Below are 54,635 nucleotides of genomic sequence, written 5' to 3' on the forward strand. Positions count from 1 at the left end.
ATTGAGATTATGTTCGGTCGCCTGAAAGACTGGCGCCGCGTCGCAACCCGCTACGATCGGTGCCCGAAGGCCTTCTTCTCCGCCGTCGCCCTCGCTGCCACTGTCATCTTCTGGCTCTGATCAATGAGTCCTGACCCTAGCCAAACCGATAGCGATGCAACCCGCGCCCCTCACGGCGCAGCCAGGCGCGCGCGGCGGCGACATCGCCGTCGTGCAGTTCATCGACCAGCGCGTGAAAGGCCGGGCTGTGGTCCATGTGCCGCAAATGCGCGACCTCGTGCGCGACGGTCGCGCGGCGGACATGATCGGGCGCCATCACCAGTCGCCAGCTATAGCGCAGGTCCCCATCGTGGGTGCAGCTCCCCCAGCGGCTGCGCGGATCGCCGACCCCGATGCGGCCGACGCGCAGCCCCGCGCGGTCCGCGATCTCGCGGCTCTCGCGCGTCATCACCTCAAGCGCCTCGGCCCTGAGCCAGCGCTCGATCCGGCGACCGACCGTCTCCTCCGGGCCACCGACCAAGAGGACATCGTCGCGTAGCCGGACCGCGCGCGGCACGGCGGGATTCCAATCGACCCGGCGGAGCGTACCGAACATGGGGACAGCTTGGCCCGGCCCCACATATACCGGCGCATCGGCCTTTCCGACCTGGGTCTTCAACCAGTCCTGCTGTTCGCTCGCCCATTTGAGCGCGCGCGCGGCATTCGCGCGGCGCGGCAAGGTAAGCCGGAGCTCGCCGCGCGCTCCGTCGAAGATCAGCTTGTAACGGCGCGACTGGGCATGGTGGACGAGCCGCACCGGCCATGGGGTTTCGCCCACCCAGATCTGCGGGCGCTCGTCGCGAAGATCAGACGACGCGTTCGACAAGATGATTCTCCAGCGGCCCCGCCATATCCTCACCAACCGTCCAGCCGACGATCGATTCGCCGGCGTGGTGCACCGCCTCCCGATCTCCGCAGACCAGATAATGCCAGTCGGGCAGCGGCTCGCCCTCGGCACGCAGTCGATAGGCGCAGGTCTGCGGCAGCCATTCGATGTCGGCGACCTTCGCCTTGGTCAGCGTCAGGCAATCGGGAACATGGCGGCGGCGATGCTTGTAATCGCCGCAGCGCGCGGTCGAAAGGTCGAGCAGGCGGCACGCGACATTGGTCGGATAAATGCGCCCACTATCCTCATCTTCGAGCTTGTGGAGGCAGCATTTGCCGCAGCCGTCGCACAAGGCCTCCCACTCGCCGGCGTCGAGGCTGGCGAGCGGCGCTTCCCAGAAGCGGCGCCCGGCCGGGCTCATTTCACCCACTTCGCCAGCTCGGCGGCGACCTTCTCGGGAGCGCCTTCGTCGGCGTCGGTCGAGGGGTCGTCGAGCGGCAGCAGCGCGAGCGGCTTGCCCGCCGGGTCCATCAGGAAGGCGAGCTGGCTGTGCGCCATCAGATAACGGCCGGGTGCCGATCCCGGCACCTTGTTGTAGGTGACGACATAGGCCTTGGCGACCGCCGCAATCTGCTCGGGCGTGCCGGTGAGGCCGATCAACCGCGGGTGATAGCGGCTGACGAACGCTTTCAGCGCCGCGGGCGTGTCGCGTTCGGGATCGACGGTGATGAACATCGGCGCGACCTTGGCGCCGCGCACCGCATCGCTCTTCTCGAACGCGGCGAGGCCGCGCATCAGCTTCTGCAGATCGACCGGGCAGATGTCGGGGCAATAGCTGTAACCGAAATAGACGAGGCGGTATTTGCCCGCGAAATCACTGTCGCGGACCGTCTTGCCGTCCTGATCGGTCAAGGTGAACGGCCCGCCGATCTTCGCCCCCGCGAGCGGCGGTTCGCCGGCAGGCGCATCGGACGAGGCATTGCACGCCGCGAGCATCGCGGTCATCAGCAGGAGAGCACTTGACCGGGCCAGCTTTCGCCCCATGTTTGCGATATTCATCATGGGGCCAGCCTTGATCGGCTAGCCGGTGAAAATCAACCACTGTCGTGACGACGACAATTTTACCTTGTCGTGACGACGACATCATTTGCGAGGGGTCGCCCACCATGTTCCGACGCGCGGATATCCGCCTTGCCTCTCTGGTCCTGCTGACCGCGGTCGCGGCAGGCTCGCTGAGCGCTCCGGCGCTCGCCCAGTTCCGCGGCGCCTATGGCTTCCTGCAGGCGGTCGACAGCCGCGACGGCACCAAGGCGACCGACGCGCTGAAGGACGATCCCTCCTTCGTCAACACGCGCAACCCCGACACCGGCGAGACCGCGCTGATCATCGTCGCCAAGCGGCGCGACGCGACCTGGCTGCGCTTTCTGGTCAGCAAGAATGCCGATCCCTCGATCGCCGACCGTCAGGGCGTAACCCCGCTGATGCACTGCGCGCTGATGAATTTCACCGAAGGCGCCGAAACGCTGCTCGAGGCCAAGGCGCCCGTCGATCAGACGAACCGCCGTGGCGAGACCGCGCTGATCCTGGCGGTGCAGGCCAAGAATGCCGCGATGGTGCGGCTGCTCGTCCGGAACGGCGCCAGCCCTGACAAGGCCGACCATATCGCCGGCATGTCGGCGCGCGAATATGCCAAGCGCGACGACCGTACCGGCCAGCTCACCGCGCTGCTCAACGCCAAGGACGGCGCGGTGCGCGATTCGGGGGCAACCTTCGGGCCGAAATAGCTACCAATGTGATATGCGGATTGACAATCACATTTTGATGTGAGACATGATCGCCATGTCCACACAGCTCATCGATCGTATCCGCGCCATCGTCGAAGACGGCACCATGTCCCGCTCGGGGCTGGCGCGCGCCGCGGGTCTCCACGCCAACAGCCTCCGCGACATCGATTCCGACGGCTGGAACCCCACCGCCGAGACGCTGCGCAAGCTCGAGAACTGGCTCGCGACCGGCAGCGACATTTCCCCGATGGCGACGCCCGAGGAAATCATCGCCGAGGCGCGCAACGGCCGCATGTTCATCCTTGTCGACGACGAGGATCGCGAGAATGAGGGCGACCTCGTTATCCCGGCACAGATGGCGACTCCCGATGCGATCAACTTCATGGCGACCCACGGCCGCGGGCTCGTCTGCCTGACGCTGACGCGCAGCCGCGTCGAGACGCTCGGGCTCGAACTGATGAGCCGCAACAACGGCACCCGCCACGAAACCGCCTTCACCACCTCGATCGAGGCGCGCGAGGGTGTCACCACCGGCATTTCGGCGGGCGACCGCGCGCGCACCGTGGCGGTCGCGATCGACGCCGGCAAGACCCGCGACGACATCGTCACGCCGGGCCATATCTTTCCGCTGATAGCGCGCGACGGCGGCGTCCTCGTGCGCGCCGGCCATACCGAGGCGTCGGTCGATATCGCACGGCTCGCCGGGCTCAACCCCTCGGGCGTGATCTGCGAGATCATGAACGACGACGGGACGATGGCGCGGCTCGACGACCTCATCCCCATCGCCCGCCGCCACGGGCTGAAGATCGGGACGATCGCCGACCTGATCGCCTATCGCAGCCGCAGCGACCGGCTGGTCGAATGCGTGTCCGACGAACCGTTCGAATCGGATTACGGCGGCGACTGGCGCCTCAAATCCTATCGCAACAAGGTCGACGGCTCGGTCAATCTGGTGCTCCAGAAGGGACCCGTCGATCCCGCGGGCGTGACGCTGGTGCGAATGCACGCTGTCTCGATCTTCGACGACATCATGGGGCGTCCCGGCCCCCGCAAGCGCCGCCTCCAGCGCTCGATGGACGCGATCGGCGAGGCGGGTGCGGGGGTGATCGTGATGCTGATGCGTCCGCTCCCCGGCTCGGCGGAGGCCGAAGCGATCCCGCCGTCCTCGGGCGGCATGGACCTGCGCACTTACGGTATCGGCGCCCAGATTCTTGCCGACCTCGGCGTCCATGCGATGGAATTGCTCACCCCTACCCACAGCAATATCGTCGGCCTCGAAGGCTATGGCCTGTCAGTCGTCGGCGAACGCCCGATCCCCGGAGAGAGTGAATAATGGCACATGTCCTGATCGTCGAAGCCCGCTTCTACAGCCACCTCAACGACATGCTGCTCGACGGCGTGCGCAGCGCGCTCGACGCCGAAGGCCACAGCCACGAGACGGTGACCGTCCCCGGCGCGCTCGAAGTGCCCGCGGCGATCTCGCTCGCCGCTGACAGCGGGCGTTACGATGCCTATGTCGCGCTCGGCGTCGTGATCCGCGGCGAGACCTATCATTTCGAGGTCGTCTCGAACGAAAGCGCGCGGGGCATCATGGCGCTGACGCTCGACGGGCTCGCGATCGGCAACGGCATATTGACCGTCGAGAATGAGGAACAGGCGCTTGCGCGCGCCGACAAGACGCGCAAGGATAAGGGCGGCGAGGCGGCGAAGGCTGCGCTTGCGATGCTGGCCTTGAAGGAACAATTCGGCATTGGCTGATCGACCGCCCCCCGGCCGCTATTCCGTCGTCGAACGCGGCGGGCGGCTGGTGGTGATCGATCGCGAGACCGGCCGGACCCCGCCGAGCGCCGCCGAGCGCATGGCCGAGCATGACCGGCGTATGGGAACCGAACCCGTCCGTCCGGCGGCGCGGCGCTCGCCCGAGGAAGCGGCCGCGGACCTTGCCCCCGAAACCGTCGAACTGGTGATCGAGGCGCCGGTGCGGCCCGCGAACCCCACCATGGCAGCCACCGTCGCGGCGATGAACCACAAGCGGCCGTGGAAGAATCAATCGCGGAAACCCGCCGCCGCACCAGCGCGCATCCCGCAGCGCCCTGCACTGCGGACGCAAGCGGTCGGCCGCAAGACGATCGTCACCGGGAAATGGTGGGATTCAAAGGGTCCGCGGACGATCGAGCTTGGCCCGAAAGGTCAGCAGGTGCTGACCGGCGGTTTCACCACCCTGTTTTTCGCCGTGTTGATCGCGGCGATCGTGACCCTGTTCATCGCGCCGGTCGTGCTGTTCATCGGCGCCTTTCTCGCCTTCCAGTTCGGCGGCAAGATATTGGGACCGATCGGCGCCGGCATCGTCGACAAGGCGGTGGCGGAACGGAATTAGAGGGTTGCAGCGATATGGAACCGCGTGCCCCTGCGGAGGCAGGGGCCCATCTCCCGTCGGCGCCATTTTTAACCGTCCGGAGATGGGTCCCCGCCTTGCGGGGATACACCAAACTACTGCTTAATAAGGACTAAAGCCTAAGCGGCGACCAGCGCCGGATAGTCGGTGTAGCCCTCCGGCCCCGGCGAATACCAGGTCTGCGGATTGTCCGCCGACCAGTCGGCGCCGCTCCGGATCCGCTCGACGAGGTCGGGATTGCCGATGAAGGGCCGGCCGAAGCTGATCGCGTCGGCAACACCATTCGCCAGATCTGCCTCCGCCTCGGCGACGCCATAGTCGCTGTTGAGGATCAACGGCCCCTTGAACACCTGCCGGATCGCCGGCGACTGTTTCGGCACGTCGGTACGCCCGAAAGTGCCGTTGGGACCCGGTTCGCGCAGTTCGAGGAAGGCGATGCCGAGCGCGTCGAGCGCCGCCGCCGCCGCGGGGAACAGCGCTTCGGGGGCGCTGTCATCGACGCCCTGCGTATCGCCGTTCGGCGACAGGCGCACGCCGACGCGGTCCTTGCCCCACACGCCGATCAGCGCCTCGGCGACTTCGCGGAGCAGGCGAATGCGGTTCTCGACCGGCCCGCCATAATCATCGTCGCGCAAATTGCTGCCGTCGCGCAGGAACTGGTCGATCAGATAGCCGTTGGCACCGTGGAGCTGAACCCCGTCAAAGCCGGCTTTCTTCGCATTTTCGGCCGCCTTCACATAATCGGCGATGACGCGCGGGATTTCGCCGAGTTCAAGCGGGCGCGCGACCTCATATTCGAACCGGCCGACCGGCGTATGCGCCTTGCCCGGCGCCTGCGTCGCCGAGGCCGATACCGGCGGCTTGCCGTCGTTGAACACCGAATGGACGACGCGCCCCATGTGCCAGAGCTGCGCGACGATACGCCCGCCCGCCGCATGAACCGCATCGGTCACGGGCTTCCACCCCTCGACCTGCGCGTCGGTCCACAGGCCCGGAGCGCTCGGCCAGCCGAGCCCTTCCTGCGAGATGCCCGTGGCTTCCGAGATGATCAGCCCCGCGGAGGCGCGCTGGCGGTAATAGTCGCGCGCGAGCTCGTTGGGCACAAAGCCCGGCCCGGCGCGGCCGCGGGTCAGCGGCGCCATGATGATGCGGTTCGGCGCCTCGATGGCGCCCAGTTTAATCGGGTCGAACAGTGATGCGGCCATGATTTTCCACCTTTCACTTTTATCCGCGACGCCCTGGCCGGTCGCCGCTATGGCCCGCGAAGCTATGGATGCCCCGGCGCCGGCACAATGGTGGGTAGCAAAAGAAAATCTAAATGACAGCGAAGATCGAAAGCGTGGACGACGGGCAGGGGGCGAGCTCCCGCAGGGGCCGCTGGGCATTTTTCGCGCTTCTCGCGGGCAATATCGCGCTGTCGGTCGGCGCGATGTTCGTTCGCCTCGCCGAAATCGACGGCGTCGGCCCGACCGCCTCGGCCTTCTGGCGGATGGCGATCGCCTTGCCCTTCCTGTTCGCGCTGGCGGCGCGGGAGAGCGGCGGGCGGCTGCCCCCGCGCCCCGCGATCGGCGTGGCCGCGGCGGCAGGCATCTTCTTCGCGCTCGACCTCGCCGCATGGCATCTCGGTATCCTGCAGACCAAGGTCGCCAACGCGACGCTGTTCGGCAACTGCGCCAGCCTGCTGCTCGTTCTCTGGGGCATCTTCCTGACGCGCACGCTGCCGCGCGGCGGACAGGCGCTCGCGATCCTCCTCGCCTTTGCGGGAGCCGCGCTGCTGATGGGCCAAAGCTACGAGCTTTCGCCCGCCTATCTGGTCGGCGACCTGTTGAGCCTGCTCGCGGGGGTGCTCTACACCGGTTATGTGATCCTGATGCAGCGTGTCCGCGACACGCTCGCGCCCTGGACCGCGCTGTCGATCGCCTCCTTCGTCTGTATACCGATCCTGCTCGGCACCGCGCTGGCGCTCGGCGAAACCGTCATGCCGCACGACTGGACCCCGCTGATCCTGCTCGCGCTCACCAGCCAGATTATCGGCCAGGGGCTGATGACCTGGTCGCTGCCGCGCTTTTCGCCGCTGGTGATCGGGCTGACCCTGCTCGTCCAGCCGGCGGGCGCGGCGCTCGCGGGGTGGATCATGTTCGGCGAGCGGCTGGGACCCATCGACATTTTCGGCGGCGCGCTCGTCGGCGCGGCGCTGGTGCTGATTCGGTTGCCGAGCCGCCGCGCACGGCCTATCTGACGGACATGGCCCAAACGCTCCCCGCCGACCCCACGCTTGACGAGATTCGCGCCGCGCTTGCACCGCTGGTCGCCGAAACGGCAGCGTTCGGCGGCTTCAGCGACGCCGCGCTCACCGATGCCGCCCAGCGCGCCGGGGTCGATCCCGACATCGCACGGCTCGCCTTTCCCGGCGGCGCGCGCGACATGGTCGATGCCTGGTTCGCGAGCATCGACGCCGCGATGGCCGAACGCTGGCCCGCCGAAAAGCTCGCGATGCTCAAGATTCGCGAACGCATCACGACGCTCGTCGAAGCGCGCGTCGACCTGCTCGCCGACAACCGCGAGTCGTTGCGCCGCGCGCTCGCACTGCTGGCGCTGCCGACCAATGCCCCGCACGCGGCGAAACTCGGCTGGCGCGCCGCCGATCTGATGTGGCGCCTCGCCGGCGACACCGCCACCGACTATAATCATTACAGCAAGCGCGCGATCCTCGGCGCGGTTTACGGCTCGACGATGGCGGTGTTCCTGAACGACGAGAGCGAGGATCTCGCCGACACCCGCGCCTTCCTCGCGCGCCGCATCGACGGCGTGATGCGCTTCGAGGGCTGGAAGCATCGCCGTGCCGCGCGCAGCATCGAACGCCCGAGCCTCGCACGCTTTGTCGGGCGGCTGCGCTATCCGGGCCGCTAAGCCCTAATTTACAAACAGGGCTGGCCTTCCCTCGCTGTTATTGATAATCGCTCGCAAATGATTGCGAAGCTCGATTCCTCGCCGCTCGGCATCGCCGTGCGCATCGCCCGCATCGACTGGGCCGCGATGTCAGAGGATGAGGGGCGGCGCCTACGCGAATTCGGGCTGATGGAAGGGTGCGAGATCACCCCGCGCCATCGCGGCAGCATTTTCTCACGCGACCCGCTCGCGCTCACCATCGGGCGGATGCAGGTGATCATCCGCAGCCGGCAGGCGGCGGCGATCGAGGTCGAGACCGCGGCATGACGCGAACGACATGACTGGCGCCATTCCCTCCATCGCCCTCGTCGGCAATCCCAATGCGGGCAAGTCGAGCCTGTTCAACGCGCTGACCGGCGCGCGGCAGAAGATCGCCAATTATCCGGGCGTCACCGTCGAGCGGAAGGCCGGCCATGCGAGTTTCGCCGACGGACGTCCGATCTCGCTGATCGACCTTCCCGGCACCTACAGCCTGACCCCCGCCAGCCTCGACGAGGCGGTGACGCGCGATGTCGTGCTCGGTAAGCAGGCGGGCGAGACGCGCCCCGACGCGCTGATCGTCGTCGTCGATGCCGCGAACCTCGACAATCACCTCTGCTTCGCGCTCGAGTTGCTCGCGCTCGGGCTGCCGACCGTGGTCGCGCTCAACATGCTCGACCTTGCCGAGCGCGACGGGCTGACGCTCGATCCCGAACGGCTTTCGCGCGAACTCGGCGTCCCGGTCGTCCCGACCGTTGCAGTGCGCAAGCGCGGGCTCGCCGAATTGCTCGAAGCGGTCGATGGGGCGATCGCCAAGCATCAACCGCGCGAAGCCATGCCCGCTCCACAGAACGACGCCTCGCTTCATCAGCGCGCGCGCGCGCTCGCCAAGGCCGCGACGATCGACGAGACGCCGGTGCGCCGCTGGACGCAGCGCGTCGATTCGGTCGTGCTCCACCCGGTCGGCGGTCTCGTCATCCTGCTTGCGCTGATGTTCGTGATGTTCCAGGCGGTCTACGCCGCCGCCGAGGCGCCCGCCGATTTCCTCGAAGCCGGGGTCGGCGTGTTGCAGGGCTGGGCCACCGATCTCCTGCCGGACGGCTTTTTGCGCGGGCTGATCGTCGAGGGCCTGCTCGCGGGCGTCGGCGCGGTCGTCGTCTTCCTGCCGCAGATTCTGATCCTCTTCCTCTTCATTCTGCTGCTCGAGGCGTCGGGCTATATGACCCGCGCCGCCTTTCTGATGGACGGGCTGATGGGCAAGGTCGGATTGTCGGGGCGCGGTTTCATCCCGCTTCTCTCCAGCTTCGCCTGCGCAGTGCCGGGCATCATGGCGACGCGCTCGATCCCTGACGAGAAGGACCGGCTGACGACGATCCTGATCGCGCCGTTGATGACCTGTTCGGCGCGAATGCCCGTCTATGCGCTGGTCATCGGCGCCTTCATCCCCGCGCGCAATGTCGGCGGCCTGCCGATCGGGCTGCAGGGCCTCGTCCTGTTCGGCCTGTTCCTGAGCGGAATCGTGGGCGCGCTGCTCGTCGCCTGGATCCTCCGCCGCTCGGTGACCAAGGGCAATGCCGCGGGCTTCATGATGGAGATGCCGCGCTATCAATGGCCGCGCGCGGGCGACATCGTGATCGCTTTGTGGCAGCGCGCGTGGATTTTCCTGCGCCGCGCCGGCACGATCATCGCGGGGACGACGGTGGTGCTGTGGCTTCTGCTGAGTTATCCCAAAGTGCCCGCCGACAGCGCGCTGAGCCAGGTCGAATATAGCGTCGGCGGCCGCATCGCGAGCGGGCTCGAGGTGCTGGTGAAACCGATCGGCTTCAACCACGACATCGCGGTCGCGCTGATCCCCGCGATGGCGGCGCGCGAGGTCGCGGTGTCGGCGATGGCGACCGCCAATGCGATCGACGCGGGCGACGACGAGGAGAAGATGTCGGAAAAGCTCGGCGCCACTTTGCAGGGCAAGTGGAGCCTCGCGACCGCGCTCGCCTTCCTCGCCTGGTTCGTCTTCGCGCCGCAGTGCATATCGACGATCGCGATCACCCGGCGCGAGACCAACGGGTGGAAATGGCCCCTCTTCATGGTTGGCTATTTGTTCGCACTCGCCTATGTCGCTGCTGGTATCACTTACTGGACGGCCGTCGCCTTCGGACTCGGCTGATCCTCCCAAACTTCAAGCGGAGCGGAGCGGCGATGGCTGGCAGCGTCAACAAGGTTATTCTCATCGGCAATCTGGGCGCCGATCCCGAAATCAAGTCGTTCCAGAACGGCGGCAAGATCGCCAATATCCGCATCGCGACCAGCGAACAGTGGAAAGATCGGATGACCGGCGAGCGCAAGGAGCGCACCGAATGGCATAATGTCGTGATCAACGGCGACGGGCTGGTCGGCGTGGTCGAACGCTACCTCAAGAAGGGCTCGAAGGTTTACATCGAAGGCTCGCTTCGTACCCGCAAGTGGCAGGACCGCGACGGCAACGATCGCTATACGACCGAAGTCGTCATCGCGGGCATGGGCGGCACGCTGACCATGCTCGACGGCGCGCCGGGCGGCGGTGGCGGCTCGCGCGGCGGCGGCGATAGCTGGGGCCAGGGCGGCGGTAGCTCGGGAGGTTCGAGTGGCGGCTGGGATCAGGGCGGCTCGTCCGGCGGCGGAAGCTCGGGCGGCGGCTGGAACCAGGGCGGCGGCGGGTCGAGCGGCGGCGGCCGTCCGCCCTTCGACGACGATCTGGACGACGACGTCCCCTTCTGAGGCCAGAACTCAGCCCCGTTCGTGCTGAGCTTGTCGAAGCACTGTCCTTTCTTGTGACGCCGCGGGAAAGAAGAGCCGCCCTTCGACAAGCTCAGGGCGAACGATGTAGGGTATGACCGTGGCAGGACTTGCCGGTGCCGAAATCGGAATTACCGCCGCGGACGTCGCACGCGGCGTGTGTCGGCTGTTCGCGCAGCAGGGGCTCGTCGCGATTCCAGAGGTGACGCTCCCCAACGGGCGGCGCACCGACCTCACCGCGATCGATGCCAAAGGCCATATCACGATCGTCGAGATCAAGGTCAACCGGGCCGACCTGCACGGCGACGGCAAATGGCCCGACTATTGCGACTGGTGCGACCGCTTCTATTGGGCGCTGGCGGCGGGGCTCGACCCGGCGATTCTGGAAACCCCAGATTATCGCCCCGAAACCTCGGGACTGATCGTCGCTGACCGCTATAGCGCGGCGGTCGTGCGTGAAGCCGCGAACTGCAATCTCGCCCCGGCACGGCGCAAGGCCGAACTGCTCCGTATCGGCCGGCTCGCAATGCGCCGCTCGATGATCGCGGCCGACCCCGAACTGGCGGCGAGCTGGATCGAGGGCTAGGCGCCGCGCGCCTGCATCCGCGCGAGATAGCGTGCAAGGACGTCGATTTCCAGATTCACCGGCCGTCCCGCCGCCGCTTCGTTCAGCGTCGTCATCTCCTGTGTGTGCGGGATGATGTTGAGCGTGAAATGCGCGGTGCCGTCCGGCTGGTCGATGACCTCGTTGACAGTCAGCGACACGCCGTCGAGCGTAATCGACCCCTTGGGCGCAATATGCGGTGCGAGTTCGGCCGGTGCCTCGACCGTCACCTTGACGCTGTCGCCGACAGATTCGACCGCGACGATCCGACCGACCGCATCGACGTGGCCGGTGACGATATGCCCGCCAAGCTCATCGCCGATCTTCAGTGCCCGCTCAAGGTTGAGGCGGCGTCCCGCGTCCCACATCCCCGGTGCGGTGCGGACGAGCGTTTCGGCGCTCGCATCGATCGCGAACCAGTTGCCGCCGCTGTCCCGGCCTTTATCGACCACCGTCAGGCACGCGCCCGAACAGGCGATCGACGCGCCGAGGTCGATGCCGTCGACTTCGTAGCGCGTCGCGATGACGAGCCGGGTGTCGCCGCGGTCTTCGCGGCTGCGGATGGTGCCGATGTCGGTGATGATGCCGGTGAACATGGGTCGCTTATCCTTCCGCCTATCCTTCTCTGGCGCGCTCGTAGACGTCGAGCCGGTCGCTGCCAAGCATCCGGCTGTCGGCGAGCCGCCACCGGCCGTGCGCGTCGGCAAGATTGGCAAGGCCGATGTCGTCGAGCGCCGCTTTGCCCCTGCCGATCAGGATCGGCGCGCGGTAGAGGAGCAGGCGATCGACACGGTCGGCGGCGAGGACGGCCGAGGCCGCCCCGGCGCCGCCCTCGACGAGCAGCGAATCGACGCCGCCGATCGCCTCGGGCGAGGCGACGGCGGTCCAGCCATCGGGCGCGGCGCGGCGCGTCAGCATGAGTTTTTGCGGGCTCCGTTCTTTCAGCCCCGGCAAGCGCACATCGAGCTTCGGCGCGTCGGCCTCGAACGTCCCGCGCCCGACGAGGATCGCCTGATGCATCGCGCGCTCGAGATGCCCGTGCGCACGGGCGCGGTCGCCGGTGATCCAGCGGCTCGACCCGTCAGCCATCGCGATGCAGCCATCGAGCGAAGTCGCGAGCTTTAGCGTCACGAAGGGCCGCCCGAGGGTCTGCCGCGTCCACCACGGCGCCATCGCGGCGCGCGCTTCGGCAGGCATCACATGGAACAGAACCTCGACCCCCGCCTCCCGCAACCGCGCGATCCCGACACCATCGGTCCGCGGATCGGGATCCTGCGCGGCGATGACGACGCGCGCGACCCCGGCGGCGATCAGCGAATCGCTACACGCCGGACCGCGCGTGCTGGTGTGTGCGCAGGGCTCGAGGCTGACATAAGCGGTCGCGCCGCGCGCCGCCTCTCCCGCCGCCGCGAGCGCCACCGCTTCGGCGTGCGGCCGCCCGCCCGCCTGTGTCCAGCCGCGCGCAACGACGCGCCCATCCTTGACGAGGATGCAGCCGACGGTCGGATTCGGCGCCGACGCGGGCCGGCCGCGCCGCGACAGAGCGATCGTCGCGGCCATCCAGTCGGCGTCGGTATGTGAAGACTGCATCAGGGCCGGGGCTTGGCCGTCGGCGCCGCATGCGGCCCGCGCGCCGCACGTTCCGCCAGGGTCGAATGCGTCTGCACCGGCTCGGGTCTCTTCATCGCCTCGGTGGTCGCGGCATCGCCCAGCGTCTCACGCGTCAACCGGTCAGCCTCGGTCGAATCATAATCGATCCCCAGGCTCTTCGCGAGCCGCTGATATTCGGCGCGCTTTTCGGCGTTGAGCCGCGTCGTTTCCTTCGCACGCGCGACCCAGTCGGCGCGAACCTCGCCTTCGCTCCGCGTCGCTTTCCAATTTTCGAAATAGACGATCTGCGGCTTCGGCTTCTCATAGGGGATCAGATACTCCGAGACGCCGTGAAAGATCAGGTACGTCAACGCGATCGCCACGCCCCATATCGCCCAGCGATGCGGGCGCGGTTCGCGGATATAGCCCCAGAAATCGCTGAGGCCGCCGGTGACATCCATATTATTGAACATTCCCATGTGCTCAATTTAAGCGATGTCGATCGATATTGCGAGCCACGATGCAGGGGCCGCGATTGCACGCAATGGCTATCCACGCCGCAAAGATTGCAAAAAATGCAACTACGGATGCTCATTTCGCAGTTGCGGAAATCATTGTGCAGTGCAATATCACACTTGCCTTTTAGGCATCCTCTCCCAAAAACTTTCAAAGGCCGCCCTCGGGCGGCCTTTTTTTCGACTTTTTTGGTTGAGAGGGTCGATTCGGTGATTCGATTTCAATCTTGCGCCGGCGTTCGCGCTTCGAATCGCCGCACTTCGGCGATGAAGCTGCCCGGAAGCGGCGTGGGTTGCCCGCTGTCGCTGTCGATATGCGCATAGCGGATCTCGATATCGGTAAGCCGCTCTGAATCGCGAAAGATTCCGCAATGGAGCGTGAAATTCGTCCGCCCGAACCGGCTGACACGCGCCGCGATTATAATCAGCTCGTCGAGCCGCGCAGGAGCATGATAGGCGATCTCGCAATGCGTCTCGCGAATGTCTGTACCATATTGGTGAAAATAGGGGCCGGGCTGCCCTTCCCCGAGCGCGCGGAAATATTCGGTCACCCCGATGTCGGCATAGACCAGATAATGGGCGTTGAAGACGATATTCTGGCCGTCGATCTCGTTGAAACGCACGCGCACCGTCTCGCGGACGCGAAAATCACCGAGCGGAACCTGCTCCATCGCGGCCTCAGGCGGCGAGCGCGGCGGGGGTGCGGTCGAGCGGCGCGCACGCCGCCTCGAGCCAGTCGCGCTCCTCGCCCGCCATGTCTGCGCCCAGCTTTGCGAGCACCTCGGCGTGATAGGCATCGAGCCAGTCGGCTTCGGCGGGCGACAACAGTGCCACATCGACAAGGTTCTGCGCGATCGGTGCGAAGGTGATCGTCTCGAACCCCAGCATCTCCTCCTCGGCCCCCGCGATGCGCTGCGCGGTGACGATCACGAGATTCTCGATCCGAATGCCGAAATGCCCCGCCTTGTAATAGCCGGGCTCGTTCGAGAGGATCATCCCCGCGTGGAGCGGTTCCTCGGTCCCCGCCTGCCCGCCCGCGGGCTTGGCGATGCGCTGCGGCCCTTCGTGGACCGCAAGATAGGTCCCGACGCCGTGACCCGTGCCATGCGCATAATCGACCCCGTCGGCCCAGAGATATTGGCGCGCGAGAATGTCGAGCTGGCTGCCGCGCGTCCCCTTGGGGAAACGCGCGGTCGCCAGCGCGATATGGCCCTTCAAGACCTGCGTAAAGCGGCGGCGCATCTCGGCGGTCGGGGTGCCGATCGCGATCGTGCGCGTGATATCGGTCGTGCCGTCGGCATATTGGCCGCCCGAATCGACGAGGTAGAGCGTCCCCGTTTCGATCGCGCGGTTGGTCGTCTCGTCGACCTTGTAGTGCGGCAATGCACCGTTCGGGCCGGCGGCCGAAATGGTGTCGAACGACAGATCCCTGAGCACGCCGCTGTCGTCGCGGAACGCGCGCAGCTTCGCCGCCGCGCCGAGTTCGTCGAGCCCGCCCTGCGGCGCGACCTCCTCCATCCATTTGAGGAAGCGCGCGACCGCGACCCCGTCGCGGACGTGGGCGGCGCGGGTGCCGTCGAGTTCGGTGGCGTTCTTGATCGCCTTGGGCAGCACTGCGGGGTCGCGGTGGCGTTCGATCTTCGCGCCCGCCGCTTCGAGCGCGGTGAAGATCGCCGCGACGGCGCGGTCGGGGTCGACCGCCACCTTCTTGCCCGCAAGGTCGGCGAGCGCTGCCTCGAACGCGTCGCGATCGTGAATCCGCACGCTGTTGCCGAGATGCGCGCGCACGGCGTCGGTGACCTTTTCGGGCGCGATGAACAGGTCGGCGGTCGCATCGGCATGGAGCAGCGCGAAGGCGAGGCCCACCGGCGTGTGGCTGACGTCGGTGCCGCGAATGTTGAAGGTCCAGGCGATCGAATCGAGCGCGGTCATCACGGTGGTGTCGAGGCCCTTCGCCTTCAGCCAGTCGGCGATGATCTCCCGCTTCTCGACCGCGCTCTGGCCGGCGAGCGCGGCATCATGGACCGTCACCACCGCATCGCTCGGCGCGGGCTGGTCGTCCCACGCCGCATCGAGCGGGTTGGGCGTCACCGCGACAAGGCTCGCGCCCTTCGCCGCCAGCGCGCGCTCCAGCCCGCGCGCCCAGTCGATGCTGTGGAGCCAGGGGTCGTAGCCGACCTTCTGCCCCGCACTGACGTTCGCGCCGAGCCATTCGGCGACGCTCGACTGCGGCACGCCGACATAGTCGAACAGCGACCCGTCGACCTGATCGCGCACCTGCACGGTATAGCGCCCGTCGACGAACACCGCGGCCTTCGTGGGCAGCACCGCCGCGGTTCCTGCCGAGCCGCCGAACCCCGTCAGCCACGCCATGCGCTGCGCATAGGCGCCGACATATTCGCTCATATGTTCGTCGCTGATCGGCACGACGAAACCGTCGAGGCCGCGCGCTTTCAGTTCGGCGCGGACGCGGGCGAGGCGTTCGCCGTAAATTGTGCCGGGGACGGGGCTGGACATGGCTGGTTCCTTGTTCCTACATCGCAGCCGATCCTGCCCACCGGGGGCGATGCTGCGGGGGTCTCGTGATGCGCGCTATTTGGATGTTTCTGGCCGCAATTACCACCCTGCTTGTCGCCACCCCAAGTGCCTTCGCCGAAGAGAAAGAGACAATATTGACCAACAACCCAGCCGCTCCGGTTGCCGACAAGCGGCCGCACCTATTGACGCTGCACGGCGAAACCCTGTCCGATCCGTACTTCTGGCTGCGCGACCAGAGCTATCCGGTTGTCGATGACAAAGACATCCTCGATTATGTGAAGGCCGAGAATGCCTATTTCGATGCGGCGATGAAGCCGCACGCCAAGCTGGTCGAGACGCTGTTCCAGGAGATGAAGGGCCGCATCAAGGAGGCCGATTCGAGCGTGCCGCAAAAGGACGGCGACTGGCTCTACTGGGTCGAATATGAAGAGGGCGCCGAATATAAGAAATGGTATCGGAAACCCGTCGCGGGGGGCGAAACCCAGCTGATTCTCGATGAAGTGGCAATGGCCGGCGGCAAGGAATATTTCCGCCTCGCCGAGCTGTCAATCAGCCCGAACGGCAAGCTGATGGCCTATTCGTTCGACGACAATGGCTCCGAACGCTTCGAGGCGCGCATCCGCAATCTCGACACCGGCGAACTGCTCCCCGATGTCATCCCCGGCACGCTGTCGTCGCTCGTGTGGACCGCGGGTAACGACGCGATCCTCTATGGTCTGGCGAACGAGAATTGGCGCACCGACAATGTGCGGCTGCACAAGCTCGGCAGCCCGGTCGGCCAAGACAAATTGCTCTACAAGGAGCCCGACATCGGTTTCGGGGTCGGGATCGGCAAGACCGCCGCCGACAATTATATCGTCATCGCGACGGGCGATAACGAGACGAGCGAGGTCTATCTGCTCCCCGCCGACAATCCCGAAGCCCCGATGCAGCTCGTCTCGGCGCGGCAGAAGGGCCGCGAGTACAGCGTCGATGAGCGTGACGGCACGCTCTATATCCACACCAACGACGAGCATCCGAACTTCCGTGTCGCGACCGCGAGCGTGAAGAATCCGGGAAAGTGGACGACACTGATTCCGGGGTCGGACCACAGCTACATCACCGGCTTCTCGGTGTTCCGCGACTATTTCGTCCTCGAAAGCCGCGAGGATGGGCTCGATCAGGTCGATGTCCGCACATATGACGCACCGCTGACCCCCGGCCGGATTCAGTTTCCGGAGGCCACCTATGTCGCAGGGCTCGGCGACAATCCCGAATATCATCAGGACAAGCTGCGCCTCGACTATGAGTCGATGGTCACCCCCGATACCGTTTATGATTACGACCTTGCGACCGGAAAGCTCGAGACGCTGAAGGTCCAGGAAATCCCTTCTAGTTATGATTCAACACAGTATATAACCGAATTGGTTAACCTGCCGAGCCGCGACGGCAAGACGATGATTCCCGCCTCGCTCGTCTACAAGAAGGGGACGAAGCTCGACGGCAGCGCCCCGATGCATCTCTATGCCTATGGCAGCTACGGCTATCGCGTTCCGCCGGGCTTTTCGACGACGCGGCTCAGCCTCGTCGATCGCGGGATGATCTATGCGATCGCGCATGTCCGCGGCGGCGATGACCTCGGGCGCGCCTGGTATCTCGCGGGCAAGACCAATCACCGCAAGAACACGTTCAACGATTTCATCGACGTCGCGAAGGGACTGATCGCAAAGGGCTATACCAGCGCCGGCAAGATCTCGATCGAGGGCCGCTCGGCGGGCGGACAGGTGATGGGCGCAGTTTATAACGAGGCGCCCGAACTATGGGGTGCGGTGCTCGCGGGGGTGCCCTTCGTCGACGTCATTAACACGATGGTCGATGAAACGCTGCCGCTGACCCCGGGCGAATGGCCCGAATGGGGCAATCCCGTCACCGACAAGGCGGCGTTCGACTATATGCTGAGCTACAGCCCCTACGACAATGTCACCGCCAAAGCCTATCCGCCGATGCTGGTGTCGGCGGGCCTCAACGACCCGCGCGTGACCTATTGGGAGCCCGCCAAATGGGTCGCCAAACTGCGCGCGACGCGGACGAACGATGCGACGCTCCTCCTCCGCACCAACATGGGCGCCGGCCACGCGGGCAAATCGGGCCGCTGGGGTTCACTGCACGAGGATGCCGAGGAGTTCGCCTTCGTGCTGACGCAGCTCGGGGTGGAGAAATAGGTTTTTCATTCCGTCATCTCCGTGGAGGTTAGGTGAGATAGCCTAGCCCAACCAACTCACGCTCCAGCGTCCCGGCATCCACGAATTGATGTCCCGCGATGCCGACCGATTCGGCGCCCGCGATATTATTGGCGACATCGTCGATGAACAGCGCGCCTGCGGGGTCGATGCCGAACCGTTCGATCGCGAGGCGGTAGATCGCCGGATCTGGCTTCGTCAGTCGTTCGATGCCCGAAACGAGGATGTCGCGAAAGCGATCGAAGACCGGCTGGGTCGGGCGGAAGCCTTCCCAGAACTCACGGCCGAAATTGGTGATTGCAAAGAGCGGCACGCCAGCGGCGTCGAGCCGCTCGACGAGTTCGAGGCTGCCGGGCATCGGACCGGGGATCGTCTCGTTGAAGCGCGCCGCATAGGCGTCGATCAACGGCGCGCGATCGGGGAATTCAGCCTTCAGCTCGGGCAGCATCGCGGCGAGCGGGCGGCCGGCGTCGTGCTGGAAATGCCATTCGGGCGTAACGACATGGGTCACGAACCATTCAAGCTCGCCTCTGTCGTCGATCAGCTTCGCGAACAAATAGCGCAGGTCCCAGTCGAAGAGGACGCGGCCGACGTCGAAGATCACGCTTTGGCGAATCATGACTGCCCCAGACACGTGAAAGCGCCGCCGGAAGCATCCGACGGCGTCACGCTAACTTGGCTATGCGCGCGGGACAATGTCCCGGCAGGGCGTTTAGCCCTGGCGCGCCTTGAAGCGGCGGTTGGTCTTGTTGATCACATAGGTACGGCCACGGCGGCGGATAACGCGGTTATCCCGGTGGCGGTCCTTCAGCGACTTCAGGCTGTTGCGAATCTTCATGATCTCTGTCCGTAAATCTTGGCGTTGCTACGCGAAGCGGCGCAACTATGGGGAAGCGGCCGAAAAGTCAACCGCTCCGCGCCCATATTTCGTCACCCGGCCAGCGCCTTTTGCCGCCGCCGCTGCACCGAGGAGCCATAGCCCATCGCCTCGCGATATTTGACCACGGTGCGCCGCGCGATATCGTGGCCCTCGGCGGAGAGTTTTTGCGCGATCGTTTCGTCGGAGAGAATCGCTTTTGCGTCCTCGGCCTCGATCATCGCCTTGATCCGGCTCTTCACCGCCTCGGCCGACACCGCGCCGTCGCCCTCGGTCGCCGCGATACCCGACGAGAAGAAATATTTGAGTTCGAACAACCCGCGCGCGCAGCTGAGATATTTGTTGCTCGTCACGCGGCTGACGGTCGATTCGTGCATGCCGATCTCCTCGGCGACCTGCCGCAGCGTCAACGGCCGCATATGCGCGACCCCGTGCAGGAAAAACCCCTCCTGCTGCTTCACGATCGCGCTCGCGACCTTGACGATCGTGCGCTGGCGCTGGTCGAGCGCGCGGACGAGCCAGTTGGCGCCCGCCAGCTGTTCGGACAGCCATGCCTTGCTCTTCGCCGCCGCGCCCTGCGCCAGCTCGGTATAATAGCGCCGGTTGACGAGCAGGCGCGGCAAGGTGCCGCTGTTGACCTCGACCGCCCAGCCCTTCGCGGTCTGGCGGACGAAGAGGTCGGGGACGACCGCCTGCGCGCCCTCGCCGCCGAATTTAAGGCCGGGCTTGGGATCGTAGGCGCGCAGCTCGCGGATCATGTCGGCGAGATCCTCGTCATCGACGCCGCAGATACGCTTGAGCTGAGGGAAGGCGCCCTTCGCGACGAGATCGAGATGCGCGATCATCGTCGCCATCGCGGGGTCATAGCGGTCGGCCTCGCGCGCCTGGATCGCGATACATTCGGCAAGGTCGCGCCCGCCCACCCCCGAGGGGTCGAAAAGCTGAATGCCGGCCAGCACCGCTTCGACCAGCGCCAGCGGCACTCCGAGCTGCACCGCAAGTTCGGTGAGGTCGGCGCGCAGATAGCCCGCCTCGTCGATCAGCGCGACAAGCTGCGCCGCGACGATCGCCTCGATCCCGTCAAAACGCTCGCCGACCTGTGCGAGAAGATGGTCGTGAAGCGTGCCGTCATGGTCTGCGAAGCTGTCGAAATCGATGTCCTCGCCCGAGCCCGAGAGACCGACCGAATCGCTGGCGCTGTCGTGGTGAAACCGCTCTTCGCCAAAATCGACGTCGAGATCGTCGGCGGTGCCCGCGTCGGAGGAAAGCGCCTGATCGGTCCCGGTTTCGCCCGAAACGGCGGCGACAGACGCCTCGCCCCCCTGTTCGTCGGGGCCGCCCCCGTCCTGATCGCCCGACGCGGTGTCGAGCAGCGGATTGCCCTCGAGCGCCTCGGCCAGATAGGATTCGAGTTCGAGATTCGACAGCGCAAGCAGCTTGATCGCCTGCTGCAACTGCGGCGTCATCACCAGCGATTGCGACTGGCGTAAATCGAGGCGCGGACCCAACGCCATCGGCGGCTAGAAACTCACAGGGAGAAGCCCTCGCCGAGGTAGAGGCGGCGGACCTCGGGGTCGGCGACGAGCTCTTCGGGCGAGCCGGCGAGCAGCACCTTGCCGTCGTAGATGATGCAGGCGCGATCGACGAGGTCGAGCGTCTCGCGCACATTATGGTCGGTGATCAGCACGCCGATGCCCCGATTCTTAAGGTCGGCGACGAGGTCGCGAATGTCGCTGATCGACAGCGGATCGATGCCCGCGAAGGGTTCGTCGAGCAGGATGATCGACGGGTTGGCCGCAAGCGCGCTCGCGATCTCGGCGCGGCGGCGCTCGCCGCCCGACAGCGCCATCGCCGAGGCGTCGCGCAGCCGCGCAAGGCCGAATTCGTCGAGCAGTTCCTCGAGCCGGCGCTCGCGCGCGACCTTGTCGGGTTCGGCGAGTTCGAGCACCGCAGCGATATTCTGTTCGACGGTCATGCCGCGAAAGATCGAGGTTTCCTGCGGCAGATAGCCGAGACCGAGGATCGCGCGCCGGTACATCGGCAGCGCGGTGATGTCGGCACCGTCGAGCATGATGCGCCCGGCGTCGGGCTTCACCAGCCCCATGATCGAATAGAAGCAGGTCGTCTTGCCTGCGCCGTTCGGACCGAGCAGCCCGACGACCTCGCCCTTGCCGACCGACAGCGACACATCGGAGAGGACGACGCGCTTGTCATAGCTTTTGGCGATCGAGATGACCGCGAGTCCGTTGCCGGCGGCAGCGTCCTCCTGGACATGCGCCCGGTGTTCGCTGATCCCGTGGTCGCCTTCGGCAATCGTGGTAGCGGTCGCGTCGTCGGTCATAAACTGGTCGGTTCCGTTCTAGCCCCCTGCGCGCGTTACCCCAGCGACGCAGCGAAGGTCAATCTGGCAAGATATTTGCAGGGCGGTCCCGGAGCAGCTTTCGGCGCGGCTAGGATCAGGATCTAGTGATCGGCCTGCGGTCCACGCGCGATGCCCGATAGCGCGAGCTGCTCGTCGATCGCCGCCATCAGCCGCGCCAGCGCCGCCTCGTTCTTCGCCTCGGCGCGCGCGACGAGCACGTCCTGCGTGTTGGAGGCGCGGAGCAGCCACCAGCCGTCGTCGGTCAGCACCCGCGCGCCGTCGGTGCGGTCGACCGTCGCGCCCGCCGCTGTGAGCCGTTCCAGAACCTCGTCCACAATGGCGAATTTGCGCACCTCGTCGACCTGGAAGCGCAGTTCGGGGGTATTGACCATCGCGGGCATGTCGCCACGCAGTTCGGTCACGCTCTTGCCGAGCTTGGTCGCCGCCTCGATCAGCCGCACCGCGGCATAGGGCGCATCGTCATAGCCATAATAGGCGTCGGCGAAGAAGATATGCCCGCTCATCTCACCCGCCAGAGGAGAGCCGGTTTCCTTCATCTTCGCCTTGATCAGGCTATGCCCGGTCTTCCACATCAGCGGCTTGCCGCCGAGTTCGGCGACGCGGTCGAACAGCGCCTGGCTCGCCTTCACGTCGGCGATCACCGTCGAGCCGGGCAAATCGCGCAACACCGCAGCAGCATAGATTTGCAAGAGCTGGTCGCCCCAGATCACCCTGCCCTGACCGTCGATCGCGCCGATGCGGTCGCCGTCTCCATCAAAAGCGACGCCAAAGTCGAGGCTCTTCTCGGCGACGAGCTTTTTCAGATCGGCGAGGTTCTTCTCTTCGGTGGGATCGGGGTGGTGGTTCGGGAAATGGCCGTCGATATCGGTGTAAAGAAGATGATGCTCGCCCGGCAGCCGCGCGGTCAGCTTCTCGATGACGGTCCCCGCGGCGCCGTTGCCGGCGTCCCAGCCGATGCGGAAGGCGCCGCCCGCGAAGCCTTCGACGAGCCGGTCGACATAGGCATCGACGATGTCGAGGCTCTCCGCCGTGCCGTTGCCGCTCTCCCAGTTGCCCGCGGCGGCGAGTTCGCCGATCCGCTGAATGTCGGCACCGAAGAAGGGACGCCCCTGAAACACCATCTTGAAGCCGTTATAGTCGGGGGGGTTGTGGCTGCCGGTTATCTGTATGCCGCCGTCCACATCCTCGGTTGACGCGGCATAATAGAGCATCGGTGTCGGTCCGAGGCCCACGTTCAGCGCATCGATCCCTGCGGCGTTGATCCCCTCGATCAGCGCTCCGGCGAGCATCGGCGATGACAAGCGCCCGTCATACCCCACCGCGACCCGCTTGCCGCCCGCGCGCGCGATCAGCGTCGCGAAGCTGCGCCCGATGGCATAGGCGTCCTTGCCGGACAGCGTATCGCCAACGACCCCGCGGATGTCATATTCGCGGAGCATCGTCGGGTGGAAATTGTGGGTCATGGCTGATCCTCTTGGGGAGAGAAGGCGGTCAGGCGGCGGCGAACAGATCGCCGTCCGGATGCAACCGCTCGCGCGCCGGAAGGTTCAGTCCGCCCATCGCCTCGCGAAGTTCCTGCCGCGCGACGACATGGCCGATCCCCATGCCGCCGAGGTGCGCCTTGTCGAGCAGGGTGAGACCAGCGGGGAAAAGTTCGCGATAGATCACGCGCTCGCCGAGCCCCGGAATGACGCGGAAGCCGACGCGGCGCGACAGCTGGGTCAGCGCCTCGCCGACGCGGCGCATATTGTGCGCATCGACATGCTGGAGGCGGTTGCGCAGGATGATCCAGTCGATCGTCCGCCCGTCGCTCTTCGCACGCGCCTTGCGCGTGTCCCAGATCAGTTCCGAATAGAAGCTCGGGCGGGTGACCTGGAAGGTTTCGGGATCGACCTGGCCGATCAGGTCGAAGTCGATGAAACTGTCGTTGATCGGGGTGACGAGCGTGTCGGCGGTTGTCGCGAGGTGGCGTGCGAAGACGTCGTCGCGGCCGGGCGTGTCGGCGACGAAATAATCGGCGCCTTCGGAAAGGCGCGCGACCTGTTCGTCGAGTTCCTCGATCGTCGAACCGGTGAACACCTCGAAGCGCGGGGTCGGGAGCTCGATTTCGCGGCGCTTCGCGGTATTCTGGCGATTCTCGAGATAGCGGTGGAAGGTGCGCTGACGCGGGTCGAGGTCGATGCCGGCGACCCGCCAGCCCTGGCTCGCGAGCGCGACCGCGAAATGCACCGCGCAGGTCGATTTGCCGGTCCCGCCCTTTTCATTGGCAAAGATGATGCGGTGCGGGGCGGGCGTCGTCATGAGCGTTGCGATTTTCCTGTTGGCGGCGCATGGCAGCCGCATGGGGTGGCGATTGCGCCGCCAATATCGGAGGGCGGGCAAGCGTGCAAATCATCCGTGACATCGCCATGCTGCGCCGTGCCGTTTCGGCACTGAAGCAGGGCGGCAAGAGCGTCGCGCTCGTGCCCACCATGGGCGCGCTGCACGAGGGGCATCTGTCGCTCGTCCGGATGGGCAAGCGCGTCGCCGACCATGTCGTCGTGTCGCTCTTCGTCAATCCGACCCAGTTCGGGCCGAACGAGGATTTCGCCGCCTATCCGCGCGACGAGGCGCGCGATGCCGCGCTGCTCGCGCAGGAAGGCGTCGCGCTGCTCTGGGCGCCCGAAGTCGCGACGATGTACCCGGCCGGCCATTCGACGCATATCGAGGTCGCCGAGCTCGGCGCCGACTATTGCGGCGCCGCACGCCCCGGCCATTTCGACGGCGTCGCGACGGTCGTGTCGAAGCTGTTCAACCAGGTCCGCGCGGACGTCGCCATCTTCGGCGAAAAGGACTGGCAGCAGCTCGCGATCATCCGCCGCATGGCGCGCGATCTCGACTTCGCGATCGACATTTTGGGGGCGCCGATCGCGCGCGATGCCGACGGCCTCGCGCTGTCGTCGCGCAACGCCTATCTGTCGGAGGAACAGCGCGCCGCGGCCGTCGCTTTGCCGAATGCGCTGAAAGCGGCGGCGAAGGCTATCGGCAGCGGCGCCGACGTCGCCGAAGCACTTGCGAGGGCTGAAGCCGACATCGTCGCTGGCGGCTTCGACGGCGTCGATTATGTCGCGCTCGCCGACGCCGACAGTCTGGAAAGACTGGGCCTTTTCCGCAAGCCCGCGCGCCTGCTCGCCGCGGCGCGCATCGGGAAAACCCGCCTAATCGACAATCTCGCGGTGGATTGATTGACGCCCGAAGCGGCGGATTTCCAGGCCTTCTCGGTGATATCCACAAAAAAGTCGAATCCTCGTTAACGCTTTGTTGACCATAAGCCGTAACTTTGGGGCCCGAGGTCTCCATGTGGGGTGGAGGCAAAGGGGGTTATCATGGCGAACAGTCTGAAGTCTGCCCAGTTTCTGATCGAAAGCCGTCTGCTCGATGCGGCGCGCGGCGACGCCAACGCCTATTTCGATCTCGGCATCGCTTTTTCCACCGGGACCGGCGGTGTCGATGTCGATCTGGTGCAGGCGCATAAATGGTTCAATCTCGCTGCGCTCGGCGGCAACCGGGAAGGCCAGCGATGCCGCGCCGACCTGTCCGACGAAATGAGCCGCGACGAAATTGCCGAAGCCCAGCGCCAGGCGCGTGCGTGGCTAGACGAAACCGCCCGCCGCCCGGCAGCGCGGCGCTTCGCGGCGTAACTGTCCATATCTTTTCGTCATGCCGGACTTGATCCGGCATCCATCCAGCGGCTCTGGTCAGGACCCCGGATCAAGTCCGGGGTGACGAAGAAGGGCAAACATTAGTTGCCGCGCCGGAACGGCATATGCCCTTCCAGCCATTCCATTTCCTGCACCTCGGCCGCGCGCTCGCGTTCCAGATAATCGGAAACCGCCCGGCGAAAGGCCGGATCGGCGATATAATGCGCCGACCAGGTCGCGACGGGGCCATAGCCGCGCGCGAGCTTGTGCCCACCCTGCGCGCCGGCCTCGACCCGGCGCAGGCCGCGTTCGATCGCAATGTCGATCGCGCGGTAATAGCAGAGCTCGAAATGCAGATAGGGGATGTCGCGGAGGCAGCCCCAATAGCGACCATAAAGCGTGTCGGCGCCGAGCAGGTGCATCGCGCCCGCAAGCGGCTGATCGCCGTCGTAAGCGATGAGCAGGACGATCCGGTCGGCCATCCGCGCGGCCATCAGCTCGAACGCTTCGCGCGTCAGATAGGGGTGCCCCCATTTGCGCGATCCGGTGTCCTGATAAAAGGCCCACATCGCATCCCAATGCTCGGGCTTCAGCGCGTCGCCGGTCCGTTCCTCGATCCGGAGTCCTTCCACGGCGCGCGCGCGTTCCTTCCGAAGCTGTTTGCGCTTCGCCGAAGTCAGCGTGCCGAGAAAATCGTCGAAACTCGCATAACCCGCATTGGCGAAATGGAACTGGATGTCGCGCCGGACGAGCCAGCCCGCCTGCTCGAACAGCGGCATCTGCGCGGGCGCGACGAAAGTCGCATGCGCCGAGGACAGCGCATTCTGCCGCACCACCGCCTCGGCGCCGCGGATCAGCAGCCGCGCGATCTCGTCGTCCTGCGCCAGCAGGCGCGGCCCCGGCACCGGGGTGAAGGGCGCTGCGATCTGCAGCTTCGGATAATAGTCGCCCCCCGCGCGCGCCCACGCATCCGCCCACGCATGGTCGAAGACATATTCGCCCTGGCTGTGCGATTTGAGGTAGGCGGGCGCCGCGCCAACCAAGGCGCCGGCCCCGTTCTCGATCAGGATCGGCGCCGCCTGCCAGCCGGTGCCCGGCCCGACGCTCCCCGATTGTTCGAGCAGCGCCAGAAAAGCGTGACTGACGAAGGGATTCGCCTTGCCCGCCAGCGCGTCCCACGCCGCGGCATCGACCGCGGCGACGCCGGTGCCGAGCGAGACGGTGCGTGCGGGCGGGTCGGCCTCGGCCACGATGGGCTTACGCGGGTTTCACCGCGACGATCGCGTCGGCCTCGACCGCCGCGCCGAGCGGCAGCACCGCGACGCCCACCGCGGCGCGGGCATGGCGCCCGGCTTCGCCGAACAAAGATTCGAAGAGTTCCGACGCGCCGTTTGCGACCTTCGCCTGATCGGTGAAGCTTGGGGCGCTGTTGACGAAGACGCCGAGCTTGACGACGCGCTCGACGCGCGACCAGTCGCCGTCCAGCGCCTGCCCGATCTGCGCGACGAGCATCAGCGCGCAGCGGCGCGCGGCGTCATAGCCGCTCGCGACATCGGTATCGTCGCCGAGCCGCCCGGTGACGACCTGCCCGCCCTGAAACGGCAGTTGCCCGCTGATATGGAGCAACCCGCCATGCTCGACGACGGGGACATAGGCGGCGACCGGCGCGGCGGGCTTCGGAAGTTCGAGGCCGAGTTCGGCAAGCTTGGCGGTGACGTCGGACATGGAAAAGTTCCTTCTAGGCAAGTTCAGGGGTCGGAGCCGGAATATTCTCGGCGAGCCGTGCCAATATCCACTCGCGCGCCGCGGTCCAATCGTCGATTCGCGCATGGGCATGTTTGGCGGGGCGCACCTTGTCGGCGATCGCGGGCTCGCCGACGAAATGGAGCCGCCAGACCTCGGGCGCCTCGATCGCGACCGAATGATGGTGGTTCGGCAGGTCGTCGATGAAGACCACGACCGAAGGGTTGCGCTCCGCGATCAGCGCGCGCACCGGCTCGCCCTTGCCGCCGCGGCTGCCGATCACCGGCGCCCGAAAGCCGAGCGCCGCGAGTTGTTCGGCGCGCGCCTGCTGATGGTCGGGGCCGACATTGGTGAGGACGACGATGTCCGCCACGTCGCCGATCGCCGCCATCGCCGCGATCGCGCCGGCGATCTCGGTCTGCCGCCCCATCTCGGTGCGGAAGAAGCCGTCGAGCAAAGGCCAGACCTCGGCCGCTTCCAGCGGCGTGCCACACTCCTTGCGCTTGAGCGCGCCCGCAAAGCTCGCATCCTCCATGCGGAACAGCACGCCATGTTCTTCGTCGACCCACTGCGCGAAGGGGACGACCATGTGCATCAGCACCTCGTCGCAATCGGTGATGACGAGCGGGCGGGTCATGCGTCCATCCTTTGCTGTCCTTCGAGACGATGCGCCGCGGCGGCGATGGCTTCGGGCTTGATATCGAGCGCCTCGGCGCAGGCGATCAGGTCAGCCTCATGACCGGTAAGGAACGCCAATATCGCCGCGAGTGTCGCTTGACTGCCGAGCGAGGCGCGCAAGCCGTCAGGGTCGAGCCCGGTCATGCCGAGCAGCCGCTCGGCACGCGGCTCGTCGCTCACTATCCAGCCGAGCGCCCGGAGCGCCAGTGCCGCGTCCTCTTCGTGCAAGCCCGATTCCCTTCATCGCGATGCAATTGTGTCGTGCGGCCGATTCGCCTAAACGGGCCGCGCACGCAAGGTGGGGAAGACAAGGCACATGGGCAAGACCATCCTGGTCGTCGAGGATAATGAGCTGAACCTCCGCCTGTTCTGCGACCTGCTCAACGCCCATGGCTATAGCGCGCACCCGGTGCGCGACGGGCGCGACGCGCTGGCGAAGGCGCGCGAGGTGTCGCCCGACCTGATCATCATGGATATTCAGTTGCCGCACGTCAGCGGGCTCGATCTGATCGGCCAGATGAAGGCTGACCTCACCCTGCGCGCGGTGCCGATCATGGCGGTGACCGCCTATGCCGGGAAGGGCGACGAGGAACAGATCCGCGCCGCGGGCGCCGAAGCCTATGTGTCGAAGCCGATTTCGGTGATCAAGTTCATCGAGAGCGTCGGGGCGTTCGCCTGAAGAAAGGCTGCTGACGACCCGAAGCCGAGCTATCGTTCATCAGGGTGCCATGAACGCTTCTCTTCGGTTGAATGGGCGGGGCGGTTGCGCCTAAACCGCTGGCATGACAATCGAGCTCTCCATCGTCCTGTCGCAAATGACCCAGGCGGTCGGCGATCTTGCCGCCAACGCCGACGCGATGCGCGCCGTGCGGGCGCGGCACCCGCAAGCCGACCTGATCCTCTATCCCGAACTGCAGCTGGTCGGCTATCCGCCGGAGGATCTGGTCCTGAAGCCGGCGCTCGCGACACGCGCCGCGACGATCCTTGCCGAGCTCGCCGACGAGACCGCCGATGGCGGCCCGGCAATGCTCGTCGGTTCGGTCGAGCGCGATGCGGACGGGCGGCTCTACAATATGGTCGCGCTGCTCGACGGCGGGCGAATCGTCGCTACGCGGCGCAAGCACGAGCTGCCCAATTACGGCACTTTCGACGAAAAGCGCGTCTTCGCGCCCGGCCCGCTTCCCGAAGTCGTCGAATGGCGCGGCGTGAAGCTGGGCCTGCCGATCTGCGAGGATGGCTGGTTTCCCGCGGTCTGCGCGCATCTTGCCGCGCAGGGCGCCGAGTTGCTGATCTCGGTCAACGGCAGCCCTTATGAGATCGACAAGGACGACCGCCGGCTGACGCAGGTGTTCGCGGCCCGCGTCGCCGAGACGAAATTGCCGCTGATCTTCCTCAACCGCATCGGCGGGCAGGACGAGCTGGTGTTCGACGGCTGCTCCTTCGTACTGAACGCCGACGGAACGGCGGCGCACCGGCTGACCGACTGGGAAGCCGAGGAGCGCGTAACGCGCTGGACGAAGGATGCGGTGGGCTGGGCGTGCGCGCCCGGAGCGATCGCCGAATGGGAGGCGCATCCCGCCGACATCTACAGCGCGATGATCCTGTCCTTGCGCGACTATGTCGAGCGCAACCGCTTTCCCGGCGTCGTGCTCGGCCTGTCGGGCGGGATCGATTCGGCGATCTGCGCCGCGATCGCCGCCGACGCCCTCGGCCCCGGCAAGGTCTGGTGCGTGATGCTGCCGAGCCGCTTCACCAGCCAGTCGAGCCTCGACGACGCCGCGGGCTGCGCCGGAATGATCGGGTGTCGGCTCGACACGATCCCGATCGTCCCAGCCGTGGAAGCGTTCGACGCGATGCTCGCCGGCAGTTTCGCCGACCGCGACGTCGATATCACCGAAGAGAATGTCCAGTCGCGCATCCGCGGCGTCACCCTGATGGCGCTTTCCAACAAATTCGGTCCGATGCTGCTGACAACCGGCAACAAGAGCGAGATGAGCGTCGGCTATGCGACCATCTATGGCGACATGGCGGGTGGCTACAATCCGCTGAAGGACGCCTACAAGACCACGGTGTTCGCGCTCGCCGAATGGCGCAACGCGAATGTTCCGCGGCTGTCGCGCAACCCGGTCGCGCCGGTGATGCCCGCGACCGTGATCACCAAACCGCCGAGCGCCGAGCTGCGTCCTGATCAGAAGGACGAGGACAGCCTGCCGCCCTATGCCGATCTCGACCGCATGCTCCACATGCTCGTCGAGGAAGAAGCAAGCGTCGACGATGTCGTCGCGCGCTACGGCTTCGACCGCGACGCGGTGGCACGGATCGAGCGGCTGCTGATGCTCGCAGAGTATAAGCGCCGCCAGGCGCCGCCGGGGGTCAAGCTTTCGACGCGCAACTTCGGACGCGACCGGCGCTATCCGATCACCCACGGGTTTCGCACCGCCTGACTCGCGTCCGCCGCGAAACCGGCTATAGGCGCCATCCATGACCGTGATCACTCGCTTCGCTCCTTCGCCGACCGGCACGCTCCATGTCGGCAATGTCCGCACCGCGCTGCATAACTGGCTGTGGGCGCGCAAGCATGGCGGGCGGTTTCTGTTGCGGATCGACGATACCGATCTCGAACGGTCGAAGGAGGAGTATGTCGCAGGCATCCGCGCCGATCTCGCGTGGCTCGGCCTCGACATCGACGGCGAGGAGCGCCAGTCGGCACGCTTCGCGCTCTATGAGGCCGAGTTCGACAAGCTGAAGGCCGCGGGGCGCATCTATGCCTGTTACGAGACGCCCGAAGAGCTCGACATCCGCCGCAAGGTGCTGCTCTCGCGGGGCCTGCCCCCGGTTTACGAGCGCAAGGCCGAGGATGCGCCGGTGCCCGAGGGTGTCGCACCGCACTGGCGCTTCAAACTCGACCATGGCGCCCCGATTGAGTGGACCGACATGGTACGCGGCCCCCAGCATTTCGAGCCCAGGACGATGTCCGATCCCGTCGTGCGGCGCGCCGACGGAAGCTGGCTCTATCTGCTGCCGAGCGTGATCGACGATATAGCGATGGGAATCACCCATGTGGTGCGCGGCGAGGATCATGTGTCGAACACGGCCTCGCAGATCCAGATGTTTCAGGCGCTCGGCGCTACACCGCCCCAGTTCGCGCACGAGGCGCTGCTTGTCGGGACCGAGGGCAAATTGTCGAAGCGGCTCGGCTCGCTCGGCATGGCTGCCTTGCGCAACGAAGGTATCGAGCCGATCGCGCTCGTCGCCTTGCTCGCGCGCCTCGGGACGAGCGATCCGGTCGAGCCGGTGGCCTCGCCCGCGCCGCTGATCGAAAGCATCGACTTCGCCCGCTTCGGCCGCGCCCCCGCACGCTTCGACGAGGCCGAGCTCGCGCTGCTCAATCAGAAGATTCTCCACCACACTGACTATGCCGTGGTCGCGCCGCGGCTGCCGACCGCTATCGACGAAGCGCGCTGGAACGCGATCCGGCCGAATCTGATGACGGTGGCCGAGGCGGCCGACTGGGTCGCGATCTTCGACGGCCCCTTCACCCCGCCCGCGCCCGATGAAGCCGATCGATCCGTGCTCGCCGCCGCCGCCGCCGCCGCACCCAACACCACATGGGGCGCCGATCCCTGGCATGCCCTGACCAGCGCGGTGAAGGAAGCGACCGGCGCCAAGGGCCGTGCGCTGTTCCTGCCGCTCCGCCGCGCGCTGACCGGGCGCGATCATGGCCCCGACATGGCCGAACTGCTGCCGCTGATCGCCAAGGATCAGGCGGTCGCGCGGCTGCAAACCTCCTGACGCACCCCATCGGTTGAAAGCGTTCCCGCGCCTTTGCCGACTCGGTCGCTTGACAAGTTTAGTGATGTTATAATATTACATCAATGACTCGACCGACAGCCACGGTCAGCGGGGCGGGGCCGGGTCACGACAAGGCAAGGAGAGGTGCCATGACCCTGATTCCCCTGATATCGGCCATATTGGCCGCGCCCGAGACCGCCACGGCCGGAGCCGCGATGCGTCTACAGCGTCACAGCTATGGCAGCGACGCGAACCGTCACCCGGTCGCGGCGCTGCTCGCGGTCGGCTTGCCCGTAGCGCTCGTCGTCGCGGTCGCGCTGTCGCCGATGATCATCAAGGACGAGCCGCAGACCCGGACACCGCCCTGGATCAGCTTCACGATGGACCAGCCGAAGCCCGAACCGCGTCCCGATCCGAAGCCGCAGACCGATCCCATCCAGACCGAATTCACTGCGCCGCCGACGCCACTGCCGCCGGTTTCGGACGACTCGGCCAAGGTGACGCCGCTCCCGCCCTATGTGCCGCCCGCAGGCACGGGCACCGGGACCACGATCATCGACCCGCCGGCCCCGCCGCCGAAGCCCGCACTCGTGCTGGCGGAGGTGGACCCCCGCTTTGCCGGCACGTTCCAGCCCGACTATCCGGCGAGCGAGCAGCGGCGCGAGATCGAGGGCTATGCCAGGGTGCGCGTACTGATCGGCACCGACGGACGGGTGAAGGCGGTCGAACAGATCAGCAGCGACAGCCCCGGCTTTTTCGAGGAAACCAAGCGGCGCGCTCTCGCCAAATGGCGCTTCAAGCCTGCGACGCGCGGCGGCGTGCCCGAGGAAAGCTGGAAGGTGATGACCGTGCATTTCCAGATCCGCAACGGCTAGAACGCCGTATCGAACCCCTCCGGGGGCGGGCAAGTCCCTTCCGCCCGCCCCGCTTTTTGGCGACACGCAGCTTGACATTGGCGCCGAATCCCGCCAATGGCGCCCGGATAAATGGGGGCGGCGCCCGGTGCGCGGCCCTCTTGTTTTTCAAACCACCCGTCGGGGCCCCAAGTCCCGCCGCATCGGCCGGCCCCCCGGCGGATGTGCAGATTTTTCGAGGAACAGGGCCATGGCCAAGCCGACGACCGTCAAGATCAAGCTGGTGAGCACCGCCGATACTGGCTTTTTCTATGTCACCAAGAAGAACCCGCGCACGATGACCGAGAAGATGTCGGTGCGCAAATATGACCCGCGTGCGCGCAAGCACGTCGAGTTCAAGGAAGCCAAGATCAAGTGAGGCACCGATCCGTTCGGCCGGGCTGAACGGACCGACGATGTATCATTCCGCAAGCGCGGGTTCAGAAGGGCGGCCATGTGCCGCCCTTTTTCGTGCGCAAGGGAATATCGGCTTAGGGGTGGGGAGCGGACGTTGCAGGATAGAGCTGTTATCCCCTCCCGTATCCCCTCCCGCAGGCGGGAGGGACAGCGAGACTTACGAACTTTGTTCGTTAGTCGCAGCGGGGTGGGCCATTGCACCGTTGCTGCCCACCCCCAACCCCTCCCGCAAGCGGGAGGGGAGAAGGGCGTCAGCAATCGGTCGAAACCCGTCAGAACTCCCGCAGCGGTCGCCGCGCAACGTCATTCTCGATGATATGCCGAATCGTGATCAGCGTCTTGAACGAGTGGACCCCCCTGTCCTCGCCGAGCGCGCGGCGCGTGAAGCGGTCATATTCCTCCATCGATCCGACCTGGACCTTGAGCAGGAAATCATCGTCGCCCGTAATGTCCCATGCGCCGGTCACTTCGGGATGCTTCGGGATCTCGCGCGCGAAGGCGTCCATCGTCTGCGGGCCCGCCTGCTGCATCTGGACGAGGACGTGCATCGTCAGCGCCGATCCGGTCAGCGCCGGATCGACCACCGCCATATCGGCGACGATGATCTTTTCCTCGCGCAGCCGCCGCAGCCGCCGGAGCACCGCCGATACCGACAGGCCGACCTTGTCGGCAAGCAGGCGCGCGGGCTGGAGATTGTCGTGCCGGACCAGTTCGAGCAGCCGGCGGTCGAACGCATCGAGATCGATCAATTTTCGCATGATTCCACCGATAATGCCAAAATTGGTCACTGCAATGCGCAATTTCGGCGCCAATGGCTGCGCTGGTCACGGTAGACGATCGCATCCGCCCCGCCGAGCCGACGGCTCTCTTCCCTCCCCGCGGTACGGACATAGGAGTTACGACAATGGCCCGGATTGCCCCCGAATCGAACTGGATCCAGCGCGTCTGGTCGACGATCGTCGATACCTCGGCGGCGGCGGTCGCGGTTCATTATCGCGCGCCGTGGACGCCAGCGGCGAAACGCTGAGCCGCTTGCATCGAGCCAAGCGTCCCCATCAGGTCCGGAAAACAGGAACGGCGCGAAGGTCTCCCCTCGCGCCGTTCCGACAATGGTTCATTGGAAAACCATCGCCCCCCTCCCTCCGAACCGAATAGCCGTGGGTCGCAGAAAGCTGACGGCCGGCGGAAGCGTCCTATGGCGCGACATATGGCGTCGCCGCAGCGCCAAAAATTGTAAAAACCCGACAATCGGTGCCCCTAGACTGTTGTTTTTTTGCGCGTGGCTCCGCATGGAATGACGTCATGACCGTGGGAGAATCTGCAAGCGGACCGGACAGCGTGCGGGTGGCGACGCGTTTCTTTCCCGTGTCCGCCGCGCTCGCCCCTTATTGCAGTATCATCTATCTGACCGAGATCGACGGACCGCCGGGCGCGCGGATCGAGGATTATCTTCACCCCGAATGGGCGAATCTGCGCTTCATCGACGGCGAACCATCGCTCGCGGCGGTCGGCGGCGGAAAGGCCGAACCCATGCCGTCCTTCGTTGTCACCGGCCCGACCAGCAAGGCGACCTATTTCGCGGTCGGCCCGATGCGCGCCTGGGGCATCGGCTTTCTGCCCGCGGGCTGGGCGAAATTTTTCGCGGTTCCGGCCGAAGATCTCGCCGATAGATCCATCGACGGGGCGCAGCATCCCGTCTTCGCAGCCCACGCGTCGCTCTTCCAGCAACTGCGGCAGGCGAACGACGTCGAAGGCGCGGCCAAAATGCTCGACGATCATTTCGCGGGAAAGCTCGCCACCGCGCCACGCGACGATCCCGCGATCTTCGCCGCGCACGCCGCGCTGGTCGACGATGAGCTGACCAGCGTCGCCGATCTCGCCGCGAAGCTCGGCCTCTCCGAGCGCTCGATCGAGCGTCTCTCGCGCCGCGCCTTCGGTTTTCCGCCCAAGCTGCTGCTGCGCCGCCAGCGCTTCCTGCGCAGCCTCGCGCGCTTCATGCTCGACCCGACGATGAGCTGGATCGAGACGCTCGACTATCATTATTACGACCAAGCGCAGTTCACGCGCGACTTCCGCCGCTTCATGGGGATGAGCCCGCGCGCCTATGCGGCGCGACCGAAGCCGATTCTCGGCGCCGCGGCACGCGCCCGCGCCGCGACGGCGGGTGAAGCGGTGCAGGGGCTCCACAAGCCCTCCGGATAGACGCGTTTCCGCCAACGGGCTTGACCCGCGCCGCGCCTTCGGTGCAAGCGGCGAGCGAACGGACGCGCGGGCAGCCGCGGTTTCCATGGACATGAAATAGCAGGCCAGCAGCGCCAAGGCCGCCGGAACAGGACGAACGACGATGAGCGATATCGAGGCCCTGCAGGCCGGACTGGTGGGCGACATAGCGGCGGCGGCCGATCTCGACGCGCTCGAGGCGCTGCGCGTCACGGCGCTCGGCAAGGCAGGCAGCGTGACCGGCCTCCTGAAGACGCTCGGCGCGATGACCCCCGACGAGCGGCAGGCACAGGGTCCGAAGATCCACGGGCTGCGCGAAGCCGTGACCGCGGAGATCGCCACCCGCAAGGCCGCGCTCGAAAGCGCGGCGCTCGACGCGAAGCTGGCGGGCGAGACCCTCGACATGACGCTCCCCGCCGCCGACGCGCCGAAGGGTAGCGTCCACCCGGTGAGTCAGGTGATGGACGAACTCGCCGAAATCTTCGCCGATATGGGGTTCGCGGTCGCGACCGGACCCGAGATCGAGGACGACTGGCGCAACTTCACCGCGCTCAACATTCCCGAGACGCATCCCGCGCGCGCGATGCACGACACTTTCTATTTCCCCGACCAGATGCGCGGCGGTGCCGATGCCGGGCCGGGCGAGGGCGGCCGGATGTTGCTGCGCACCCACACCTCGCCGGTGCAGATCCGCACGATGATGAGCCAGGAGCCGCCGATCCGCATCATCGCGCCCGGCCGCGTCTACCGCAGCGACAGCGACGCGACGCACACGCCGATGTTCCATCAGGTCGAAGGGCTGGTCATCGACCGCGGCATCCATATGGGCCATCTCAAATGGACGCTCGAGACCTTCCTCAAGGCCTATTTCGAGCGCGACGACATCGTGCTGCGCCTGCGCCCCTCCTATTTCCCCTTCACCGAGCCGTCGGCGGAGGTCGATGTCGGCTACCGGCAGGAAAAGGGCCGCCGTATCGTCGGCGGTAGCGGCGACGACGAAGGCCATGCCTGGATGGAGCTGCTCGGCAGCGGGATGGTCAACCGCCGCGTCATCGCGAACTGCGGGCTCGACCCCGACGAATGGCAGGGCTTCGCCTTCGGCGCCGGCATCGATCGGCTCGCGATGCTCAAATATGGCATGGACGATCTGCGCGCTTTCTTCGACGGCGACCTCAGGTGGCTGGCGCACTATGGGTTCGGCGCGCTGAGTGTGCCGACGCTGAGCGGGGGAATTTCGGCATGAAGATCACCCTCGACTGGCTCAGGGAGCATCTGGACGGCGGCTTCACCGTCGAAGACGTCGTCGCCACCCTCAACCGCATCGGCCACGAGGTCGAAGGCGTCGAAAATCCGGCCGAGAAGCTCGCAGGCTTCCGCGTCGCCAAGGTGCTGACCGCCGACAAGCATCCGCAGGCCGACAAGCTGCAGGTGCTGACCGTCGATACCGGCGAGGGGGTGCTGCAGGTGGTCTGCGGCGCCCCCAATGCGCGTGCGGGTCTGGTCGGCGTGCTCGGGCTTCCAGGCGCGGTCGTTCCGGCGAACGGCATGGAGCTGAAGGTCGCGGCGGTGCGCGGCATCGAATCGAACGGCATGATGTGCTCGACGCGCGAGCTCGAGCTTGGCGACGACCATGACGGCATCATCGAGCTGCCCGCCGATGCCCCCATCGGCACCTCCTTCGCCGACTATTCGGGCGCGGGCGATCCGGTCATCGATATTTCGATCACCCCGAACCGGCAGGATTGCATGGGCGTGCGCGGGATCGCGCGCGACCTCGCCGCCGCCGGGCTCGGCACGCTCAAGCCGCTCGACGTTCCGACGATCGCCGGCGAAGGCGCCGCCGCGACCGAAATCCGGACCGACGATCCCGAGGCCTGCCCTGCCTTCTTTGGCCGCACGATTGCTGGCGTCACCAACGGCACTGCCCCCGAATGGATGCGCCGCCGGCTGGAAGCGGTCGGGCAGCGCTCGATCTCCGCGCTCGTCGATATCAGCAATTATGTGATGTTCGACCTCGGCCGCCCGAGCCACATCTATGACCGCGCCAAGCTTTCGGGCGCGCTCGTCGCGCGGCGTGCGAAGGACGGCGAGACGGTGACCGCGCTGAACGGCAAGGATTATACGCTCACCGACACGATGACCGTGATCGCCGACGAGCAGGAAGTTCACGACATCGCCGGCATCATGGGCGGCGAGCATTCGGGTTGCAGCGAGACGACGACCGACGTCCTGATCGAGATTGCCTATTTCGCGCCCGAGCGGATCGCGCTGACAGGGCAGGCGCTCGGCCTGACCAGCGACGCGCGCAGCCGCTTCGAGCGGGGCGTCGATCCGGCCTTCCTCGACGATGCGACCGCGATCGTCACCGGGCATATCCTGGCCATCTGCGGCGGCACGCCCTCCGCGGTGACGCGCGCGGGCGCCCCGCCCGCCGAGGTGAAGACCGTCGATTACGACCTGTCGCTGGCGGCGACGCTCGGCGGCATCGCGATCGCGCCCGAACGGCAGAAGGAGATATTGGCCGCGCTCGGCTTTGCGGTGATCGAGAATGGCGGCCGCTGGCAGGTGGCGGTGCCGAGCTGGCGCCGCGACGTCGACGCCGCGCCCGACATCGTCGAAGAGGTCACGCGCATCAACGGCTTCGACGCGATCGAATCGGTGCCGCTGCCGCGTGCCGACGGCGTCGCCAAGCCCACCGCAACGAGCGAGCAGCTGCTCGAACGCCGCGTGCGCCGCGCCGCGGCGGCGGCGGGGTTCCACGAAGCGGTAACCTGGTCATTCATCAGCGAGCGCGAGGCTGCACCCTTCGGCGGCGGCACCTGGAGCCTCGCCAATCCGATCAGCGAAGAGCTGAAAGTCATGCGCCCGTCGCTGCTGCCCGGCCTGCTCGCCGCGGCCGCGCGCAACCAGAATCGCGGCGCGGACAGCATCCGCCTGTTCGAGATCGGCCGCCGCTATCGCGGCACGACCGAGCATCCGACGCTTTGCGTGCTGATGGCAAGCGACAAGAGCCCGCGCGGCTGGCAGGCCGGCAAGGCCGCGCCCTTCGACGCCTTCGACGCGAAGGCGGCGGCACTCGCCCTTCTCGAAGCCGCGGGCGCACCCGCCGACCGGCTGCAGGTGATGGAGCCCGTCGAGGCCCCCAGCATCTGGCATCCCGGCCAGTCGGCGACGCTGCGCCTCGGCCCCAAGGCTGTGCTCGCCGAGTTCGGTGCGCTCCATCCGGCGCTGACGAAGCATTTCGATGTCGACGGGCCGGTGATGGCGGTGCAGATCTTCCTCGACTCGATTCCGGCGAAGCGCGCGAGCGGCCCGGTCCGCCCGGCCTTCGCGCCGCCCGTGCTGCAATCGGTACGCCGCGACTTTGCCTTCCTCGCGCCCGATACGCTCGCGGCGGGCGATCTCGTCCGCGCGATCCGCGGCGCCGACAAGGCGGCAATCACCGACGCCCGCTTGTTCGACCGCTTCGCGGGGCAGGGCGTGCCCGAGGGGCAGGTCAGCCTCGCGGTCGAAGTCGAGCTGCAGCCGCAGGAGAAGAGCTTCACCGATGCCGAGCTGAAGGCGATCGCCGATAAGGTGGTGGCCGCCGCGGCAAAGGCCGGAGCGGTCCTGCGCGGGTAGCGTGCCGACCGAACGGGTCGCCGCGCTCGCGCGGCGATATGGTTTCGGCGAAAGATAACCCTATATTCCATCGGCGATGGAGAATGGGTCATGACCGGCAAAGGCCATTATCAGCTGTTCGAAACCGCGGCGGGCGTTGCGGGCATTGTCTGGAATCGTCACGGCGTCGCCTGCCTGCGTCTGCCCTCCCCAAGCGCCGCTGAGACCGAACGCAGCCTGCTCCGCCGCATGCCCGGCGCGATGCGGACCGAACCGCCGGCCGAAGTGAGCGCCGTGATCGACGCCGCCATCCGTTATTTCACCGGCGAGCGCATCGACTTTTCGGACGTGCCGGTCGACCTTGGCGAACAGAGCCCCTTTTTCGCGCGCGTATATGGCAGGGTGCGCCAGCTCGGCTGGGGCGAGACGACAACCTATGGCGCGGTCGCGAGCGACCTTGGCGTCGGGCCCGAATATGCACGCGATGTCGGGCAGGCGATGGCGACGAATCCCGTTCCGCTGATCGTCCCCTGCCACCGCGTCATGGCCGCCGGCGGCAAGATCGGGGGATTCTCGGCTCCCGGCGGGTCGCTGTCGAAGGCGCGCATGCTCGAACTCGAGGGCGTCGGGGTCGCAACCCCGCCCGCCCAGCAGGGATTCGATTTCTAGGCCGCGACGGCCTCCTCGCTGCGGCTTGCCGCCGCTTCGAGCAGGCGCTTCTCCAGCCCCTTCACCCGCGCAGCGCTGTCGATCTTGTCGCCGATCAGGTCGGTTACATAAAAGGTATCGACCGCGCGCTCGCCATAGGTGGCGACATGCGCGCTGTGCACGGTCACCTTCGACTGGAACAGCGCATAGGCGAGCTGGTTGAGCAGCGCGGGGCGGTCCTGCGCATTGACCTCGATCACCGTGAAGCGGTTCGACGCCTTGTTGTCGATGAAGACGTTCGGCGCGATGCGGAAGGCCTCGGCGCGGGTGCGCGGCAGCGCGCGCGCCTCGAGTTTCGGTAGCAGTTTCTGCCGGTTGGCGAGCGCATCCTCGATCGCTCGCGTCAGCCGGTCGATCTGCCCCGCCTCGGCGAACGGCCGGCCGAGCGGGTCCTGAACGAGGAAATTGTCGAGCGCCATGCCGTCGCGGGTCGTGTGGATGCGCGCGTCGATGATGTTGCCGCCGGCGAGATGGATGCCCCCTGCCATGCGATAGAAGAGCCCCGGATGGTCGGCGGCGAGCACCATGACCAGCGTCGCGCCGCGATCTTCGTCGGGGACCGCGGCGATGTGGAGCGGCGCGTCGCCCGCCGCCTGGATATGGCGGAGGTTCGCCGCGATCACCTCGACCGGCTCGGCGATCCAATAGCTTTCGGGGAGACGCCTGATCAGTTTCGCGAACGCCTTCGGGTCCATCGCGAGCAGCCCCTCGACTGCCTCCTTCTTCGCTTCGATCCGCGCCTCGCGACCGCGCTGCTTGTGGCCGAGGCGCAGCACCTCTTCGGCAGCGTCGAACAATTCGGTCAGCAATTGCCGCTTCCAGCCGTTCCACACGCCCGGCCCGACCGCCCGGATATCGACGACGGTGAGCACGAGCAGCAACCGCAGCCGCTCGGGGCTCTGCACGATCTGCGCGAAGTCGAGGATCGTCTTGAAGTCGGCGAGGTCGCGCTTGAAGGCGGTCGCCGACATCAGCAGATGATAGCGCACCAGCCACGACACCGTCTCGGTCTCGGCCGCGCTCAGTCCGAGCCGCGGACAGACGCGCAGCGCAAGCTCGGCGCCGAGCACGCTATGATCGCCGCCGCGCCCCTTGGCGATGTCGTGGAGGAGCACCGCGACATAGATCACGCGCCGCGACTGAAGCTGATGCATGATCGCGGTCGAGAGCGGGTGGTCGTCCTTCAGCCGGTCCTGCTCGATGTCCGCAAGCAGCCCGATCGCGCGGATCGTATGCTCGTCGACCGTATAATGATGGTACATGTCGAACTGCATCTGCGCGACAACGCGGCCGAAATCGGGAACGAAGCGGCCGAAGACGCCCGCCTCGTTCATCCAGCGCAGCACCGTTTCGGGGTCGCGCGGGGACGTCAGCACGTCGAGGAACAGCGCGTTGGCGCGCGCGATGCGGCGCACCCCCTGCGTCTCGATCAGCTTCGCATCGTGGCGCGCCTGCCGCATCGCCTGCGGGTGAATCTCCAGCCCGTGCTTGTCGGCGAGCGCGAAAATCTCGATCAGCCGCACCGGATCGGCCGCGAAGAAATCGTCCGACGGCAGCGCGAGCCGGCCGCGGTCTAGGACGAAGCCGTGGAGCTTGCCCGGACGCCGCCGGATCGTCGGCAGAAAGCGCCGCCCGCGCGCCGCGAGCTGCTCGTCAAGATGCGCGAGGAAGGTGCCGGTGACGTCGCCGACCGCCTTCGCGTGGAGGAAATAGAGCTGCATGAAGCGCTCGACCGCGCTCTTGCCGGGACGGTCGGCGAATTTCATGCGGTTCGCGATCTCGCGCTGGAAATCGAAGGTCAGCCGGTCCTCGGCGCGCCCCGCGAGAATATGGAGGTGGGAGCGCACCGCGAGCAGGAAATTCTCCGCCCGCTCGAATTGCCGCAGTTCGCGCGCGGTCAGCAGTCCGGCATCGACGAGCTCGGGAACGGTGCGGACGCGGTGGATGAACTTGCCGATCCAGAAGAGCGTGTGGAGGTCGCGCAGCCCCCCCTTCCCTTCCTTCACATTGGGCTCGACGACATAGCGCGAATCGCCCATCCTTTTGTGCCGTTCGTCGCGCTCGGCGAGCTTTTCGGCGACGAAAGCCCGGGCATTGCCAGCGACGACCTCGGCATCGAAGCGCGCCGACGCCTGATCGTAGAGATCGCGGTCGCCCCAGATGAAGCGCGCTTCGAGGAGTGCGGTGCGGATCGTCAGATCCTCCTTCGCGGCGCGGATCATCTCGTCGAGCGAACGCGACGAATGGCCGACCTTCAGCCCGAGGTCCCACAGCGTATAGAGCTGCGCCTCGATCACCTGTTCGGTCCAGCTCGTCTGCTTGAACGGGGTGACGAAGCCGATGTCGATGTCGCTGAACGGCGCCATCTCGCCGCGGCCGTAGCCGCCGACCGCGATCAGCGTGATCCGCTCGCCCGCCGAACGGTTGTTCGCCGGATAAAGATGGCCGGTGGTGAAATCATGGCTGAGACGGACGAGCTGGTCGATCAGGAAAGCGGTGGCGCTCGCCGCGAGCCGCCCCGATGAGGGATGAGCGAGCAGGCGCCGGTTGATCTCGGCGCGTCCCGCGTCGAGCGCCGCCTTGAGCAGGTCGACCATGGCGCGGCGGCGTTTTCCCGAATCGCTCGTCTCCGCCGCAATCTCATCGAGCCGGTCCGATAGCGCGCGGCGATCGATGATCGCGCGGCGGTTTTCGAGGGCGTCGAAGAGGTCAGTCATCGTTCGTCGGCCAGGATCTGCTTCAGGCGGTAGAGCGCATCGAGCGCCTCGCGCGGCGCAAGCGTGTCGGGATCGATACCAGCGAGCGCCTCGCGCAGCGCGTCCTGCGCGGCCGCCGGCGCTTCGGCCAGCGTCGCGGCGAACAGCGGCAGATCGTCGAGCCCCGCCGCGAGCCCGCCGGTCTTCTCGCGCCCCGCTTCCAGCTTGGCGAGCACTGCCTCGGCGCGTTTGACGACGCCATTGGGCACCCCGGCGAGGCGCGCGACCGCTAGGCCGTAGCTGCGGTCGGCCGGACCGTCGGCAAGCTCGTGGAGCAACACCAGATCGCCCTGCCATTCGCGTGCACGCACATGGTGGAGCGACAGCGCGTTCAGTGTTTCGGCGAGCCGGGTGAGTTCGTGATAATGCGTCGCGAAAAGGCAGCGGCACTTGTTGACCTCATGCACTGCCTCGACCACCGACCAGGCGAGCGCGAGCCCGTCGTAGGTCGAGGTGCCACGCCCGACCTCGTCGAGGATCACGAAGCTGCTAGGCGTCGCCTGCGCGAGGATAGCGGCGGTTTCGACCATCTCGACCATGAAGGTCGAGCGCCCGCGCGCGAGATTGTCGCTCGCACCGACACGGCTGAACAGGCGGTCGACGAGCCCGAGCTTCGCCGACGCGGCCGGCACGAAGCCGCCCGCCTGCGCAAGCACGACGATCAGCGCATTCTGGCGCAGGAAGGTCGATTTACCGCCCATGTTCGGGCCGGTGACGAGCCACAGCCGATCACGCTCCGACAACGAAACATCGTTCGGGACAAACCGCTCGCCCGATTTCGCAAGCGCCGCCTCGACCACCGGATGCCGCCCGCCGGCAACGTCGAGGCACGGTTCGTCGGCAAGGTCGGGGCGGCACCAATTGTGGCTCATCGCATGATCGGCGAGCGCGGCGGCGACGTCGATGCGCGCGAGCAGGTCGCAGCTCGCCGCAATCGCCTCGCGCCGCGCCACCGCGGCGTCGGTGAGCGCTTCGAGATGCGCGGCCTCGGCAGCGATCGCGTGGACGCCCGCCTGCGTGACGCGGCTCGCCGCCTCGTGGAGGTCCGCAGAGTTGAAGCGCACGACGCCCGCGAGCGTCTGGCGATGGGTGAAGCCCGACTCGGGCGCCATTAGCGCGTCGGCGTGCTTCGCGGGCACCTCGACATGATAGCCGAGTACGCCATTGTGGCGGATCTTCAGCGACGCGATGCCAGTGCGGTCGCGATATTGCGCTTCGAGCGTCGCGATCGCCTTGCGTCCGTCGCGCGCGGTTTCGCGCAGCACGTCGAGCGCATGGTCATAGCCCTCGGCGACATAGCCGCCCTGCGCGGCGTCGACCGGCGGCGTCTCGATGAGCGCGCGGGTCAGCTCGTCGACGAGGGCGCCATGGCCGTCGAGACCGGGCAGCAGCCGTGCGAGCAGAGGCGGCAGATTGGGCCGCTGCGCGAGCCGTTCGCGAAGCAGCCGCGCCCCGCCGAGCGCATCGCGAAGCTGCGCAAGATCGCGCGGGCCGCCGCGCCCCGCGACGAGCCGGCCGAGAGCGCGCCCGGCGTCAGGAAGCGCGCGCAGCGCCGCGCGCAGGTCGCCGCGCCACAAGGCATCACGCGCGAGGCCGTCCACGAGATCGAGCCGGTCGAGAATCGCATCCTTGTCGGTGAGCGGGCTCGCGAGATCGTCGGCGAGCAGCCGCGCGCCCGCCGCGGTCACCGTCCGGTCGATCGTCCCGAGCAGGCTGCCGTCGCGTGCACCCGCCATGGTGCGGACGAGCTCGAGGCTTTCGCGCGTCGCGGCGTCGATCGCCATCCGCCCCGAGGCCGATACGCGCAGCGGGGGTTGCAGAAAGATCGGCTGCCCGGTCGCGACATGGTCGAGATAGGCGGCGACCGCCCCCATTGCGGCAAGCTCGCCGCGCGAGAACTGGCCGAAGCCGTCGAGCGTCCGGACCCCGAAAAGCCCTTCGAGGCGCTTCTGCGCGGCCGTGCTCGAAAAATCGGATTGCGGGCGTCGCACGACCTGCCGCGCGACCCATTCGGGCACCTCCCCGGCCTGTTCGCTGACCAGCAACTCGGACGGTGCAAGGCGCGCGAGTTCGGCATCGACCTGCTCGGGGCGCACCGCGACGACCTCGAACCGTCCGGTCGAAATGTCGGCGGCGGCGATCGCGACCTCGCCTTCGCTTCCGACCTGCGCCAGCGCCGCGAGCCGGTTGGCGCTCCGCCCTTCGAGCAGCGCTTCCTCGGTCAGCGTCCCCGCGGTGACGAAGCGGATGATGTCGCGCGCGACGAGCGCTTTCGACCCGCCGCGCGCCTTCGCCTCGGCGGGCGTCTCGATCTGCTCGGCGATCGCGACGCGGTGCCCCGCCTTGATCAGCCGCGCGAGATAGGATTCGGCGCTGTGCACGGGGACGCCGCACATCGGCACTGGCGCGCCGCCATGTTCGCCGCGCGAGGTCAGCGCGATATCGAGCGTCGACGCAGCGGCCTTCGCATCGTCGAAGAAGAGCTCGAAGAAATCGCCCATCCGATAGAAGAGCAGGCAGTCGCCCGCTTTCTCCTTCAGCGACCAATATTGCGCCATCATCGGGGTGGCGGCGGGGGCGCTGTTGCTGTTAGCGACGGTACGGGCGGGGACGGACATCGGACCCTGCTTAGTGATTGGGGGGCGCATGGCAAGGTTGCGCGATGCGACGGCGGCTTTGAGGGGGAGAATGGACACCCCCACTTTCGTCATTCCCGCGAAAGCGGGCGCCCAGCGCGGAGTCGGCCGAACTCGCTCTGGGTTCCCGCTTTCGCGGGAATGACGAAGATATAAGACCCGAGTCCCTGTCGCCGCCGCCGACGCACAACATTGCCGGTTACATTTCGCCAAGGTGACGCTAGGGGATTGGGAAACGGGCGCGCGTCTGGAAATCGAACCAAGGGGAAAAACATGGACAGCGGCAGCAAGGTGCAATTCTCGGACCGCGAGGCCCTGCTTTACCACGAATATGGCCGGCCCGGCAAAATCGAGATCATCGCCTCGAAGCCGATGGCGACCCAGCGCGACCTCAGCCTCGCTTACTCGCCCGGCGTCGCGGTGCCCGTGCTCGCGATCGCCGACGATCCGGGCAAGGCCTATGACTATACGGTGAAGGGCAATCTCGTCGCCGTCATCTCGAACGGCACCGCGATCCTCGGCCTCGGCAATCTCGGCGCGCTCGCCTCGAAGCCGGTGATGGAGGGCAAGGCCGTCCTGTTCAAGCGCTTCGCCGACGTCGATTCGATCGACCTCGAGGTGAAGACCGAAGACCCGCAGGCGTTCATCGACGCGGTCGAGTTGCTTGAGCCGAGCTTCGGCGGCATCAACCTCGAGGATATCGCGGCACCCAATTGCTTCATCATCGAGGCGGCGCTGAAAGAAAAGATGAACATCCCGGTGTTCCATGACGACCAGCATGGCACCGCGATCATCACCGCCGCGGGCCTGATCAACGCCTGCCATTTGACCGGACGCGACCTCGGCGAGATCAAGGTCGTGGTCAACGGCGCCGGTGCCGCGGCAATCGCCTGCACCGCGCTGATCAAGGCGATGGGCGTGCGGCACGACAATGTCATCATGTGCGACCGCAAGGGCACCATCTATCAGGGTCGCACCGAGGGGATGGACCAGTGGAAGTCGGCGCACGCGGTGCCGACCGAAGCGCGCGACCTGACCGAAGCCCTGAAGGGCGCCGACGTTTTCCTCGGCCTCTCGGCCGCGGGCGCGCTCAAGCCCGAGATGGTCAAGGATATGGCGCCCGCCCCCATCATCTTCGCGATGGCGAACCCCGACCCCGAAATCTCGCCCCCCGACGCGCGCGCGGCGCGGCCCGACGCGATCATCGCGACGGGGCGCTCGGACTATCCGAACCAGGTCAACAACGTCCTTTGCTTCCCCTTCATCTTCCGCGGCGCCCTCGACGTGCGTGCGACCGCGATCAACGAGGAGATGAAGATCGCCGCAGCTTACGCGATTGCCGACCTCGCACGCCAGCAGGTGCCCGAGGAGGTCGCGGCGGCCTATGGCGGTCGCGCGTCGAGCTTCGGTCCCGAATATATCATCCCCTCGCCCTTCGACCCGCGGCTGATGGAAATCGTCCCCGCCGCGGTCGCCAGGGCGGCGATGGACACCGGCGTCGCGCAGCAGCCGATCGAGGATCTCGACGCCTATCGCACGACATTGCGCGCGCGGCTCAACCCGACGACCTCGGTGCTGACGCTCGCCTATGAGGCGGCGCGTGCCAATCCGAAGCGCGTCGTCTTCGCCGAGGGCGAGGAAGAAGTGGTGCTGCGCGCCGCGATCCAGTTCCGCGACGGCGGCTACGGCATTCCGGTGCTCGTCGGGCGCGAAGGGCTGCACGACAAGCTGCGCGCGATGGGGGTCACCGATCCCGAAAGCTTCGAAGTCCACAACAGCGTCAATTCGCCGCATGTACCGCAGATGGTCGAGATGATGTACGAGCGGCTTCAGCGCCGCGGCTATCTCCGCCGCGACATCGAGCGGATGGTCAACCGCGACCGCAACATCTTCGGTTCGCTGCTGCTCAAGCTCGGTCTCGGCGACGCAATGATCACCGGCGTCACCCGCACCTATTCGCAGACGATGCGCGAGGTGCGGCGCGTGATCGACCCCGCCGAAGGCAAGACTGCCTTCGGCATCCACGTCCTCGTCGGCCAGCATCACACGGTGTTCATGGCCGACACCACGGTCAACGAGCGCCCGTCGGCCGAAATGCTCGCCGACATCGCCGAGCGCACCGCGCAGGTCGCGCGGCGGATGGGCCACGAGCCGCGCGTCGCCTTCCTCTCCTATTCGACCTTCGGCAACCCGCCAGGAAGCTGGCTCGACAATATCCGCGAGGCGGTCCACATCCTCGACGAGCGTAAGCCCGAGTTCGAATATGAAGGCGAAATGGCGCCCGACGTCGCGCTCAACGCGAAGGTGATGGAGAAATATCCCTTCTGCCGCCTGTCGGGGCCCGCGAACGTGCTGATCATGCCGGGGCTGCAGTCGGGCAATCTGTCGGCGAAACTGCTGCGTGAACTCGGCGGCAGCGCCGTCATCGGACCGATGCTGATCGGGATGGAAAAGCCGGTGCAGGTCGCGACCATGGCCTCGCCCGCGTCGGATCTGGTGACGCTCGCGGTGCTCGCCGCCGGCGGGATCGCCGGATAGGAAAAAGCGGCGGCGCCCGAAGGCGCCGCCGCTTCCCCCAAATCTTCGCTTACCGGAGCTTACTGGCCCGGCGAACCGCCGCCGCCGGCCATGCCCGGGGCGCCCACCGCGCCGATATTGCCGAAAATATCCTCGAAGAAACTGCGATGACGGCCAAGCGTCGGCGTCTTGTCGCCTTCGGGGCTGATCTTGCTCACCAGCTCGAGGCCGGTCTTGTCGACCGCAACGACATTGCCCGCGGGATCGAAGCGCACGCGAAGCACCTGCTGCGAGACCGGGCGCGGACGCGCGAAGGCGAGCTGGCGGGTTTCGCGCGAGACATAATAATATTCATTGTCGCTGAACTGACCGACGAAAGTCGGACGGCCCAGCGTCTTTTCGACCGATTCGCGATTATCGACGCCCGGGGTGATCGCGGTGGTCAGCACCGGATCGACGACATAGCCCTGACGTCCCTTGAGCTGCGCGCAGCCGCTGGCGGTCAGCGCAAGCGCCAGCCCGGCGACGATCAGGCGCGTGGGGCGGGCGGGAAGCTTGGGGTTCTGCGTCGGCATCAACATATCTCCGTTGCGCCGCGTTGCCCGGGCGCTGGCAATCGCGCCTCTTAACCGCAAGCGGACGGCGGGCACAAGCGGCTTATGCCGCGGCAATGCTTGCGCCAAGCTGACCGAGGCCTCTTTTCCGACCGACCGATTCGGCCTAAGCGAATCGCCATGTTTTCCTCGCTCCGCAAACTCTTCACATCCGACCCCGATCCGCGCGAGGCGCGGCGCCCGCTGTGGAACGCGGTGATCGCCACCGCCCGCGCACCCCACTGGTATACCGATGGCCAGGTTCCCGATACGCTCGACGGCCGGTTCGACATGATCAGCCTCGTCCTCGCGCTCGTCCTCCACCGGATCGACGACGATCCGGCGCAGGCGGCCGCAAGCGTGCAGCTGACCGAATTGTTCGTCGACGACATGGACGGGCAGATGCGCCAGATCGGTTTCGGCGATATGGTCGTCGGCAAGCAGATCGGGCGGATGGTGGGCGCGCTCGGCGGCCGGCTCGGCGCCTATCGCGCCCCCGACGGATCGGACGGGCTGAAGGCGGCGCTGGTCCGCAATCTGTGGCGCGGCAAGGATGCGCCCGACGCGGGCCTCGCGCATGTCTTGGGCGAGATCGCGAAATTGCGCGCCGGCCTCGCGGCGATGCCGGTCGAGACACTGGTCGTTGCCGACCAGCTTCCCGGACAGAGCGGATGACGACGCCCGAATTTTCGCACCTCGTCACGCTTGCCGATGCAGCGCAGGGCCGCAATCTGACGCTCGAGGCCGATGCCGAGCAGCGCGCGGCGATCGCGAAGCGGCTGGGGCTGGTCGCGCTCGACCGCTTCGTCGTCACGGCCGAGGTCCGCGCGGTCGCCGGCGGGATCGCCGCGGCGGGCGACATCGCGGCCGATGTCGTGCAGAGCTGCGCGGCGACCGATCTGCCGGTGCCCGCCAAGATCCGCGAGCCTTTCGACCTTCGCTTCCTGCGCGACGCCGATCCCGCCGGGGACGGCGACGAAGAGGTCGAGATCAGCGATGCCGACTGCGATATATTGCCGCTCGAAGGCGAACGGATCGACCTTGGCGAAGCGGCGGTGCAGACGCTGTCGCTGTCGCTCGATCCCTTTCCGCGGCATCCCGACGCCGACCGGGTCCTCGCCGAAAAGGGCGTGCTCAGCGAGGAACAGGCGGGGCCTTTCGCGGCGCTCGCGAAACTTCGCGGAAAACCCGACCTCTAATCGTTCCGCGGCACGTCCTCGACCAAATCGGCGACCGCGGCGTCGAGCCCGGGCTCGCTGCCCGCGCGCTCGTCACTCGCCGGAGCGTCCTTCGCCTCCCCGCCCTTCTTCTCGTCGGGCGCGACCGCCAGTGAACCACCGAGCGCCTTCGCGAGCCCCGCGAGCTGCTCGCCGAGCACCTTGTCGACCGCGGGCGCGACGTCGGCGACCTTGAAGCGCATATAGCCGCCGACGACATAGTCGAAGCGAATCGCGCTGCCCGCCGCGGTCGGCTTGATCTGGATCGTCAGCGTGCCGGTGACCGCCTCGCCCTGAAGCGGGCCGAAGGCGCCCGACAGGCGCATCATTTCGCCGGGCTTGGCGAAAATGATCCGCGCATGCTGGACGCTGCCCATCGCGCCGCCCGCGCCCGGCAGCTTTTCGCAGAAGCAGCCGCCGGCCTGCGAATCGAGCCAGAAGTTCGCGGCGTCGCCCGACCAGCTATGCTCCTTCGACCACCATTTGTCGGGCAGGCGCAGCATCTTCCAGACATCGTCGGGCGATGCCGCGACCTGCGCGGTGTGCGCCACGGTGAAGCCGATATCGCTCTGGTCGATGACCTTCGCTTCTACCGAAGCCGCCGCGAGCGACGCCGCCAAAAGCAGCGCTGCGCCCGAGATTCTCTTGAGATGCATGCCCTGTCCCCCTCGCCGCCTTCATAGACGGCGGCAGAGGCACTGGCTAGCTCGCGTCGCGTCCCAGGATCGCCTCGATCGCGTCGTTGACATGGTCGATGTCGGCCATGCCGTCGACCTTGCTGACGATCCCGCGCGCTTCGTAGATCGGCAGGATCGGCGCGGTCTTGGCGCGGTATTCGGCCATGCGCGTGCGCACCGTTTCCTCATTGTCGTCGGGACGGCGCTTGAAGTCGTGGCTGCCGCAGACGTCGCAGGTATCGGCGACCTTCGGCAGCTTGTAGCGATCATGATAGCCTTCGCCGCATCTGGCGCAGCTGAAGCGTCCCGTGATGCGGTCGACGAGCGCGTCTTCCTCAACCACCAGTTCGATCACATGATCGAGCTTGCGGCCGCGTTCCGACAGGATCGAGTCGAGCGAATCGGCCTGTGCCGCGGTGCGCGGATAGCCGTCGAAAATGACCGAGGTCTCGCCGCCGAGCTCGTCGAGCCGTTCGCCGATGAGGCCCGAGACGATCTCGTCCGACACCAGCTCGCCCGCGTCCATCACCGCTTTCGCTTGCAGGCCGATCGGCGTTCCCGCCTTGACCGCGGCGCGCAGCATGTCGCCGGTCGACAGCTGGACCATGCCATGCTCGCTTTCGAGCCGCGAAGCCTGTGTACCCTTGCCCGCCCCCGGCGGCCCAAGCAAAATGATGTTCAGCGTCATGGAAGCCCCTGTTGCCTCTGCCCTATCGGGAATCGCGTAGCGGCGGCGTCAGCGACGCGCAACACCGCCCTTCAATTTGGCCTTCTTGATGAGGTCGCCATATTGATGCGCGAGCATGTGGCTCTGGATCTGGCTGATCGTGTCGATCGTCACATTGACGATGATCAGCAGGCTGGTGCCGCCGAGCTGGAACGGCAACCCCGACCCCGCGATGAAATATTCAGGGACGAGGCAGATCAGCGCCAGATAGGCCGCGCCGATCACGGTGATGCGCGTCAGCACGAAGTCGAGATAGGCGGCGGTGTTCTTGCCCGGGCGGATGCCGGGGATGAAGCCGTTCTGGCGCTTCAGATTGTCGGCGGTTTCCTCCGGATTGAAGACGACCGCGACGTAAAAGAAGCAGAAGAAGATGATGCCCGCGGCATAGAGCGCCATATAGAGCGGCTGGCCGTGCGCGAGATACTGGTTGAGCGTGACGAGGAACTCGCCCCAGCGCGTGTCCTGCTGGACATTGTTGCCGAGCATCTGGGTGACGGTCAGCGGCATCAGCAGCAGCGACGAGGCGAAGATCGGCGGGATCACGCCCGCGGTGTTGACCTTGAGCGGCAGGTGGCTGCGGTCGGCCTGCATCACGCCGCGCTGCGTCGCACGCTTCGGATATTGGACGAGAACGCGGCGCTGCGCGCGTTCCATGAAGCTGATGAAGGCGATGATGACGACCGCGCCGACGACGACCGCGACGATCGTGCCGCCACCCATCGAGCCTTCGCGCACCTGGGTGAACATCTGGGCGAAGCTGCGCGGGAGCTGCGCCAGAATGCCCGCCATGATGATCAGCGAGACGCCGTTGCCGATGCCGCGGCTGGTGATCTGTTCGCCGAGCCACATCAGGAAGAGCGTGCCGCCGACAATGCTGATCACCGCACCGATGCGGAACATCATACCCGGATCGACGACCGCGGCGATGCCTTGGCTCTGGCCGAGCGTTTCGAGGCCGACGGCGATGAAATAGCCCTGAATCGCGGTCAGGAACACCGTGCCGTAACGCGTGTACTGGTTGAGCTTCTTGCGCCCGCTCTCGCCCTCTTTCTTGAGCGCGGCGAGGCTCGGCGCGAGCGCCGAGGCGAGCTGCACGACGATCGACGCCGTAATATAGGGCATGACGCCGAGCGCGATGATGCTCATGCGCTCCAGGCTGCCGCCCGAGAAGGTGTTGAAAATGTCGAGGACACCGCCCGTCGCCGCCTGCGAATAGAGCCGCGACAGCGCGACGGGGTCGACCCCGGGCAGCGGCACGAACGACAGGAAGCGGAAAACGATCAGCGCGCCGATCGTGAACCAGATGCGGTTCTTGAGTTCGGTCGCCTGGCCGAACTTGGAAAAGTTCAGGCTGGAAGCAAGCTGGTCGGCGCGAGAGGCCATGGGTAGTTTCCTCGAGGATAATCCGGACCGCGCCCCCCGCGACCCGGCGCCTATGTGCGTTCGACGGTCACGAAGCGCAAGGGGAAAGGCCCGCTTATAGATGCAGCCCGTCGATATCGGGCGTCCCATCCATCCGTTCGCGTCGTGCGAACGGGAATTTGAGTCTCGTCATGTATCGAGGGGCGGCCCTTGCGAACCGCCCCTCGAAAATTCTTACTCAGCCTTGGCTTCGGCAGGCGCCGCAGGCAACTCGACCTTGCCGCCCGCCTTTTCGACCGCTTCGATCGCGCCCTTCGACGCGCCGGCGACCGAGAAATTGAGCTTGGCGGTCAGTTCGCCCTTGGCGAGGAGGCGGACGCCGTCCTTGCCGCCGCGCGCGACGCCGGCCGCCTTGAGCGCGGCGTGATCGATCACGGCCTTCGCATCGAGCTTCTTGGCATCGACGAGCTTCTGGATCTGGCCGAGGTTCACGATCGCGAAATCCTTGGCGAAGATGTTGTTGAAGCCACGCTTCGGGATGCGCATGTGGAGCGGCATCTGGCCACCCTCGAAGCCGTTGATCGCGACGCCCGAACGGCTCTTCTGGCCCTTCTGGCCGCGGCCGGCGGTCTTGCCCTTGCCCGAGCCGATGCCGCGTCCGACGCGCATGCGGCCCTTGCGGGCGCCGTTGTTGTCACGAAGGTCGTTAAGCTTGATAGTCATGGTTGCACTCGCTTTCGCTGTGTTCGCGCTATGGACCGAAAGACTTCAGTCCGGTTCGATTTCACTCGACGGCTGAAAGCCGGGATAGGGCCCGGCCTTCTCCATCACGATGGCCTGGGCGACATAGCCGCGGCCATCGACACTGGTGATCGAGGGGCTGCCGTGAAGCTGCCATCCCCGGTTGAGCAGTCCCTCGACGCGGGCACAAAAGGCGGCGTCGTCGGGACCAGTCAGCAGGCGATAGAGCTTCACGAACGTTTAGCCCTCAATGACTTCCACCATGTGCGGAAGCTTGCGGATCATGCCGCGCACTTCCGGAGTGTCGACCAGTTCGACCTCGCGGTGCATCTTGCCTAGGCCAAGGCCGGTCAGGATGGCGCGCTGGCCCTTGGGACGACGGATCGGCGAACCGATCTGGCGGATCTTGATCTTCTTGTCGGCCATTGTCTTACTCCGTCACCGCCGCGGCTTCGGCCTCGGCTGCGCGGTCGGACGCGCCGCCACGCTTGATCAGGTCCGAAACCTTCTTGCCACGGCGCTGCGCGACCGACTTCGGGCTGGTCTGTTCGCCGAGCGCCTCGAAGGTCGCACGGATCATGTTGTAGGGGTTCGAGGTGCCGACCGACTTGGTCACCACGTCGGCAACGCCCAGCGATTCGAACACGGCGCGCATCGGACCACCGGCGATGATGCCGGTCCCAGCGGGGGCCGAACGCACGGTGACGTTGCCGGCGCCGAAGTGGCCGCGACCGTCGTGGTGCAGCGTGCGGCCGTCGCGCAGCGGAACGCGAATCATCGCCTTCTTCGCGGCGGCGGTCGCCTTCGAAATGGCTTCGGGCACTTCGCGCGCCTTGCCATGGCCGAAACCGGCACGGCCCTTGCCATCGCCGACGACGACGAGCGCGGCGAAACCGAAGCGCTTGCCGCCCTTCACGGTCTTCGAGACGCGGTTGATGTGGACGAGCTTCTCAATGAGCTCCTCGCCACCTTCTTCGTCGCGCGGACGGCGATCGTCGCGGCGGCCACGGCCACCTTCACGACCCCCACGGCCACCGTCGCGGCCGCCACGGCCACGGCGGGGAGCGCCGGTGTTTTCGGTCGCTTCGACAGCGCCTTCGACGTTCTGTACTTCGTCAGCCATAATCAGAACTCCAATCCGCCTTCGCGAGCCGCGTCGGCCAGCGCCTTGATGCGCCCGTGGAACAGGAAGCCGCCGCGGTCGAACACGACCTGCGTCACGCCCGCCTTCTTGGCGGCGTCGGCGAGGCGCTTGCCCACGTCAGCCGCTGCGGCTGCGGTGGCGCCGGTCTTGCCGCGGACATCCTTGTCGAGCGTCGAAGCGGCGGCCAGCGTCTTGCCGGCGGCGTCATCGATGAGCTGCGCATAGATGTGACGGCCCGAACGGTGCACCGAAAGGCGCGGACGCCCTGCGGCACGCTGACGGAGTGCGGTACGGACGCGCTGACGGCGTTTTTGGAAAGGGGTAAGATGTGCCATGGCTTACTTCTTCTTGCCTTCTTTGCGGAAGATGTACTCGCCGCGATACTTGATGCCCTTGCCCTTATAGGGTTCGGGCTTACGCCAGCGGCGGATTTCCGCCGCGACCTGGCCGACCTTCTGCTTGTCGATGCCACTGATCTCGATCGTCGTGTTGTCCGGCGTCTTGATCTCGATGCCCTCGGGCACCGCGAAATCGACATCATGGCTGTAGCCGAGCTGCAGCTTGAGCGTCTTGCCCTGCGAGTTGGCGCGATAGCCGACACCCGTGATTTCGAGCACCTTGGTGAAGCCCTCGGTCACGCCCGTGATCAGGTTCTGCACCAGCGTGCGCTGCATGCCCCAGAAGGCGCGTGCTTCGCGGCTGTCGTTCGCGGGCTGAACCGAGATGCTGCCTTCGCCGACTTCATATTTGATGTTGTCGGACAGCGGCATCGCGAGCGTGCCTTTCGGACCCTTGACCGACAGCTGGCCGCCGTCGATCGCGGCGGTGACGCCGCCAGGGATCGCTACTGCCTTTTTACCAATGCGCGACATCAGAACACCTCCGCCAGCACTTCGCCGCCGACATTATGCTCGCGGGCTTCGGCGTCCGAGAGAACGCCGCGCGGGGTCGACACGATGGTGATACCCAGGCCGTTGCGCACGATCGGCAGCTCTTTCGAGCCCGAATAGACGCGGCGGCCCGGCTTCGAGACGCGGGCCACGTGGCGGATCGCCGGCTGGCCT

The 54,635-nt window shown here is 66.5% G+C and carries 59 protein-coding genes and 1 pseudogene (1 of these 60 running past the window's edge); 27 read left to right on the forward strand and 33 right to left on the reverse strand.

Annotation, left to right across the window (positions count from 1 at the left end; genetic code table 11):
- Window positions 1–120, forward strand: a pseudogene (locus tag ACE3SL_RS08445) (IS5/IS1182 family transposase); the annotation flags it as partial.
- Between the two features lie 16 nt (window positions 121–136).
- Here ACE3SL_RS08445 and ACE3SL_RS08450 read toward each other — a convergent pair.
- Genes ACE3SL_RS08450 through ACE3SL_RS08460 form a run of 3 tightly spaced genes read right to left on the reverse strand, consistent with a single transcriptional unit; the run spans window position 137 to window position 1,927 of the window.
- Complete coding sequence (locus tag ACE3SL_RS08450) at window positions 137–865, reverse strand: M48 family metallopeptidase (RefSeq protein ID WP_374525301.1); 729 nt, start codon at window positions 863–865, stop codon at window positions 137–139.
- Window positions 846–1,286, reverse strand: coding sequence for a YcgN family cysteine cluster protein (locus ACE3SL_RS08455; protein WP_374525302.1), 441 nt, complete (start codon window positions 1,284–1,286; stop codon window positions 846–848). The genes ACE3SL_RS08450 and ACE3SL_RS08455 overlap by 20 nt, the downstream gene beginning before the upstream one ends.
- Complete coding sequence (locus ACE3SL_RS08460; RefSeq protein WP_374525303.1) at window positions 1,283–1,927, reverse strand: SCO family protein; 645 nt, start codon at window positions 1,925–1,927, stop codon at window positions 1,283–1,285. The genes ACE3SL_RS08455 and ACE3SL_RS08460 overlap by 4 nt, the downstream gene beginning before the upstream one ends.
- A 104-nt stretch (window positions 1,928–2,031) precedes the next feature.
- Between ACE3SL_RS08460 and ACE3SL_RS08465 the strand changes: the two genes are divergently transcribed.
- Genes ACE3SL_RS08465 through ACE3SL_RS08480 form a run of 4 tightly spaced genes read left to right on the forward strand, consistent with a single transcriptional unit; the run spans window position 2,032 to window position 5,026 of the window.
- Window positions 2,032–2,649, forward strand: coding sequence for an ankyrin repeat domain-containing protein (locus ACE3SL_RS08465; protein ID WP_374525304.1), 618 nt, complete (start codon window positions 2,032–2,034; stop codon window positions 2,647–2,649).
- Between the two features lie 55 nt (window positions 2,650–2,704).
- On the forward strand, window positions 2,705–3,982 hold the full coding sequence (gene ribB / locus ACE3SL_RS08470) for a 3,4-dihydroxy-2-butanone-4-phosphate synthase (RefSeq protein ID WP_374525305.1): 1,278 nt from the start codon (window positions 2,705–2,707) through the stop codon (window positions 3,980–3,982).
- Window positions 3,982–4,407, forward strand: coding sequence for a 6,7-dimethyl-8-ribityllumazine synthase (ribH, locus tag ACE3SL_RS08475; protein ID WP_295321834.1), 426 nt, complete (start codon window positions 3,982–3,984; stop codon window positions 4,405–4,407). The genes ribB and ribH overlap by 1 nt, the downstream gene beginning before the upstream one ends.
- The gene (locus tag ACE3SL_RS08480) at window positions 4,400–5,026 is read left to right on the forward strand and encodes a hypothetical protein (protein WP_374525306.1); all 627 of its coding nucleotides are present in this window, start codon (window positions 4,400–4,402) and stop codon (window positions 5,024–5,026) included. Before ribH ends, ACE3SL_RS08480 begins: the two co-directional genes overlap by 8 nt.
- 137 nt (window positions 5,027–5,163) lie before the next feature.
- On the opposite strand, the gene ACE3SL_RS08485 is transcribed toward ACE3SL_RS08480, so the two are convergent.
- Complete coding sequence (locus tag ACE3SL_RS08485; protein WP_374525307.1) at window positions 5,164–6,249, reverse strand: alkene reductase; 1,086 nt, start codon at window positions 6,247–6,249, stop codon at window positions 5,164–5,166.
- Between the two features lie 113 nt (window positions 6,250–6,362).
- Between ACE3SL_RS08485 and ACE3SL_RS08490 the strand changes: the two genes are divergently transcribed.
- The 6 genes from ACE3SL_RS08490 (at window position 6,363) to ACE3SL_RS08515 (ending at window position 11,330) form a co-directional block, all read left to right on the forward strand.
- Window positions 6,363–7,283, forward strand: coding sequence for a DMT family transporter (locus tag ACE3SL_RS08490; protein ID WP_374525308.1), 921 nt, complete (start codon window positions 6,363–6,365; stop codon window positions 7,281–7,283).
- Window positions 7,284–7,288: 5 nt separating this feature from the next.
- Complete coding sequence (locus ACE3SL_RS08495) at window positions 7,289–7,954, forward strand: COQ9 family protein (protein ID WP_374525309.1); 666 nt, start codon at window positions 7,289–7,291, stop codon at window positions 7,952–7,954.
- Window positions 7,955–8,011: 57 nt separating this feature from the next.
- A complete protein-coding gene (locus ACE3SL_RS08500) occupies window positions 8,012–8,260 on the forward strand; it encodes a FeoA family protein (RefSeq protein ID WP_374525310.1) in 249 nt (82 codons plus the stop codon).
- A gap of 10 nt (window positions 8,261–8,270) precedes the next feature.
- Window positions 8,271–10,136: a ferrous iron transporter B gene (locus ACE3SL_RS08505; RefSeq protein WP_374525311.1), complete on the forward strand. Its 1,866-nt coding sequence runs from the start codon at window positions 8,271–8,273 to the stop codon at window positions 10,134–10,136.
- A gap of 32 nt (window positions 10,137–10,168) precedes the next feature.
- Window positions 10,169–10,726, forward strand: a complete 558-nt coding sequence (gene ssb, locus ACE3SL_RS08510) for a single-stranded DNA-binding protein (protein WP_374525312.1) — start codon at window positions 10,169–10,171, stop codon at window positions 10,724–10,726.
- A 112-nt stretch (window positions 10,727–10,838) separates the two neighbouring features.
- Window positions 10,839–11,330, forward strand: a complete 492-nt coding sequence (locus ACE3SL_RS08515) for an MmcB family DNA repair protein (RefSeq protein WP_374525313.1) — start codon at window positions 10,839–10,841, stop codon at window positions 11,328–11,330.
- On the opposite strand, the gene ACE3SL_RS08520 is transcribed toward ACE3SL_RS08515, so the two are convergent.
- From ACE3SL_RS08520 to ACE3SL_RS08540, 5 genes are all read right to left on the reverse strand, one after another.
- The gene (locus tag ACE3SL_RS08520; protein ID WP_374525314.1) at window positions 11,327–11,944 is read right to left on the reverse strand and encodes a riboflavin synthase; all 618 of its coding nucleotides are present in this window, start codon (window positions 11,942–11,944) and stop codon (window positions 11,327–11,329) included. The genes ACE3SL_RS08515 and ACE3SL_RS08520 overlap by 4 nt on opposite strands.
- 19 nt (window positions 11,945–11,963) lie before the next feature.
- Complete coding sequence (ribD, locus tag ACE3SL_RS08525; RefSeq protein WP_374525349.1) at window positions 11,964–12,908, reverse strand: bifunctional diaminohydroxyphosphoribosylaminopyrimidine deaminase/5-amino-6-(5-phosphoribosylamino)uracil reductase RibD; 945 nt, start codon at window positions 12,906–12,908, stop codon at window positions 11,964–11,966.
- 29 nt (window positions 12,909–12,937) lie between these two features.
- Window positions 12,938–13,411, reverse strand: coding sequence for a hypothetical protein (locus ACE3SL_RS08530; RefSeq protein WP_374525315.1), 474 nt, complete (start codon window positions 13,409–13,411; stop codon window positions 12,938–12,940).
- Window positions 13,412–13,674: 263 nt separating this feature from the next.
- Complete coding sequence (locus ACE3SL_RS08535) at window positions 13,675–14,124, reverse strand: acyl-CoA thioesterase (protein WP_374525316.1); 450 nt, start codon at window positions 14,122–14,124, stop codon at window positions 13,675–13,677.
- A 7-nt stretch (window positions 14,125–14,131) separates the two neighbouring features.
- Entirely contained in the window at window positions 14,132–15,970 is a 1,839-nt protein-coding gene (locus ACE3SL_RS08540) for an aminopeptidase P family protein (RefSeq protein ID WP_374525317.1), read from the reverse strand.
- Window positions 15,971–16,053: 83 nt separating this feature from the next.
- On the opposite strand from ACE3SL_RS08540, the gene ACE3SL_RS08545 reads away from it, so the two are divergent.
- Complete coding sequence (locus ACE3SL_RS08545; protein ID WP_374525350.1) at window positions 16,054–18,192, forward strand: S9 family peptidase; 2,139 nt, start codon at window positions 16,054–16,056, stop codon at window positions 18,190–18,192.
- 28 nt (window positions 18,193–18,220) lie between these two features.
- Here the strand turns inward: ACE3SL_RS08545 and ACE3SL_RS08550 are convergent, their stop codons facing one another.
- From ACE3SL_RS08550 to ACE3SL_RS08575, 6 genes are all read right to left on the reverse strand, one after another.
- Window positions 18,221–18,829 (reverse strand): HAD family hydrolase, encoded by a 609-nt coding sequence (locus ACE3SL_RS08550; protein WP_374525318.1) that lies wholly within the window; start codon window positions 18,827–18,829, stop codon window positions 18,221–18,223.
- Between the two features lie 93 nt (window positions 18,830–18,922).
- Window positions 18,923–19,048, reverse strand: coding sequence for a type B 50S ribosomal protein L36 (gene ykgO / locus ACE3SL_RS08555; RefSeq protein ID WP_003046794.1), 126 nt, complete (start codon window positions 19,046–19,048; stop codon window positions 18,923–18,925).
- A 92-nt stretch (window positions 19,049–19,140) separates the two neighbouring features.
- A complete protein-coding gene (rpoN, locus tag ACE3SL_RS08560; RefSeq protein ID WP_374525319.1) occupies window positions 19,141–20,601 on the reverse strand; it encodes an RNA polymerase factor sigma-54 in 1,461 nt (486 codons plus the stop codon).
- A 14-nt stretch (window positions 20,602–20,615) separates the two neighbouring features.
- The gene (gene lptB / locus ACE3SL_RS08565) at window positions 20,616–21,428 is read right to left on the reverse strand and encodes an LPS export ABC transporter ATP-binding protein (RefSeq protein ID WP_374525320.1); all 813 of its coding nucleotides are present in this window, start codon (window positions 21,426–21,428) and stop codon (window positions 20,616–20,618) included.
- 122 nt (window positions 21,429–21,550) lie between these two features.
- Window positions 21,551–22,933 (reverse strand): phosphoglucomutase/phosphomannomutase PgmG, encoded by a 1,383-nt coding sequence (gene pgmG / locus ACE3SL_RS08570; protein ID WP_374525321.1) that lies wholly within the window; start codon window positions 22,931–22,933, stop codon window positions 21,551–21,553.
- 28 nt (window positions 22,934–22,961) lie between these two features.
- A complete protein-coding gene (locus ACE3SL_RS08575; protein ID WP_374525322.1) occupies window positions 22,962–23,771 on the reverse strand; it encodes a division plane positioning ATPase MipZ in 810 nt (269 codons plus the stop codon).
- Between the two features lie 83 nt (window positions 23,772–23,854).
- Between ACE3SL_RS08575 and panC the strand changes: the two genes are divergently transcribed.
- The gene (gene panC, locus ACE3SL_RS08580) at window positions 23,855–24,694 is read left to right on the forward strand and encodes a pantoate--beta-alanine ligase (RefSeq protein ID WP_374525323.1); all 840 of its coding nucleotides are present in this window, start codon (window positions 23,855–23,857) and stop codon (window positions 24,692–24,694) included.
- 141 nt (window positions 24,695–24,835) lie between these two features.
- Complete coding sequence (locus ACE3SL_RS08585) at window positions 24,836–25,150, forward strand: hypothetical protein (RefSeq protein WP_374525324.1); 315 nt, start codon at window positions 24,836–24,838, stop codon at window positions 25,148–25,150.
- 101 nt (window positions 25,151–25,251) lie between these two features.
- Here ACE3SL_RS08585 and ACE3SL_RS08590 read toward each other — a convergent pair whose 3' ends face one another.
- From ACE3SL_RS08590 to ACE3SL_RS08605, 4 genes are read right to left on the reverse strand one after another with little or no spacing between them, the layout of a single operon-like run.
- Complete coding sequence (locus tag ACE3SL_RS08590) at window positions 25,252–26,400, reverse strand: GNAT family N-acetyltransferase (protein WP_374525325.1); 1,149 nt, start codon at window positions 26,398–26,400, stop codon at window positions 25,252–25,254.
- A 7-nt stretch (window positions 26,401–26,407) separates the two neighbouring features.
- Entirely contained in the window at window positions 26,408–26,875 is a 468-nt protein-coding gene (locus tag ACE3SL_RS08595) for a RidA family protein (protein ID WP_374525326.1), read from the reverse strand.
- A 13-nt stretch (window positions 26,876–26,888) separates the two neighbouring features.
- Window positions 26,889–27,530, reverse strand: a complete 642-nt coding sequence (locus tag ACE3SL_RS08600) for an HAD family hydrolase (RefSeq protein WP_374525327.1) — start codon at window positions 27,528–27,530, stop codon at window positions 26,889–26,891.
- Complete coding sequence (locus ACE3SL_RS08605; protein ID WP_374525328.1) at window positions 27,527–27,799, reverse strand: DUF3572 domain-containing protein; 273 nt, start codon at window positions 27,797–27,799, stop codon at window positions 27,527–27,529. The genes ACE3SL_RS08600 and ACE3SL_RS08605 overlap by 4 nt, the downstream gene beginning before the upstream one ends.
- Before the next feature lie 88 nt (window positions 27,800–27,887).
- Between ACE3SL_RS08605 and ACE3SL_RS08610 the strand changes: the two genes are divergently transcribed.
- The 5 genes from ACE3SL_RS08610 (at window position 27,888) to rpmG (ending at window position 32,635) form a co-directional block, all read left to right on the forward strand.
- Window positions 27,888–28,250 (forward strand): response regulator, encoded by a 363-nt coding sequence (locus ACE3SL_RS08610; RefSeq protein ID WP_338426982.1) that lies wholly within the window; start codon window positions 27,888–27,890, stop codon window positions 28,248–28,250.
- A 103-nt stretch (window positions 28,251–28,353) separates the two neighbouring features.
- Window positions 28,354–30,015 (forward strand): NAD+ synthase, encoded by a 1,662-nt coding sequence (locus tag ACE3SL_RS08615; protein WP_374525329.1) that lies wholly within the window; start codon window positions 28,354–28,356, stop codon window positions 30,013–30,015.
- A gap of 37 nt (window positions 30,016–30,052) precedes the next feature.
- Window positions 30,053–31,363 (forward strand): glutamate--tRNA ligase, encoded by a 1,311-nt coding sequence (gene gltX / locus ACE3SL_RS08620; protein WP_374525330.1) that lies wholly within the window; start codon window positions 30,053–30,055, stop codon window positions 31,361–31,363.
- A 149-nt stretch (window positions 31,364–31,512) separates the two neighbouring features.
- The gene (locus tag ACE3SL_RS08625; protein WP_374525331.1) at window positions 31,513–32,238 is read left to right on the forward strand and encodes a TonB family protein; all 726 of its coding nucleotides are present in this window, start codon (window positions 31,513–31,515) and stop codon (window positions 32,236–32,238) included.
- Window positions 32,239–32,467: 229 nt separating this feature from the next.
- Window positions 32,468–32,635: a 50S ribosomal protein L33 gene (gene rpmG, locus ACE3SL_RS08630; protein ID WP_003042331.1), complete on the forward strand. Its 168-nt coding sequence runs from the start codon at window positions 32,468–32,470 to the stop codon at window positions 32,633–32,635.
- Window positions 32,636–32,945: 310 nt separating this feature from the next.
- On the opposite strand, the gene ACE3SL_RS08635 is transcribed toward rpmG, so the two are convergent.
- Window positions 32,946–33,431, reverse strand: coding sequence for an Lrp/AsnC family transcriptional regulator (locus ACE3SL_RS08635; RefSeq protein WP_374525332.1), 486 nt, complete (start codon window positions 33,429–33,431; stop codon window positions 32,946–32,948).
- A 146-nt stretch (window positions 33,432–33,577) separates the two neighbouring features.
- On the opposite strand from ACE3SL_RS08635, the gene ACE3SL_RS08640 reads away from it, so the two are divergent.
- The 5 genes from ACE3SL_RS08640 (at window position 33,578) to ACE3SL_RS08660 (ending at window position 39,162) form a co-directional block, all read left to right on the forward strand.
- Complete coding sequence (locus tag ACE3SL_RS08640; protein ID WP_374525333.1) at window positions 33,578–33,700, forward strand: hypothetical protein; 123 nt, start codon at window positions 33,578–33,580, stop codon at window positions 33,698–33,700.
- A 275-nt stretch (window positions 33,701–33,975) separates the two neighbouring features.
- Window positions 33,976–34,875, forward strand: coding sequence for a helix-turn-helix domain-containing protein (locus tag ACE3SL_RS08645; protein ID WP_374525334.1), 900 nt, complete (start codon window positions 33,976–33,978; stop codon window positions 34,873–34,875).
- 142 nt (window positions 34,876–35,017) lie between these two features.
- The gene (gene pheS, locus ACE3SL_RS08650) at window positions 35,018–36,136 is read left to right on the forward strand and encodes a phenylalanine--tRNA ligase subunit alpha (protein ID WP_374525335.1); all 1,119 of its coding nucleotides are present in this window, start codon (window positions 35,018–35,020) and stop codon (window positions 36,134–36,136) included.
- Window positions 36,133–38,514: a phenylalanine--tRNA ligase subunit beta gene (gene pheT / locus ACE3SL_RS08655; RefSeq protein ID WP_374525336.1), complete on the forward strand. Its 2,382-nt coding sequence runs from the start codon at window positions 36,133–36,135 to the stop codon at window positions 38,512–38,514. The genes pheS and pheT overlap by 4 nt, the downstream gene beginning before the upstream one ends.
- Before the next feature lie 90 nt (window positions 38,515–38,604).
- A complete protein-coding gene (locus ACE3SL_RS08660) occupies window positions 38,605–39,162 on the forward strand; it encodes a methylated-DNA--[protein]-cysteine S-methyltransferase (RefSeq protein ID WP_374525337.1) in 558 nt (185 codons plus the stop codon).
- Here the strand turns inward: ACE3SL_RS08660 and ACE3SL_RS08665 are convergent.
- Both ACE3SL_RS08665 and mutS read right to left on the reverse strand, forming a co-directional pair.
- Window positions 39,159–41,918: a [protein-PII] uridylyltransferase gene (locus tag ACE3SL_RS08665; protein WP_374525338.1), complete on the reverse strand. Its 2,760-nt coding sequence runs from the start codon at window positions 41,916–41,918 to the stop codon at window positions 39,159–39,161. The two genes, ACE3SL_RS08660 and ACE3SL_RS08665, sit on opposite strands and share 4 nt — an antisense overlap.
- Window positions 41,915–44,575, reverse strand: a complete 2,661-nt coding sequence (gene mutS, locus ACE3SL_RS08670) for a DNA mismatch repair protein MutS (RefSeq protein WP_374525339.1) — start codon at window positions 44,573–44,575, stop codon at window positions 41,915–41,917. Before mutS ends, ACE3SL_RS08665 begins: the two co-directional genes overlap by 4 nt.
- A gap of 291 nt (window positions 44,576–44,866) precedes the next feature.
- Here mutS and ACE3SL_RS08675 point away from each other — a divergent pair, with 291 nt between their 5' ends.
- On the forward strand, window positions 44,867–47,131 hold the full coding sequence (locus ACE3SL_RS08675) for an NADP-dependent malic enzyme (protein WP_374525340.1): 2,265 nt from the start codon (window positions 44,867–44,869) through the stop codon (window positions 47,129–47,131).
- Window positions 47,132–47,190: 59 nt separating this feature from the next.
- On the opposite strand, the gene ACE3SL_RS08680 is transcribed toward ACE3SL_RS08675, so the two are convergent.
- Window positions 47,191–47,685 (reverse strand): outer membrane protein assembly factor BamE, encoded by a 495-nt coding sequence (locus tag ACE3SL_RS08680; RefSeq protein WP_374525351.1) that lies wholly within the window; start codon window positions 47,683–47,685, stop codon window positions 47,191–47,193.
- Window positions 47,686–47,844: 159 nt separating this feature from the next.
- Here ACE3SL_RS08680 and ACE3SL_RS08685 point away from each other — a divergent pair, with 159 nt between their 5' ends.
- A complete protein-coding gene (locus tag ACE3SL_RS08685) occupies window positions 47,845–48,378 on the forward strand; it encodes a ubiquinol-cytochrome C chaperone family protein (protein ID WP_374525341.1) in 534 nt (177 codons plus the stop codon).
- Window positions 48,375–48,902 carry a DUF177 domain-containing protein gene (locus tag ACE3SL_RS08690; protein ID WP_374525342.1) on the forward strand — a complete coding sequence of 176 codons (528 nt, stop codon included), beginning with the start codon at window positions 48,375–48,377 and terminating at the stop codon, window positions 48,900–48,902. The genes ACE3SL_RS08685 and ACE3SL_RS08690 overlap by 4 nt, the downstream gene beginning before the upstream one ends.
- Here ACE3SL_RS08690 and ACE3SL_RS08695 read toward each other — a convergent pair.
- From ACE3SL_RS08695 to rpsH, 10 genes are all read right to left on the reverse strand, one after another.
- The gene (locus ACE3SL_RS08695) at window positions 48,899–49,576 is read right to left on the reverse strand and encodes an SRPBCC family protein (RefSeq protein WP_374525343.1); all 678 of its coding nucleotides are present in this window, start codon (window positions 49,574–49,576) and stop codon (window positions 48,899–48,901) included. The genes ACE3SL_RS08690 and ACE3SL_RS08695 overlap by 4 nt on opposite strands.
- 46 nt (window positions 49,577–49,622) lie before the next feature.
- Entirely contained in the window at window positions 49,623–50,279 is a 657-nt protein-coding gene (locus ACE3SL_RS08700; RefSeq protein WP_374525352.1) for an adenylate kinase, read from the reverse strand.
- 54 nt (window positions 50,280–50,333) lie between these two features.
- The gene (gene secY / locus ACE3SL_RS08705) at window positions 50,334–51,707 is read right to left on the reverse strand and encodes a preprotein translocase subunit SecY (protein ID WP_374525344.1); all 1,374 of its coding nucleotides are present in this window, start codon (window positions 51,705–51,707) and stop codon (window positions 50,334–50,336) included.
- A gap of 213 nt (window positions 51,708–51,920) precedes the next feature.
- Complete coding sequence (gene rplO, locus ACE3SL_RS08710; protein WP_374525345.1) at window positions 51,921–52,409, reverse strand: 50S ribosomal protein L15; 489 nt, start codon at window positions 52,407–52,409, stop codon at window positions 51,921–51,923.
- A gap of 45 nt (window positions 52,410–52,454) precedes the next feature.
- Entirely contained in the window at window positions 52,455–52,661 is a 207-nt protein-coding gene (locus tag ACE3SL_RS08715; RefSeq protein ID WP_167920379.1) for a DUF1737 domain-containing protein, read from the reverse strand.
- Between the two features lie 6 nt (window positions 52,662–52,667).
- Window positions 52,668–52,853 (reverse strand): 50S ribosomal protein L30, encoded by a 186-nt coding sequence (gene rpmD / locus ACE3SL_RS08720; RefSeq protein WP_237835816.1) that lies wholly within the window; start codon window positions 52,851–52,853, stop codon window positions 52,668–52,670.
- A gap of 4 nt (window positions 52,854–52,857) precedes the next feature.
- Window positions 52,858–53,550, reverse strand: a complete 693-nt coding sequence (gene rpsE, locus ACE3SL_RS08725; protein WP_374525346.1) for a 30S ribosomal protein S5 — start codon at window positions 53,548–53,550, stop codon at window positions 52,858–52,860.
- 2 nt (window positions 53,551–53,552) lie between these two features.
- On the reverse strand, window positions 53,553–53,906 hold the full coding sequence (rplR, locus tag ACE3SL_RS08730; RefSeq protein WP_257546102.1) for a 50S ribosomal protein L18: 354 nt from the start codon (window positions 53,904–53,906) through the stop codon (window positions 53,553–53,555).
- Window positions 53,907–53,909: 3 nt separating this feature from the next.
- Window positions 53,910–54,443: a 50S ribosomal protein L6 gene (gene rplF, locus ACE3SL_RS08735; protein WP_237835819.1), complete on the reverse strand. Its 534-nt coding sequence runs from the start codon at window positions 54,441–54,443 to the stop codon at window positions 53,910–53,912.
- A protein-coding gene (gene rpsH, locus ACE3SL_RS08740; RefSeq protein ID WP_058454357.1) for a 30S ribosomal protein S8 crosses the window boundary here: on the reverse strand, window positions 54,443–54,635 show its end. It continues 212 nt past the right edge of the window; 193 of the gene's 405 nt are visible here — the last part of the coding sequence; its start codon lies off the right edge, out of view; it ends in the stop codon at window positions 54,443–54,445. The genes rplF and rpsH overlap by 1 nt, the downstream gene beginning before the upstream one ends.

The sequence above is a fragment of the Sphingopyxis sp. genome, assembly GCF_041916015.1.
Lineage (GTDB): Bacteria > Pseudomonadota > Alphaproteobacteria > Sphingomonadales > Sphingomonadaceae > Sphingopyxis.

Coding starts and splice junctions, on each gene's coding strand:
- ACE3SL_RS08455 (WP_374525302.1), bottom strand. CDS start 1,286: ATGAGCCCGGCCGGGCGCCGCTTCTGGGAAGCGCCGCTCGCCAGCCTC.
- ACE3SL_RS08460 (WP_374525303.1), bottom strand. CDS start 1,927: ATGATGAATATCGCAAACATGGGGCGAAAGCTGGCCCGGTCAAGTGCT.
- ACE3SL_RS08465 (WP_374525304.1), top strand. CDS start 2,032: ATGTTCCGACGCGCGGATATCCGCCTTGCCTCTCTGGTCCTGCTGACC.
- ribB (WP_374525305.1), top strand. CDS start 2,705: ATGTCCACACAGCTCATCGATCGTATCCGCGCCATCGTCGAAGACGGC.
- ribH (WP_295321834.1), top strand. CDS start 3,982: ATGGCACATGTCCTGATCGTCGAAGCCCGCTTCTACAGCCACCTCAAC.
- ACE3SL_RS08485 (WP_374525307.1), bottom strand. CDS start 6,249: ATGGCCGCATCACTGTTCGACCCGATTAAACTGGGCGCCATCGAGGCG.
- ACE3SL_RS08490 (WP_374525308.1), top strand. CDS start 6,363: ATGACAGCGAAGATCGAAAGCGTGGACGACGGGCAGGGGGCGAGCTCC.
- ACE3SL_RS08495 (WP_374525309.1), top strand. CDS start 7,289: ATGGCCCAAACGCTCCCCGCCGACCCCACGCTTGACGAGATTCGCGCC.
- ACE3SL_RS08500 (WP_374525310.1), top strand. CDS start 8,012: ATGATTGCGAAGCTCGATTCCTCGCCGCTCGGCATCGCCGTGCGCATC.
- ACE3SL_RS08505 (WP_374525311.1), top strand. CDS start 8,271: ATGACTGGCGCCATTCCCTCCATCGCCCTCGTCGGCAATCCCAATGCG.
- ssb (WP_374525312.1), top strand. CDS start 10,169: ATGGCTGGCAGCGTCAACAAGGTTATTCTCATCGGCAATCTGGGCGCC.
- ACE3SL_RS08515 (WP_374525313.1), top strand. CDS start 10,839: ATGACCGTGGCAGGACTTGCCGGTGCCGAAATCGGAATTACCGCCGCG.
- ACE3SL_RS08520 (WP_374525314.1), bottom strand. CDS start 11,944: ATGTTCACCGGCATCATCACCGACATCGGCACCATCCGCAGCCGCGAA.
- ribD (WP_374525349.1), bottom strand. CDS start 12,908: ATGGCCGCGACGATCGCTCTGTCGCGGCGCGGCCGGCCCGCGTCGGCG.
- ACE3SL_RS08530 (WP_374525315.1), bottom strand. CDS start 13,411: ATGTTCAATAATATGGATGTCACCGGCGGCCTCAGCGATTTCTGGGGC.
- ACE3SL_RS08535 (WP_374525316.1), bottom strand. CDS start 14,124: ATGGAGCAGGTTCCGCTCGGTGATTTTCGCGTCCGCGAGACGGTGCGC.
- ACE3SL_RS08540 (WP_374525317.1), bottom strand. CDS start 15,970: ATGTCCAGCCCCGTCCCCGGCACAATTTACGGCGAACGCCTCGCCCGC.
- ACE3SL_RS08545 (WP_374525350.1), top strand. CDS start 16,054: ATGTTTCTGGCCGCAATTACCACCCTGCTTGTCGCCACCCCAAGTGCC.
- ACE3SL_RS08550 (WP_374525318.1), bottom strand. CDS start 18,829: ATGATTCGCCAAAGCGTGATCTTCGACGTCGGCCGCGTCCTCTTCGAC.
- ykgO (WP_003046794.1), bottom strand. CDS start 19,048: ATGAAGATTCGCAACAGCCTGAAGTCGCTGAAGGACCGCCACCGGGAT.
- rpoN (WP_374525319.1), bottom strand. CDS start 20,601: ATGGCGTTGGGTCCGCGCCTCGATTTACGCCAGTCGCAATCGCTGGTG.
- lptB (WP_374525320.1), bottom strand. CDS start 21,428: ATGACCGACGACGCGACCGCTACCACGATTGCCGAAGGCGACCACGGG.
- pgmG (WP_374525321.1), bottom strand. CDS start 22,933: ATGACCCACAATTTCCACCCGACGATGCTCCGCGAATATGACATCCGC.
- ACE3SL_RS08575 (WP_374525322.1), bottom strand. CDS start 23,771: ATGACGACGCCCGCCCCGCACCGCATCATCTTTGCCAATGAAAAGGGC.
- ACE3SL_RS08585 (WP_374525324.1), top strand. CDS start 24,836: ATGGCGAACAGTCTGAAGTCTGCCCAGTTTCTGATCGAAAGCCGTCTG.
- ACE3SL_RS08595 (WP_374525326.1), bottom strand. CDS start 26,875: ATGTCCGACGTCACCGCCAAGCTTGCCGAACTCGGCCTCGAACTTCCG.
- ACE3SL_RS08600 (WP_374525327.1), bottom strand. CDS start 27,530: ATGACCCGCCCGCTCGTCATCACCGATTGCGACGAGGTGCTGATGCAC.
- ACE3SL_RS08610 (WP_338426982.1), top strand. CDS start 27,888: ATGGGCAAGACCATCCTGGTCGTCGAGGATAATGAGCTGAACCTCCGC.
- ACE3SL_RS08615 (WP_374525329.1), top strand. CDS start 28,354: ATGACAATCGAGCTCTCCATCGTCCTGTCGCAAATGACCCAGGCGGTC.
- gltX (WP_374525330.1), top strand. CDS start 30,053: ATGACCGTGATCACTCGCTTCGCTCCTTCGCCGACCGGCACGCTCCAT.
- ACE3SL_RS08625 (WP_374525331.1), top strand. CDS start 31,513: ATGACCCTGATTCCCCTGATATCGGCCATATTGGCCGCGCCCGAGACC.
- rpmG (WP_003042331.1), top strand. CDS start 32,468: ATGGCCAAGCCGACGACCGTCAAGATCAAGCTGGTGAGCACCGCCGAT.
- ACE3SL_RS08635 (WP_374525332.1), bottom strand. CDS start 33,431: ATGCGAAAATTGATCGATCTCGATGCGTTCGACCGCCGGCTGCTCGAA.
- ACE3SL_RS08640 (WP_374525333.1), top strand. CDS start 33,578: ATGGCCCGGATTGCCCCCGAATCGAACTGGATCCAGCGCGTCTGGTCG.
- ACE3SL_RS08645 (WP_374525334.1), top strand. CDS start 33,976: ATGACCGTGGGAGAATCTGCAAGCGGACCGGACAGCGTGCGGGTGGCG.
- pheS (WP_374525335.1), top strand. CDS start 35,018: ATGAGCGATATCGAGGCCCTGCAGGCCGGACTGGTGGGCGACATAGCG.
- pheT (WP_374525336.1), top strand. CDS start 36,133: ATGAAGATCACCCTCGACTGGCTCAGGGAGCATCTGGACGGCGGCTTC.
- ACE3SL_RS08660 (WP_374525337.1), top strand. CDS start 38,605: ATGACCGGCAAAGGCCATTATCAGCTGTTCGAAACCGCGGCGGGCGTT.
- ACE3SL_RS08665 (WP_374525338.1), bottom strand. CDS start 41,918: ATGACTGACCTCTTCGACGCCCTCGAAAACCGCCGCGCGATCATCGAT.
- mutS (WP_374525339.1), bottom strand. CDS start 44,575: ATGTCCGTCCCCGCCCGTACCGTCGCTAACAGCAACAGCGCCCCCGCC.
- ACE3SL_RS08675 (WP_374525340.1), top strand. CDS start 44,867: ATGGACAGCGGCAGCAAGGTGCAATTCTCGGACCGCGAGGCCCTGCTT.
- ACE3SL_RS08680 (WP_374525351.1), bottom strand. CDS start 47,685: ATGCCGACGCAGAACCCCAAGCTTCCCGCCCGCCCCACGCGCCTGATC.
- ACE3SL_RS08685 (WP_374525341.1), top strand. CDS start 47,845: ATGTTTTCCTCGCTCCGCAAACTCTTCACATCCGACCCCGATCCGCGC.
- ACE3SL_RS08690 (WP_374525342.1), top strand. CDS start 48,375: ATGACGACGCCCGAATTTTCGCACCTCGTCACGCTTGCCGATGCAGCG.
- ACE3SL_RS08695 (WP_374525343.1), bottom strand. CDS start 49,576: ATGCATCTCAAGAGAATCTCGGGCGCAGCGCTGCTTTTGGCGGCGTCG.
- secY (WP_374525344.1), bottom strand. CDS start 51,707: ATGGCCTCTCGCGCCGACCAGCTTGCTTCCAGCCTGAACTTTTCCAAG.
- rplO (WP_374525345.1), bottom strand. CDS start 52,409: ATGACTATCAAGCTTAACGACCTTCGTGACAACAACGGCGCCCGCAAG.
- rpmD (WP_237835816.1), bottom strand. CDS start 52,853: ATGGCCGACAAGAAGATCAAGATCCGCCAGATCGGTTCGCCGATCCGT.
- rpsE (WP_374525346.1), bottom strand. CDS start 53,550: ATGGCTGACGAAGTACAGAACGTCGAAGGCGCTGTCGAAGCGACCGAA.
- rplR (WP_257546102.1), bottom strand. CDS start 53,906: ATGGCACATCTTACCCCTTTCCAAAAACGCCGTCAGCGCGTCCGTACC.
- rplF (WP_237835819.1), bottom strand. CDS start 54,443: ATGTCGCGCATTGGTAAAAAGGCAGTAGCGATCCCTGGCGGCGTCACC.